Below are 57,671 nucleotides of genomic sequence, written 5' to 3' on the forward strand. Positions count from 1 at the left end.
GATGTTACTAGCTTTGTCATAGAAATAAGCTACCAGCACTCCTTTTATTCATGATAAAATCATTTTGTCAAAAATATAAAGTTAAAGGGAATAGATATCCTTTAACAAAGAGAAAAAGAGGTGCAATGCAATAGAATTATGAGTAATGTACAGATAGGCTTTCATTCTTTTTTTAACAAGATAGTAGTTGGACTCATGTTCCTCTTTTTTTATATTCATTTTGGTATTCTTTTGAAGAGGTAAGCAATATTTTTGATATAAACTCTTCTAGTTTAGTGATTGTGTTAGGTGTTTGTATCATTTTAATTTTGCTGGCTACATCTATTTTACAATATCGATTTACGAGTAAACAATTTATTCTTTTTCTTATTTCGAGTACTGTGGTACTTCGCTTTCTATCAATTGTGTCGATGGGAGCCCCACTTGAAGGTAACGCGAAGATGATATATGAGGCCGCTAAGCAAATTGGGCAAGGAAATACTAGTTTTAGCGAACTAGAAAATCTTGTACAATTACCTTTTATTATGTATGAATCCTTTTTTATTCGTCTTTTTGGAGATGCAATGTTTGTATTAAAGATATGTAATATCTTATATTGCGGGGCTACAGCTTTTTTATTTACAAGCTTGCTTCTACGCTATTTCATGAAGAATGCGGCCGAATTGCAGCTATGTTGTATGCTTTGTATATTCCTAATATTGTACTTTGTTCCGTGTTAACGAATGAACATTTAGCAACATGTTTATTTTATTTTGCATGTTACTTACTTATACATAAAGGTTTAAGTCACTCGTATATGTGGGGAGTGGCTGCTGCTTTATTTGCTTTTAGTAATATGATTCGTCCATTAGGTTTATTCTTGATTATAGTCCTTGTTATGTACCTTGTAGTGGTGGAAGTTTTGCAAAGTGCAGAACGAAAAAAAATGCTTTTTAAAATAGTAGGTGTATGCGTTATATTTTATGGTGTCCATTACGGAGTAAGTTACGCGTTGGCAAAATCAAGTAGTTTACAATATACATTTACAAATGATCAGTATGTTCAATCTGTATTAGTAGGAGGAAATGAAAAAACAACAGAACAAGAGAAGAAAGAGAAAAAAGAGTATACTGTGGATTTTATAAATAAAAAGTTGAAAGCAATAGAGATGGATCAGTTTACCTCTATTCAAATGAGTTTAGGGGAATTTCAGAAACAAGGAATACAAAACACTCTTATAAAGGGTGGGTACCTTATATATATAATGATTACAATATTTGCAGCAATTGCTATGTTACATCTTCTATTTCAAAAACCGGGAAATGAAAGTTATATGCTGCTTCTATTCATTATAGGAGGCTATTTATTTACAAGATTTATGGATATGCGTATTGTATATGATGGCATACTAGTCCCTAGTTTATTGATATTACAAAGCTATGGGATATATATAGTATATCAATATTGTCAAAAGCTGTTTTTTAAAAAATAAAAGAATCCTCTAAGTAGGATTCTTTTTTCATCTTTAAAAATGCTTAGCATGATTGTTCCCCCTGTATATATTTATCCTGCTATCTCTAGACAATAAGCTCCTACCTCAAAATTTAAAGGCGGAATCCCTTGTTGATAGAAGTTTTACCTTATAAAACGTTTACAATGTTTGGCATTTCATTTATTATAGCTTTTAATTTTCCTTTAAATTGTTATATTTAATTTAAGTGATTCTAATAACATAAAGAAAGAGAATTCTTCCAAGAATTCTCTTTTGTATGAAAATAGATCAATGACTTTTATTCATTTTTGCATGTGTCTTAAAAAAGACTGGGAAATGTACATTATAGATAAAAGTTACAACACGTATAGTAAATGTCACAAGTAAACAAATATAGAAAGCTAATACGTGTGATCCCATTTCATACGTAATAAGAAAGCTAATTGCACCTAGAATGGAGGCAATTGCATAAATTTCTTTACGAAAGACATATGGGATATCTTGAGCACAAATATCGCGTAAAATTCCACCGCCAATACCTGTAATTACTCCCATAGAAACAACTAAGAAAGAAGCAGTCATATGATGGGTAATGGCTGCATTTGCACCGATTGCAGTAAATACGCCTAAACCAACAGCGTCTGAGAGCATAATAACAACTTGTAATTTATGAATTCTTTCAAAAAACATACAAGTAAATAATGCGGCTAAGATGCTAATGAAAAAGTAAATGGGTTGAACAAATGCAACTGGAGGTAAGTTTCCAATCATAACATCGCGAATTATCCCGCCGCCAAGTGCAGTTGCTACAGATAAACAAAGGACACCAAATAAATCAAGTTCTTTTTTCAAGCCTACTAATGTACCAGAAATGGCAGCTGCGATAATACCGAGAAATGTAAATACATCAATTAAAAACATTGCTCCAATCCCTTCCTTCTAAAGATGTTCCAAGGAAAGAATATACACTAAAGTTATGAAAATAACAATTACTGTTTCGCTACATGTAAAAAAAGTGAAAGAATAAGGAAAGAAAGCGTTTGAAAATGCTATTTGAGAGTGAATAAATTATAAAGTGAAACTTCCCTCAGTGGGGGTCTTACCGCCCGTTAATGCGGGATAAAAATGAGGTTTTTAAAGATTTTAGTATTCAATTAAAATACCACTTAGTCAATTGAGGACTTATGCTATAATAAGTATTTGGAACGAGTTACGATACTTACAATATTTATCGGAGGCAAAGATGTTAAATAACAATAGTTTAGGTTATAAATTCGAGAGCTTTCTATTGATTTTTATTATATTACAACCAATTATAGACTTGCTTACATCATTTTGTATTTTAGTGCTCAAAATTGATGCAACGGTTGGAGTGATATCGCGTTTCTTTGTTATGGCTCTTGCTGGTATTTATATTCTCATGCAAGCCCGTGTTAGAGAAAACCGAAAATATATTATATATTTACTTGGACTAGGAATTGTCCTTGGATTAGGATTTTTAAATAATAAAATGATTAAGAATCCGATGTTACAAGGAGAAGAGATTAAGTTTATCGCAAAGACGTTATACCCATTTGTCATGATAAGCTGTTATATTCTAGTATTTAAGTCATTAAGGATGAAAGAAACGATGCATACAAAGATGAGAAATTATGTAGCGTATGCAGCTTTAATTATAAATGTGGTTATGGTTGTATCTATCGCAACGGGAACAGATTCTAATAGTTATGAATATTTTAAAGAAGGTTCACGTGGCTGGTTTTTTGCAGGGAATGAACTTGGATCGGTTTTAGCAATAATATGTCCAATTGTTGTTTTGTATTCTATTGAAAAAACAACAAGCTTGGCAAAGAGTTATTTTTGGATTCCGTCTCTTTTAATAATATTTTCATTATTTGCAGTTGGTACAAAAGTAGGAGCGGGAGCTATTTTCTGTACAGTTGCTATTGCTATTTTTATGTGCTTTATACAAGCATTTTTACAACGGAAAGAGCATAATAAAAAGCCATATTTGTTAAATGGTTTGATTGCAACAGTTATATTTGTGGGAGTATTGGGGTATTTTCCGTTCTCGCCAATATATAAAAATACAAGTATTCATGTTCAAGTTTTTGAAAAAGTACAACGAGAGAAAAAACAACAGAATAAACCTGTTACACCAGAGGATATTAAAAAAGAGAAAGAAGAAGAGAAACAGGCTGAGACACAATCTCTCATTTTCAGTGGGCGTGAATTATTTACACAGATGTATAAAGACTTTTATAAACAAGCGCCTATGTCTCAGAAGTTACTTGGTATGGGGTATGGTGGTAACTTTAAAGATGCCCCAAAATTAATTGAAAGAGATTTCCATGATTGGTTTTACACATTTGGAATTATCGGTTTCATTTTCCTTATGATTCCATTTGTGTATTATGGTTTGAGAATCCTAATGGTATTTATAACAAGGTTTCGTGATATGTTTACAGTTAAGTATGCGTTGTTAGCTGCGGGTCTTTTGTTAGCATTAGGAATTGCTTTTACAGCAGGTCACGTATTAACGGCACCAGGGGTAAGTATTTACTTTGCTGTATTATTGGCATATTTAATCGTAGATTTAGAAATAGAATGATGGAAAAATAAAAGCTAGCATTATGTTAGCTTTTATTTTTTGCTATAGTAAAACAAAGGAAAAATATATTGATGGAGGAAGAAAAAGATGAAAGTGTTACATATGAATGCTGGAGCAGAAACAGGTGGCGGAAAAACGCATATTATCTCACTTTTGTCGCAATTTCCGAAAGATGGAGTAGAATTAGCAGTATTTGAAGAAGGTCCAATTGCAAGCGAAGCGAGAGCATTAGGGATAAAGGTACACGTGTTTTCACAATCATCTCGCTATGATATATCTATTCTCTCAAAAATACGTTCTTTTATTAATGAAGAACGTTTTGATATCGTTCATACACACGGAGCAAGAGCAAACTTTTATCTTTCTCTATTAAAAAGAAAGATAAGTGCCAAATGGGTTACAACAGTTCACAGTGATCCAACGCTGGATTTTATGAAACGTGGTTTAAAAGGATGGATTTTTACAAAGTTAAATTTACGTTCGTTTAAGAAGATTGATTTGTTTTTTGCAATTACAGAACGTTTTAAGAGAAATACGGTAAAGCTAGGTGTACCAGAGGATAAAATTTGTACAATCTATAATGGTATTGAATATGATCTTACACCAGCAAAGCCTTATAACCTAGAGGAGCAATTCGGTATACAAGAAGACGTATTTACAGCGATTCAAGTAGCGCGTCTTCACCCTGTTAAAGGGCATGAAATATTATTTGAGGCATTACAAAATACGGAGATTCCAAATATAAAAGTATTGTTACTTGGCGATGGTCCGATTGAGAATGAGCTAAAAGAAATGGTAAAACAAAAAGGAATAGAAGATAAAGTACTATTTTTAGGACATCGTCAAGATGTAAAAGAATTATATGCATCAGCACATATTAACTTACTTACATCACATAGTGAAAGTTTCTCACTTGTTTTATTAGAAGCGGCAAATCAACGTTTAACTTCTATTGCTACAGATGTTGGTGATATGTCAAAGCTCATTGTCGATGAGACATATGGCTGGATCATTCCGACTGGCGATGCTTCGGCTCTTGCTCATGCATTAGAGGAAGCATATGGAAAATGGGAGAATGGTGAATTGGCGGAAATGGGTGAGCGTTTATATATGCATGCGTCTTCTCACTTTTCTTTACGAAAGGTGTATGAAGATACGCATAAAGCGTATGAAAAGCTTTTATCGGAGTAACTATTATACTAAATTAGGGAAGTTAGACTACCCGTAAAAGCTCGATTGGTTCAACTAGCCATTAGTGAGAAGAGAGTTCACTGATGGTTAGTTGAACCTTATAGAAATAGAAAAGATATTTGAAATAGAGAGGATTTTAAATATGGCAGTGCAAACAATTGATATTTTAGGCGTGCCCTTCTCAACGATGACAATGGAAGAAACGATTCGATATATGATGCAGCAGCTAGAAAAGGAACAAGAGAATACATTCCAAGTTGTAACGGCAAACCCTGAAATTGTGATGTGTGCAAAAAAAGATGCTAAATTCCATGAAACGCTTCTTCAGGCAGATATTATTACACCGGATGGAATTGGCGTAGTAAAGGCAAGCGGTATGCTAGGTACACCGTTAAAAGAGCGTGTAGCAGGTTTTGATTTGATGAGTGATTTATTTAAAACATTATCACAAGAGAAGAAATCGGTATCTGTCTTTTTACTTGGAGCAAAGCCGCACGTTATAGAAAAAGCTGCTCAAACTTTAACAGAAAGATATGAAGCGTTATCCATTGTAGGTACACAAGATGGATATTTTAAACAAGAGCAGGAAGAAGAAATTATTGCGCGTATTCAAGAAGCGCAGCCAGATATTTTGCTTGTTGCACTTGGATTCCCAAGACAGGAAAATTTTATTCAGCAGAATAAACATCGTTTAAATACAAAGATAGCTGTTGGTGTTGGGGGAAGTTTTGATGTTTGGGCAGGAGAAGTAAAGCGTGCCCCGAAATGGATTCAAGCTATTCATTTAGAATGGTTTTATCGTTTATGCAGCAATCCAACACGCTGGCGTCGTCAACTTGTATTAGTTGAATTTTTGAAAGAAGTGGTTCGGTCGAAAAGGTAGCGATATTTTGCTACCTTTTTTTCTATGCAAGTCTGTATACGTAACGCACCTTCCACATGAAAAAATACCTATGTATGAGGTGTTTTTTCATGGGAAAGATAAGGTTTACGTAGGTAGTTTGTCTTCTTTAGTACGTAATTAAAAAAGTATTTTACTTATGTAATATACATATGTAAAATGAAGTGTAAAGACAGCTTTGTAAGGAGGACCTCTAGTGGGGAAAGTTACAGAAATCTCGAATCGAAAGCTTCTCGGAATTGCTGGGCTTGGTTGGCTATTTGATGCAATGGATGTTGGGCTTCTTTCGTTTATTATTGCTGCTTTACAAAAAGAATGGCAGCTTAGTGCACAGCAGATGGGGTGGATTGGTAGTATTAACTCCATTGGAATGGCAGTTGGAGCACTTATATTTGGGATATTAGCAGATAAAATCGGTCGTAAACCTGTTTTTATTATTACATTATTATTATTTTCTGTTGGTAGCGGTTTAACAGCTTTATCAACAACATTAACTGTATTTCTTATACTTCGTTTTCTTATTGGAATGGGACTTGGAGGAGAATTACCTGTTGCATCAACACTTGTATCTGAAAGTGTTGCCGCACATGAACGTGGTAAAATTGTTGTTTTATTAGAAAGCTTTTGGGCTGGTGGGTGGTTAATTGCTGCTCTCATTTCATATTTTGTTATTCCGACATATGGTTGGCAAACAGCGATGGTTTTAAGTGCAATTCCAGCTTTTTATGCACTATATTTACGCTGGAGTTTACCAGATTCACCACAATTTCAAAAAGCACCTCAAAAACAATCTGTATTTGCAAATATAAAGGCAGTTTGGTCTGGGGATTACAGAAGAGCGACTGCTATGCTCTGGATTTTATGGTTTTGTGTTGTATTTTCTTATTATGGAATGTTCCTTTGGCTTCCAAGTGTACTAGTATTAAAAGGGTTTAGTTTAATTAAGAGCTTTCAATATGTGTTAATTATGACACTTGCGCAGCTTCCGGGTTATTTTACAGCTGCTTGGTTTATTGAACGCTTTGGCCGGAAGTTTGTGTTGATCACATACTTACTTGGAACGGCATGCAGCGCATATTTCTTCGGGGAAGCAGATTCACTTCTCACGTTAATGATCGCAGGTATGTTGCTATCTTTCTTTAATTTAGGAGCTTGGGGAGCGTTATATGCGTATACGCCAGAGCAGTATCCAACAGTTATTCGTGGTACAGGAGCTGGGATGGCAGCGGCATTTGGCCGCATCGGTGGTATTTTAGGACCATTATTAGTTGGTTATCTCGTAGCCACGCATGTTTCTCTTTCTGTTATCTTTACGGTCTTTTGTACAGCTATTGTAATTGGTGCCCTTGCTGTACTTATGCTTGGAAAAGAAACAAAACAACAAGAATTAATATAATGAAAAGGAAGCTATGTAAAGCTTCCTTTTCATTGTTTTCTGACAAAAACATGGTATATTTGATAGAAAAATGGTTTATAAAAAGGGATTATTTCGAAAAAAGCGAATGTATACAACAAGGCGTATGGACAAAAGGATTAGGTGGTTGGGCAGACATGAAAATTTTAATCGTAAATGAACGAGAAGAAAACAGAGGACAATTAATAGATTTTTTCAAAGAACATGTAAAAAATTTGGAATGTTTTGAAGCGGAAACAGGAATGGAATCACTACAGATAGCGAAAAAGTATACGCCAGATTTTATTTTTTTAGATACACAATTACCAGATGCAACGGGTTTTGAAGTCGCAGGCTTGCTGCGCCAATTAACATTACATACAAAGTTTATATTTACAGGAAACGACATGAAAGATGCAATTATATCATTTCGTTTTCACGCTTTTTACTACTTATTGCAACCATTTAAGCAGGAAGACTTGCAGTTTTTATTGCATAGTATCGAGCAAGAAAGAGTAACACGAGAGAAGAATCGATTGCAAAAGCTCCCGATTGAATGTCATGAAGGAATTACATATATTCTTCCAGACGATATTGTATATATAAGTAAGAATAAAGAAAATAAAACAGTTTCAATTTACACAATCAATAATCAATATATCTCAACGTATACATTGCAAGAATTAGAAGGTAAGTTAGCGGTATACGATTTTTTACGTGTTCATAAAAGTTATCTTATTAACGTTATATATGTGCGAGAATTAAAGCCTTATTATAACGGAACGTATAACTTATATTTGGAAAGGTATGATAACCAGCCGATACCTGTTAGTCGAAATTATGTAAAACGGCTTCGAAATAAAATTGAGTTGTAACAAGTCGTGGACGAATTTAAACATGTTAAAATAGGAAACATTCATCATAAGGAATATTATATTTAACTATTCTGAAAATTTAGTACAATTCCCTCTAAGGCATAACATTAGGGGGATTTTTGTTGAAAGCATGGAAATCTATTTTACTTTGGGGTGTGATTACGGCTTTAGGAGCAGCAGGATTTGCTGTTTTAGCGTTATCTCGCGGTGAAACGATTAATGCAGTTTGGTTGTTGGTTGCCGCTGTTTCCGTATATGCTGTTGCATATCGCTTTTATAGTAGATTTATCTCCAGAAAAGTTTTTGAATTGGACGATAATCGAAAAACACCGGCAGAGCTTTTGAATGATGGGAAAGATTATGTTCCGACAAATAAATGGGTTTTATTTGGGCACCACTTTGCGGCAATTGCTGGGGCTGGACCGCTAGTTGGTCCAATCTTAGCTGCACAGATGGGATATTTACCAGGAACGCTTTGGATTATTGTTGGAGTTGTGTTAGCCGGAGCTGTACAAGATTTTGTGATTTTGTTCGCGTCTATGCGTCGCAACGGGAAGTCGCTTGGTGAAATGATTAAAGAAGAGATTGGTCCAGTAACAGGTTTTATTGCGATGATCGGTATTTTGGGAATTATGATTATTTTATTAGCGGTATTAGCTCTTGTTGTGGTGAAAGCGCTCGTAGGAAGCCCGTGGGGAATGTTTACGATTGCAGCAACAATTCCAATTGCAATTTTAATGGGTGTATATATGCGTTACATTCGCCCAGGCCGTGTTGGAGAAGGTTCAGTTATCGGTATTATTTTACTTCTTTTGTCGCTTGTAGCGGGTCAGTATGTAGCAGAAAATCCAACGCTTGCTACTATGTTTACATTCAAAGGTGAAACAATTGCAATTATGCTTACCATTTATGGATTTATTGCTTCTGCATTACCTGTTTGGCTATTACTTGCACCGCGTGATTATTTAAGTACGTTTTTAAAGATTGGAACAATTGTTGGTTTAGCGCTCGGTATTGTGATTGTTGCACCAGATTTACAAATGCCGGCAGTTTCACAATTTATTGATGGAACGGGTCCAGTATTTGCAGGGAATTTATTCCCGTTCTTATTTATTACAATTGCTTGCGGAGCTGTATCTGGCTTCCATGCGCTTGTTTCTTCTGGTACGACCCCGAAAATGATAGAAAGGGAAGGACATGCACAGCCAATTGGTTACGGTGCTATGCTTATGGAATCATTTGTTGCAGCGATGGCAATGATTGCAGCTTGTGTACTAACGCCAGGTACATACTTTGCAATTAATAGCCCTCCGGCAGTCATTGGAACGGATGTAACACAGGCAGCACAAGTAATTAGTTCTTGGGGGTTTACTGTGACGCCAAATGAGCTGAAAGAATTGGCTGTAAACGTCGGAGAACAAACGATATTATCTCGTACAGGTGGGGCACCGACGTTCGCGATTGGGATGGCTCATATTTTCTCTCAAGTAATTGGCGGAAAAGCATTAATGGCATTTTGGTATCACTTTGCAATTTTATTTGAAGCGCTCTTCATTTTAACAACTATTGATGCAGGAACACGTGTTGGTCGATTTATGATTCAAGACATTTTAGGGCACGTTTATAAACCATTTGCAAAAACAGATTCTATGCTTTCCAATATTGTTGCAACAACGCTGTGTGTTCTAGGATGGGGATATTTCTTATATCAAGGGGTAATTGATCCGCTTGGCGGTATCAATACGCTATGGCCGCTCTTTGGAATCGCAAATCAAATGTTAGCTGGGATTGCATTATTACTTGGAACGACTGTTTTGTTTAAAATGGGAAAAAAGGCATATGTTTGGGTGACACTCATTCCGACAACGTGGTTACTGATTGTTACAATGACAGCTGGCTATCAAAAGTTATTTCATGAAAATCCGAAAATTGGATTCCTCTCTCATGCAAAAGTGTTCCAAAGTGCACTAGATAAAGGGAAACTATTAGCACCGGCGAAAAACGTAGCACAAATGAAACAAATTATTTTTAATGATTATATTGATGCGACGCTTTGTGGAATTTTCATGCTTGTTGTAATCGCGGTACTGATATCGTCTATTAGAATATGGATACAAGTATTGAACAATAAAGCAACTCCATTAAAAGAAGCGGCGTATGTTCCACGCGATGAAAGTGAGGTACAACACTATGCTTAAAACAATGATAGGCATGTGGAGATACCGAAAACAATTTATTAGTTTGCTTGTTGGTGTACCTAGCTATGAGAAGTATGTTGCTCATATGGAACAAAAACATCCAAATGAAATTATATTATCTCGAAAACAATTTTTTGCCGAAGCGCAAGAAGCAAGATTTAATGCGAAGGGCGGTAAAATTTCGAGATGCTGTTAGAGAGAATATAGTAAAAAAGGGCGATATCTCGCTCTTTTTTTATGTTTTAAAGTTTCACGTGAAACATATAAAGAAAAGTTTGGGAATTGTAGGGGGATAATATACAAAAATAAATAGGAAAAGGGGTACAAAATGGATAGGGATGGAACTTTCATGTGAGTTTTCAAGTTGTAAAAAGACCAGGTATATTTTTATGCTAGATAATCTAGTTGTTAATACAACTGTTATTCTTTCTTTTATTTTTGTTGGTATTGTAATGGGAACTTTAGGTGTTCTGCTTATGAAGTTTGGTGTCCATATTGAGGATGCGATGCTAGATTTACGCTATCTTTCTGTTATATTAGCTTCCATCATTATTTTAATTGTACGTTTATTGTTAACGAATTATTCAGTAGGTGCTTCAATCTATGTAGACTCACTGCAGCAATTTATTCAACTTGCAGATGAGGCATTATACTCTTCCAACGAAATAGAAGAAATCAAGTGAGTGCTGTTTCATGAAAAATAAAGTCGTCACGTATGGACGACTTTATTTTTTAATTTTAATCCCGCTATTCGCGGGCAGTAAGACCCCTACCATTGATTGAAGTTTCACTTTATACAAGTTCTTTTCCAGCTCCAAATTTACGATATGCACCGTGATGAGTTGGACCCACATATTCGTTTAGTTTGAATGAGTGGTGAATTGCAGCTGTAATAAACTCTTTTGCTACTTGCACAGCTTCTTTTACAGATTTTCCTTTTGCTAACTCTGCTGTAATTGCAGCAGCATATGTACAACCTGCACCGTGTGTGTATGTTGTTTCAATTTTTTCAGATTCTAAAATTTCAAATGTTTCTCCATCGTATAATAAATCGATTGCTTTTTCTGTTCCTAGCTTGCTGCCGCCTTTAATAAGTACATATTTTGTACCTAAAGCATGGATTTTTTCAGCAGCTTGCTTCATATCTTCAAGTGAGTTAATTTTTACACCGCTTAGTTGATACGCTTCAAATAAATTTGGTGTTACAATCAATGCTTTTGGAACAAGCACATCGCGTAAGCATTCGTTCGTTTCTGGGTGAAGCGCCTCATCTGCCCCTTTACATACCATAACAGGGTCTACTACTACGTTTTGTAGATTATGTTTCTCAATTGTTTCAGCAACAAGTTCAATAATTTCAACAGATCCAAGCATACCTGTTTTTAAGGCATCAACGCCAACGCCTTCAATTGTCGTTTCTAATTGTGGTTTCAATGTAGACGCTGGAATTGGGAACACATTATGTGCCCAACCGTTATGTGGATCCATTGTTACAATTGTTGTAAGAGCTGTCATACCATATACCCCAAGCTCTTGGAATGTTTTTAAGTCTGCTTGCATACCAGCGCCGCCGCTTGTATCAGATCCAGCAATTGTAAGTGCTTTGTTTAATGTCATTGTGAAAGCCCCCTCAAGTGATATAATGAAAACTACATTTTTATCCATTATATCAATGTTATGAATAAGTACAAAGTGAAAAAGTTACTTGCATGTTTTAGAAGAGACTGAATTTGATACAATGAGAAATGAAAATATTGTATGTAGGAGTAGATATGATTAACGGCACATTTAAGGCTGGTAAAGGATTTGATTTAACAGCAGAAGAAATTATTGCAGCAGGTCTTGAAAAAGCTGTTAAAGTAGCAAGTGCGTGCTAATTAACAAAACAAACGCCATTTAATAGAGCAGTACAAACACTATAAAAGTGCTGGTACTGTTTTTTTATCCCGCTATTCGCGGGCAGTAAGCCCCACCTCAAGATTCAGAGAAAGGCGAAGAAGATAGGTGGGGGATAACTGCCCGTAAAAGCCCGATTGGTGAGGGCTAATAATCAGTGGGGGATGAAGAAAACCCCCACTGATTAAAGTTTCACTTTATCCCGCTACTTTTGAGTGGATTTTTTATTATCGAGGGATGAAGAAAAACTCCCACTGCTGGGAGTTTCACTTTATTTTACTATTTTATTTTTGTACTAGTTCTTCTTGTTCATTCTTATTATGATTCGGAAGTGGAAATACATTACCGATCATTGCAGCTCCAATCATTGGTAACAATAAATTAATTGGGAAGAACATGAGTAATAATAATGTCATAGCGATTGGTTTTCGTACTGCATAGCTTGAAATGGCTGTCGTTACAATAGCTACACAAGCAACTGGATCTAATGACGGTATGAGAGTTGCTATAGCATATCCAATACTTGCACCAGAAAATACAATTGGAAAAATATGTCCGCCACGCCAACCTGTAGTTAAACAAACCGCGGTTATACACAACTTTAAAATCCCTGAAAGAGCCAGTATCCCAAATGATATTCCTGTCCATTCATTTACTAAGTCTTTTAATTGGTGTTCTCCTGAAAACAGTGTATACGGAAGTATAGTTCCTGCAATCCCTAAAAGGATACCGCCTATAATCGCTAATGTTAGCTTATATTCTTGAAAAGGATGTACTATTTTTTCTAATATATGTTCTAATTGGAAATAACAGTATCCTACCCCGACACCTATAAAAATAAGAGGGAGAAAGGCAATCCATTCATGGAGTGCAAAAGATCCTTCTCCAAAATTAACAATAAAGGATCCTCGATTATCAAACTGACTAAGCAATAAATATACAGAAAAACCAGCAAAAGTAGTAGCGAGATATACGATAGTCTTTTTCCCTCTAAAAGCTTCAGTGAGTTGTGTATCTTCATGTTCTCTTGGAGCTAAATAACCGAATAGCGGTGCATTAAAAATAACACTTAAAGCAGCGCCAATCCCAAATTCTGTTAGTTCGTGCATTCCTTTTAAAGTAAATTTAAAGCGATCACCAACCCACGTACAAAGTCCACCTATAATCCCAACAAGTGCTGCTTCCGGTCCTAAGCTTGCGCCAAATACTAAAACAATAACAGCTGTTAACGTAGCTTTATGCACAAAATGGTACTCAATTCTACCTGTTTTCTGATATTCAGCCATGGTCTCTGGCATTAAACGGGGGTATGTACCGAAATACTTCTGTGTCAGTCCGACAAGAACACCGCCAATTACTGTTACACAAATTGTGTAATAAGAGGGTGATCCAAATTCTTTAGGTAAATATTCCCAAACAAACTGAATTCCAGCATTTGTGACGACTAAAAATAACCAGACTATAGCACCAACTATAGCACCTAGAAATAAACCGTACATGATGAGTAAATAGTGCATGTTTCTCCTAGTAGCCATTTTTTATGCCTCCTTTATGTTATATCCTATTATGAAAAAGTTAGAGATTCTGATACGAAAATAATTGGGTAACTCATTCAATATGGATATTATCCTTTTTAAAGAGCTACTTATTCAAAGTATATTACAAAAATCAGCATTATTATTGTATGAAACTCTGAACTAGTCATAATTTTAATCATGTTTATACATATATTTTGATGCTTGCTAAAATTAAGTATAACTCTTTAATTTTACATAGTAAGTAAAGTTTTTGAAACGTTTTTTTTGTTTTTAGTATAGAATATCAATGTTTTTTTAATATAACTTAAAGTTTGAGAATGAACAAACGGATTGTTGTTATTTTTACAAAGATTCAGAAAAATAATTGACACTAGGAAATATTTGCTATAAAATCAACGGTAATTGCATAAGTCTTATCAAGAATAGGTGGAGGGACCGGGCCCTACGAAACCTTGGCAACAGCCGTAAAACGGAATTGTGCCAAATCCTGCAGGTATTTCCTGAACGATAAGAAAGGCTACATGTCGAGCGTTTATCTAAGCTGCTTCTTTCTTATTTAGGAAAGAAGCAGTTTTTTTATGTTAAGAAAGAAAGGGGATTGAGGAATGAGTGATGCAAGGGGAAAAGGCACAATTTGTGTGCAAGGTGGTTATACGCCGAAAAATGGTGAACCGCGTGTTTTGCCGCTTTATCAAAGCACGACGTATAAATACGATACATCTGACGATTTAGCAGCTCTTTTTAATTTAGAGGCAGAAGGTTATATTTATACCCGTATTGGTAACCCAACGCTTGCAGCATTTGAGCAGAAGCTGACGGAGTTAGAAGGCGGAGTTGGTGCGGTTGCAACTGCATCTGGGCAAGCTGCAATTATGTTAGCGGTATTAAATATTTGCGGCAGCGGCGATCACCTGCTTTGCTCATCAACAGTATACGGCGGTACATTTAATTTATTTGCAGTTAGTCTGCGGAAGCTGGGCATTGAGGTTACTTTCTTTAATCCAAACTTAGCCGCTGATGAAATTGTTGCTCTCGCAAATGAGAAAACAAAGCTTGTGTATGCAGAATCGCTTGGAAATCCAGCGATGAATGTTCTTAACTTTAAAGAGCTTTCTGATGCGGCAAAAGAGCTTGAGGTACCATTTATCGTCGACAATACGCTAGCTACGCCGTATTTATGCCATGCATTTGAACATGGTGCAAACATTGTCGTTCATTCTACAACGAAATACATCGATGGTCATGCAAGTTCACTTGGCGGTATTGTCATTGATGGCGGTAATTTCGATTGGAGTAAGTTTCCTGAATTCGTTGAACCAGATCCAAGTTATCATGGTGTGAGTTACGTGCAAAAATTTGGGCAGGCGGCATACATTGTGAAAGCTCGTGTGCAGTTATTAAGAGACTATGGAAATTGTATGAGTCCATTCAATGCGTATATGAGTAATATTGGCTTAGAGACACTGCATCTTCGTATGGAGCGTCATAGTCAAAACGCACTAACTGTTGCACAGTGGCTATCTCAGCACGAACGCGTTGAGTGGGTCAATTATCCAGGACTTCAAGGTAATGAAAATTATGCATTGGCACAAAAATATTTACCGAAAGGTGCGAGTGGTGTTTTAACGTTTGGAGTAAAAGGTGGTATTGAATCCGCTAAGGAGTTTATTGCAAGTGTGAAGCTCGCAGCATTGGTGACGCATGTGGCAGATGCAAGAACTTGTGTGATTCATCCTGCAAGCACAACGCATCGTCAGCTTACTGAAGAGCAGCAGCATCTGGCGGGTGTAACGCCTGATTTAATTCGGTTATCGGTTGGTATTGAAGATGCGGCGGATATTATTGCTGATTTAGCAGAAGCCCTTTCTGGAGGAAAACAGTATGCCGATCATCATTGCTAAAGATTTACCCGCTCGTAAAGTATTACAAAATGAAAATATTTTCGTGATGACGAAAGAACGAGCAGAAACACAAGATATCCGTGCTTTGAAGATTGCTATTTTAAATTTAATGCCAACAAAGCAAGAAACTGAAACGCAGTTGCTTCGTTTAATTGGAAATACACCGCTGCAGCTCGATGTACATTTACTGCATATGGAATCTCATACATCAAGAAATGTGGCGCAGGAGCATTTAACAAGCTTCTATAAAACATTTCGGGATATTGAAGGAGCAAAATTTGACGGATTGATTATTACTGGCGCTCCGGTTGAAACACTTCCTTTTGAAGAGGTAGATTATTGGGAAGAATTGAAGCAAATTATGGACTATTCGAAGAAGCATGTTACATCGACGCTTCACGTTTGTTGGGGGGCACAAGCGGGGTTGTATTATCACTATGGTGTTCCGAAATATCCGCTTCAGCAAAAGATGTTTGGTGTGTTTGAGCATGAAGTGAAGCAGGAGCATGTGAAATTGTTACGCGGTTTTGATGAAAGCTTTTTTGCACCGCATTCTCGTCATACAGAAGTCCGTGCATCTGATATTCAAAGCGTGCAGGAACTTGATGTGTTAGCGACATCTGAAGAAGCTGGTGTTCATCTCGTTATGAGTAAAGACGAAAAGCATATTTTCGTTCTTGGCCATAGTGAATACAGCTGCGAGACGTTAAAGCAAGAATATGAGCGTGATCACCAAAAGGGGCTCGATATTGCTATTCCAAAAAATTATTTTAGGCATGACAATCCATTGGAAAAGCCAGTGGTAAAATGGCGTAGCCATGGGAATCTACTATTTTCAAATTGGCTAAATTACTATGTATATCAAGAAACCCCTTATATTTTGTAAAGGAAAATATATAACACTTGGTAGCGTTTTCTTTGTAAGGAGTGCCTTTTATTATTCGGAATGTTCCAAATATATTGTTTTTTTGAATTTTACCTTATATAATGGCACCTAAATACAATTTTTAGAGGGGTGGACAATATTATGAACGAAATTCGAGTCGGCTTATTAGGTCTTGGAACTGTAGGAAGCGGTGTGGTGCGTATTATTGAAGATCATCAAGATCGTTTAGCGCATCAAATCGGTTGTCCTGTCAAAGTAGCAAAAGTGTTAGTACAAAACATAGAAAAAGAACGTGAGGTCCAATTAACCCCTACATTGTTAACGAAAAATCCAGATGAAATTATAAATAATCCAGATGTTGACGTTGTTATTGAGGTGATGGGCGGTGTAGAAGATGCGAAAGCATATATTTTACAAGCGCTGCAAAACGGAAAGCATGTTGTAACAGCAAATAAAGATTTAATGGCACTTCACGGTGCAGAACTTCTTACTGTGGCAAAAGCAAATCAAGCTGATTTGTTTTATGAAGCAAGTGTAGCAGGCGGTATTCCGATTTTGAGAAGCATTGTGGAAGGTCTCTCTTCTGATCGGATTACGAAAATGATGGGGATTGTGAACGGAACAACGAATTTTATTTTGACAAAAATGTCTGACGAAGGGAGAGCATACGAAGACGTGTTAAATGAAGCACAGCAATTGGGATTTGCAGAAGCAGATCCAACATCGGACGTTGAAGGGTTAGATGCGGCTCGAAAGATGACGATCTTAGCGACACTAGGCTTTTCTACAAATGTAGAACTTCATGATGTGAATGTAAAAGGGATTACATCCATTACGGAGGAGGATATTACATATAGTAAGAGCTTAGGCTATACAATTAAGTTAATCGGCGTAGCGAAGCGTGATGGTGAGAAGTTAGAGGTGACAGTAGAACCAACACTGCTGCCAAATGCGCACCCGCTTGCATCTGTTCAAAATGAATATAATGCCGTATATGTATACGGCGAAGCGGTAGGAGAAACAATGTTTTACGGACCAGGTGCAGGAAGTTTACCAACAGCAACAGCTGTTGTATCTGACTTAGTTGCGGTTATGAAAAATGTACGCCTCGGTGTAACAGGGAATAGTGCTGTGACTCCGCAATATGAGAAAGTGTTAAAAGAGGAAGACGAAATTTATGTGAAGAAGTTTCTACGTCTTCATGTGAAAGATGAGGTAGGTGTGTTTGCAAAAATCACATCTCTGTTCTCTGAACGCGGCGTAAGCTTCGAAAAGATTATTCAAATGCCATTACAAGAGAAAGGAGCAGCTGAGATTGTCATCGTTACACACCGCGCATCCCTTGCAGATTATGCGTATATTCTAGAAACGCTAGAAACGTATGAAGAAGTGGCTTGCGTGAAAGCGAATTACCGTATTGAAGGAGATGCTCGCTAATGTGGAACGGACTACTTGCTGCTTATAAAGAATATTTACCGATTACTAATCAGACGCCGGCTCTTTCGTTATCAGAAGGAAATACACCACTTGTTTTATTAGAAAACCTTTCAGAAAAATGGGGTGTTTCTGTTTATGCGAAAGTAGAAGGGGCAAACCCGACTGGTTCCTTTAAAGATCGCGGGATGGTTATGGCAGTAGCGAAGGCAAAGGAAGCTGGCAGCAAAACGGTTATTTGTGCTTCAACAGGAAATACATCTGCGTCTGCGGCTGCTTATGCAGCGCGCGCAGGTTTATCTTGTATTGTTATGATTCCGAACGGAAAAATTGCATACGGTAAGTTGGCTCAGGCAGTGATGTACGGAGCTGAGATTATTAGTATTGACGGGAACTTTGACCATGCTCTGCAAATGGTGCGGAAGCTGAGCGACTCATCGCCCATTACACTTGTGAATTCAGTGAATCCGTATCGCATTGAAGGGCAAAAAACAGCAGCATTTGAAATTTGTGATGCACTTGGAAAAGCGCCTGATATTTTAGCCATTCCAGTTGGGAATGCGGGCAATATTACAGCATACTGGAAAGGGTTTACAGAGTATAACGAAAAGCATAGTACGGGTTTACCGGAAATGCGCGGCTTTGAAGCGGAAGGAGCGGCAGCGATTGTACGCGGATATAAAATTGAAGATCCTGAGACAGTTGCCACTGCAATACGCATCGGTAACCCTGCAAGCTGGGATAAAGCCGTTGCAGCTGCCCGTGATTCAAATGGAAAAATTGATGAGGTAACAGATGCAGAAATTCTTCAGGCATATGAATGGCTTGCTAAGTATGAAGGGATTTTTGCAGAGCCTGCTTCTTGTGCGTCGCTTGCTGGTATTTATAAGCAAGTACAAACAGGAGAAATAACAAAAGGAAGTAAAATCGTTGCTGTTTTAACAGGAAATGGTTTGAAAGATCCTAATATTGCAATTGATACGAAAAAAATTCAGCCGCTTGTTTTGCCAAATGATGAAAAGGTTGTGTTTGAACACATTCAAGGAGCTGTCCTGCGATGAAGGCGGCTCCCATGTTTACAATTCGTGTGCCTGCCAGTACAGCAAATCTTGGGCCTGGCTTTGATTCAATTGGTCTTGCGGTAAGTAAATATTTAACGGTAGATGTATTTTCGCATTACAGATGGGAGTGCAAGGCCAAAACACCACTTCTTCAAGGTGTTCCAGAAGATGAGAATAATTTACTGATTGAGACTGCTAGGGGAATAGCCGCTCGTTATAATAAGGAGCTTCCATATTGTAGTCTCTATCTCGATAGTGATATTCCATTAGCAAGAGGACTTGGAAGCAGTGCCTCGGCAATTATTGCTGGGATTGAACTTGCCGATCAGCTCTGTGATTTGCATTTATCTAGCAGAGAAAAGCTATTGATTGCAACGGAAATAGAAGGACATATCGATAATGTTGGAGCTGCGTTATATGGTGGACTTATAATAGGAACGTATGATGGAAAAGATATTGCATTTTTGTCACAGCCCATTCATGACGTAGAACTTGTTGCAGTTATTCCTTCATATGAACTCAAAACAGTTCATTCAAGAGACGTGCTTCCGAGTAAGTTATCGTATATGGACGGCATTCGCGGCAGCGGTGTTGCCAATGTACTTGTAGCAGCTTTATGTAAAGAGGATTGGGTGCTTGCTGGAGAAATGATGAAACAGGATATGTTTCATGAACCGCACCGTAAGCAGCTTGTTCCTGAATTACAAAAACTTCATGAATTAGAGCATGAGAATGTATATGGTGTTTCCTTAAGCGGTGCCGGGCCAACTGTGCTTTGTTATGTGAAAAAAGGAAGTGCTAACGAAGTGAAAGTATGGCTGCAATCTATTTTTAGTCATTGCGTAGTAGAAACGCTTCAAGTTGTAAACGAAGGAGTTCATATTATATACGAACAACAAAAGCCCATTGAAAGTATATAGCTTTCAATGGGCTTCTTTCGTACGACAACCTTGTAATACTGTTGTGCCGATTTGAATAAATGCTTGAATGATCCAGCCTGTTGTAAAAGATAGAATAATGGTACCGAAATAAATGGGGCCGTCTAGCATGAAACTACCGGTTAAAAATAGACAAGCTAGAGAAATTTCTGTTTTCCGAAAGGACCACTTTGTCTTTTCAGAGATTGTTAAAACAAACGCTTCTTGCGGTGCAGTACCAAGCTGTGATGAAACATAAATACCAATTCCTGCTCCAACAAATAAATTTCCGCATATAAGTGTTATATACTTTGGAAGAGCTCGAATGCCATCCATTATAAATGTAACTGAACCAATCATATCAACAAAAACAGAGATTAAAATCATTGTCATGATTGTACCAAATGTAATCTGCTTTCGGTTCATAGACAGTACGATAAGGGTAAAGATAAGATTAATAATAAATATCCAAGATCCGATGCTTAAACCAAAGTTTTGATATAAAGCAATGAAAAGCGAATCATACGGACTAAGACCAAATGAAGTAATCGTTGTCATCATATTTATACCGAGAGAGAGTAACAGTAATCCACCTATAAAAAAGATATACTCTAGCTTAATTTTCATAATGAAACACAAATCCTTTCTTAATAAGCTTGCTAGCAAAGGATATAATGTGAAAAGCTTACCAGGTCAAGGGGTACATTTCTAAAATTTTTTTATATGCGATAATATGAATGGTGGGAAGGAGGATTTTATTATGCCAAATATAAAAAAAATCGCAGAAATGGCAGGTGTCTCAATTTCTACCGTTTCACGCGTTTTAAATAATCATCCGTATGTAAATGAGCAAAAACGAAAAGAGATATTAGCAATTATCGAAAAGTTAAATTACACGCAAAATTCGAATGCTATCCATTTAGTAAGAGGGAAAACGAATGTTATTGGTGTTCTCCTTCCTTTTGCAAACAATCAATATTACAGTGCAATTATAGAAGGCATTTCCAGGGAGGCCGCAAAACATAATTACAATATGATGCTCTGCCAAACGGGTTATAGCGCGGATAAAGAAATAGAAATTTTGAATATGTTAAAGATGAAAAAGTTAGACGGGGTCATTATATGTTCGAAAATCAATGCTTGCCAGGAGATTGAAAAGTACGCAAAATTTGGTCCAATTGTGACGTGTGAAGATACAGTATCAAGTACAATTTCCAGCATTCATATTGATCATTACAAAACGTTTGCGCTAGGAATGGAATATTTAATAGAAAAGGGACATAAACGAATTGGTTACTGCGTTGGACGAAGTAATAGTTTCAACAGTCAAAATCGAAAGCAAGCGTACTTGGACGCTCTATCATCTATCCATGTTATGCCGAAAGAGGAGTGGGAGTTTGTAGATTGCTTTACAATAGAGGACGGGAAACGTGTTGTTCAATCACTGCTTCATATGAAAGAGCGTCCAACCGCCCTTCTTGTATCTTGTAATCATATTGCAGCTGGTATTGTAACAGCCGCTCAAAAAAGCGGCCTTTCTATTCCAGGTGATATCACGATTATTGGTTGTGATGATCAGCAAGTTGCAGAGATACTAGATATTACAACAATTGCTCATTCGAGTGTAGAGGTTGGTGCAGGTGCATTTACAATTTTGCATGACCAAATTACGAGTAGAGAAAAAGAAGTAAAAAGAATTGAGTTATTTGCGAAATTAACGGAAAGACTTACAACATAAGGAATAAAGTGAAAAGCACAATCTGGATTAAAATGATTGTGCTTTTTTCATAGGTTGATGAAAATCGCTTTTCGAATTTCCATTTGGTATAATATGGTCAATCTATAAGGGGATAAAGGGGTTTTAGGATGAGATCGAAATTTGTGAAAGCTATTTTATTTGTTACACTGGCATCTTTTTGTTTATTTGCTTACGGCTTTATTGCCGGTGTAAATGATGTTCTAAATCCGAAAGTCTCTAAGTTAACTCCCGCTGTGCCAAAAGAAGCAAAAGGGAAACAACAAAAAGGAACGTTACAAATTGTTAGTTTAGGTGATTCTTTAACGCGCGGTGTTGGAGATAAAGAAGGCATTGGATATATTGGACGTATGAAGAATGAATTGCAAACGAAATACAAACAAAAGGTAGCGCTTACAAATTTGGCGGTGAGCGGTGCAAAAATGCCTGATTTACTGAAACAAATGGAAAGCAGCGGCGCCGGGTATGCAATTAAGCAAGCTGATGTGCTTGTTTTGACAATTGGAGGAAATGACTTATTTCCAGGATGGGAATCGCTGGGGAATCTTGATTTAACGACGTATCGCCCTGATACAGTAACATTTCAAAATAATGCTAAGCAAATTTTATCCAAGCTGCGGCAATTAAATCCAAACAGCCCAATTTTCTGGATTGGTTTGTATAATCCATTTGAAGATGTAGAAGAGCTGAAAGGCTCGTCTCCAATTGTTATTGATTGGAATGCGTCATTAGAAAAAATTGCACTCGATTATCCAAACGTATATGTTGTCCCGACATTTGATATGTTCCAAAATCGTGGTAAGGATTTATTATATTCTGATCACTTTCACCCGAATGAAACAGGCTATACATTCATAGCGGACCGGTTATTACAAAATGTTGTGAGTAAATTAAAGCTTACTGGGGGTGAAGAGAAATGACGACGGTACTATCTGCACGAAATTTAAAAAAAGTAATTAAGAAAAAAACGCTTGTTGAAAATGTGTCGTTTGATATACAACAAGGAGAAGTATTTGGTTTTTGGGGCCAAACGGAGCGGGGAAAACAACAACGATTCGTATGCTTGTCGGTCTTATTCAAGCAACAGAGGGAACAATTTCAATCGGTGGTTATGATATAAAAGAAGATTTTCGCGGGGCGATGAGGCAAATTGGGAGTATCGTTGAAAACCCTGAATTGTATACATATTTGACTGGCTTTGAGAATTTAAAGCAATTTGCTCGCATGCTGGGCGGGATTTCTGATGAGCGTATTATAGAAATTGCAAAAATGGTACATCTTGATGAACGCATTCACGATAAGGTGAAAACATATTCACTTGGAATGAAACAACGCCTTGGGATTGCACAAGCTCTTCTCGGGAACCCGAAACTCCTTATATTAGATGAACCGACGAACGGACTTGATCCAGCTGGTATTCGAGAACTTCGTGAATTTGTGCATACGCTTGTGAAAGAGGAAAACATTAGCGTATTCATCTCCAGCCATTTGTTAAGTGAAGTGCAAATGATTTGTGACCGTGTTGCGATTATTAATAAAGGAAAAGTGATTACGGTAGCAAGGGTTGAAGAATTAGTGAAGCAAGCGAGTGGCCGTGTGGAGTGGGTTGTGACACCGCTTGAAAAAGCAAAGGCTTTGCTTGAAGAATCTGGTGAAGTGACAGAACTTGTAGTAGAAGAAGGACGATTATTGTGCCGTATGAATGAAGAACGTGTAAGTTTTTATAATAAGAAATTAGTAGAGCATGATGTAGACGTTCATAGTGTAAAAGAGATTGTATTTACGTTGGAAGATTTATTTATGGAACTGACAAAGGGGGAGCAACATGCGTGAATTTGCGAACCTCGTCTATAATGAGGCGGAGAAAATATATCGAAAGAAACGCATTGTAGTAGTCATGCTCATCTTGGCAATTTTAATTCCAATTTTTGTTTATGCACAGTATCGGGAAGTGCAGACGACTATAAAACGTCTTGGTACGAGTGATTGGAAAGTTTCATTGCAGCAGCAAATTGTTGATTCGCAAAACCGCTTAAATAATTCGCGTCTGCCGGAAGAATTTAAGAAATGGTTAAAGGTAAACGTGGAACAGCAACAATATTATTTAGATCATAATATTAATCCACGTGCCCCAGGAGCACCAACATTTGTACGCGCATTTATTGAACAAGGAATTACGTTATTTATTCCGCTTCTCGTCATGATTGTAGCAATTGATATCGTGTCGGGAGAACGAAGTGATGGAACGATGAAAATGCTCCTTACTAGGCCGATTCGGCGCTGGAAAATTCTTTTAAGTAAATACGTGACGATGGTATTGTTTATTTCGCTCATTTTATTGTTTGTTGGTGTTCTTTCTTACGTAATATCAGGAATCGTATTTGGCTATTCAGGGTGGAATTTGCCGGTGCTGACAGGGTTCATCGCTGAGAAGGATGCGTTAAACACAAACTTTGTTCATCTTATTCCGCAGTGGCAATACATTGTTATGGCTTACGGACTTGCTTGGTTTGTAGCGGTTGTCGTCGGTACAATCTCATTTATGGTTTCTGTGCTGATTCGCAATACGCCAGCTGGTATGGGAGTTATGCTGGCAGCGTTAATTGCTGGAAATATCTTAAATAATTTTGCAACGTCTTGGGAAGGCGCAAAATATATTTTTAGTGTCAATTTATCGTTAACGGATTATTTATCAGGACAGTTACCAGCACTGCCAGGATTATCAATGAGCTTTTCATTACTTAATCTAACAATATGGGCAGTTGCATCGCTTATTATTGCTTTTGCAGTATTTACAAAACAAGATATGGTCAATTAATACGATAGGAAGTGAAAGAATGGAACAAATACTAAAGAATGATTGGGCGCCGTTGCTCGCACCTGAATTTGAGAAACCATATTATCAACAATTACAATCATTTTTAAAAGAAGAATATCGTACACACGTTGTATATCCAAAGCAGGAGAATATTTTTAATGCTCTGCATTATACAAGCTACAAAGATACGAAGGTGCTTATTTTAGGACAAGATCCATATCATGGGCCAGATCAAGCGCACGGTTTAAGTTTTTCGGTGCAACCTGGTGTACGTACGCCGCCGTCACTCCAAAACATGTATAAAGAATTACTGGATGACCTTGGCTATCCAATCCCGAATAACGGCTATTTAGTAAAATGGGCGGAGCAAGGTGTGCTTTTACTAAATACTGTATTAACTGTGCGTCAAGGAGAAGCCAACTCCCATAAAGGAAAAGGATGGGAAGTTTTCACAGATCGCATTATTGAATTGTTAAATGAACGTGAGAAACCAGTTATCTTTGTGTTATGGGGACGACCTGCTCAGGCAAAGAAAAAGCTCATTACAAATCCAAATCATCATATTATTGAATCTGTTCATCCAAGCCCATTATCAGCACGCCGAGGGTTCTTTGGCAGCAAACCATTTTCAAAAATAAACAACTTGTTAGTAAAACAAGGAGAACAGGAGATTGATTGGCAAATTCCGAACCTCTAAATGAGAGTTCTTTCATTTAGAGATTTATACATGTAAAAACAGACCGCTACATATGTAACGGTCTGTTTTTATTTATTTATTTTCTTCTTTTTTTAATTTCGCATCTAGTACGAACGTACCAAATGGAATAACAGATGCAACAAGCGCACCAAATACCCATGACTTTGATTTATGATGAATAGTGGTTACTTGAAAGACAGCGTAGATGAATAGTATAAACAAGACACCATGTGCCATACCTGCTACAGTAACGGCTTTTGCAAAACCTGCAAAATATTTCAGTGGCATTGCGATGAATAGAAGGATGAGAAAAGAAATTCCTTCAAGTACTCCAATAACTCTTAAACGTCCAATCGGTGTTGATAACATAAAATGACCTCCTTATAAGCCTGTCTATGATAAATTTGTATTCTTTTTGTGAATAAAATAGCCTATTTTATTCCATTATAATCGAAAATAAACTTTACACTACAAGAATAGTGCAAAGTTCAAAATATCTTCACAAGCTGCTAAAAATAACAGATAAATCCCGCTGAAATATTTGACTTCAGCGGGATTTTATAGACGATTGGTTTAACTAATCTTCAGCGAGCAAGCTATTCTATCCCGCATTAACGGGCAGTAAGACCCCCACCTCAAGATTGAGAGAAGCGAAGAAGATAGGTGGGGGATAACTGCCCGTAAAAGCTCGATTGGTTCAACTAACCATCAGTGGGGGATGAAGAAAACCCCCACTGATGGAAGTTTCACTTTATACAAGCACTTCGCTGTTTAATACAAATTGTTCTACGACTTTTGCAACGCCGTCATTCATGTTTGTGTCTGTTACATGATTAGCAATGGCTTTAATGTCATCAGGTGCATTGCCCATTGCAACGCCAAGGCCAGCAAATTCAATCATTGCTAGGTCATTGTAGCTATCGCCCATTGCGATAACTTCTTCACGTTGAATACCAAGTTTTTGGATGAGTTGGTTTAAGCTTGTGCCCTTTGTTACGCCAGCCTCTGTAAATTCTAAGAAGAATGGCTTTGAACGCATAACACTTAATTGGCCTTCAAATTCTTGTTGTAATTTTTTTCAACTTCTACAAGGCGTTCAGGTGCTTCCATCATTAATACTTTCACAACGGGTTCTTTCACTGTATCTACAAAACTATCAATTTCAATAATTGGCATACCCGTAATATGAGCTTCAACTTCTGTATATTGATTATTTTCTTCTGTTACAATGTCATCGCCGATATACGTATGAATCCAAACATCCTCGTGCTGGCTTGTTTTATATAAATTATGAACGGTTTCAGGTGATAACGTACTGCTAAATAATTCCTCATTTGTTTTGCAGTTAATAATTTTTGCGCCGTTAAACGATAAAATAAAACTTCCGTATTCTTCTAAACGAAGTTCTTTTGCAATCGCCCACATCGCAAATGTTGGACGGCCAGAAGCTAGTACGACTTTCACTCCGCGCTCTTGTGCTTTCATCAGTGCTTCTTTTGTACGCGGTGAAATGGTATGGTCATCGCGAAGTAATGTATCATCTAAATCTAGTACAATCATTTTATAAGACATTTGAATGGTCCTTCCTATATGAATTTAACATAAACTATAAGACATCGAACTTCTTTGTTAATGGAATCGATTCCGTGCGCATTCATATACGAGCAGAAGAATCTTGTCTGCTCGTATATGTCTCTATTATCGTAACAATACTTAAAATAGACTGCAATGCTTGAAGTTTACCAATTTGGTTTACATTTTGTGTCGATTGGTTTAACTGGTTTTTAATAGAGGCTTTCCTCTAAGATGTGTGTTTGTCCGTTGAACGAGAAAATAATACTTCTAGTATAATTGCCATTACAGAACCGAGTACAAGGCCGTTGCTTAAAAAGGATGCAAGAAACGGCGGAAGTGAAGAAAAGGATCCTGATGGGATGAACATGACGCCAATCCCAGTAAAGAGAGCGAGACCGGAAACTTTGAATAAGCGCTCTTTATCTTTTACAGTTTCATATTCTCGAAAAGCTAGCCCAATCATACTTGCAAATACAGGATAAATAGCTGCATAACCAACAGCTACTGGAATTGCTGCAAAGAAAGATGTAACTTTCGGAAATAGGCTAATGAGAATAATAAAGGTTGAACCTAGAATAAACGGTAATCGTTTATAAATATTTGTTGTTGAAATAAAACCAGCTGATCCAGAAATGGCAACAGGCCCAATTGCTGAAAAAAGGCCCCCAAGAAGCTGGTTGATGCCAGTAATAATCCCTGCTTGTTTAAATCGATTTTGTATTGCGATTTCTTCATGTTTTGAAATGACTTGTTGTACAACGCGAATACTTGCTAACATGTTTGTAAGCAGTAGTAGTGTTACGAAAACAACAGTAATGACCATATTCCATTCTACGCGGGGCATACCGAAAACAAAGATAGAAGGAAGGTGGATGATATCATTTACTGGTGTAATCGGATTAGAGAGTCCGAAGTAAGCAAATAGAATCCAGCCGATTACGATACTACATAAAACAGAATATTGTCCCAGAACAGGTAGCTTCATAATAAAGAATGATAGTAAAATAACGATGAGAGAAAGAAGAAGTACTTTTCCTTGTATTTCTTTATGTTGTCCATCAAGTCCAAACATTCCTTTCAAAAAGGAGCCGCTTAGCTGGGCAACGAGAAGAAATAAATATGTTCCGACGACAGTTGGTGTAAAATAGCGCACGAGCTTATCGATAAGCCCAAATACACTAAGAAGGATACAAATGAGACCACTTAGTAAAAAAGAATACTGCAGTACACGAAGTGTTTCACCACTTGACCCGAATAACGTAATTCCGAGGCTTGCGTATAACGAAAATATACCCCACCAAAGTCCAGCAGGCCCTTCTTGAATTGGCAAGCGATGTCCAAATGCAGCTTGTAATATGCCGGCAAAGCCAAGAACAAATAATGTTCGTTGTACAAAAGCGATAGCCTCTGCCCCTTCAAGCCCGTAATTAGCAGCAACACTAATCGGAACAATAAGACTACCGGCTAAAATAAATAATGCCCATTGCAAGGCAGAAAGAAATGTTTTCATCTTATCGACCTCTTTCTTGTATTCCGTTTCTAGTATATATGTATTTGATTTGTTGTGGCAAAGATTGAACATAGAGAAAAGAGATGAAAGAATATCATGAGTGCACGTAAACAATTGATTATTGCAATTATATGTATGTGTTTCGTTGTAATTGTCGGAACTATCGGGTTTATGATAATAGAAGAGATTAGTATGTTTCAAGCATTTTGGATGACAATGATTACTGTATTAACAGTTGGATATGGAGATGCCGTCCCATTAACGAAAGCAGGAAAGATTTTTGCCCTTTTAATTATTCCACTTGGTGTTGGTATTGTGACATATGCGATTGGGGTAGTAGCAGCTATGATTGTTGAGGGGAATTTATTTCAAGCGATGCGGAGGAAGAAGATGGAGAAACAAATTGCAGAAATAAAAGATCATATTATTGTGTGCGGATGCGGCAGGGTTGGTTTACAAGTTGTGCAAGAATTACGAGAAAAAACATTCCGTTTATTGTTGTTGATAGAGAAGAGTCTGTATTAGTGGAGCAAAAGCTTTTATATGTACACGGCGATGCAACAGAAGATGAGGTGTTACATAAAGCTGGTATTACGAGGGCAATTGGTTTAGTGGCAATCGTTGCCAGTGATGCAGAAAATGTGTTTATTACATTAACTGCAAGAGGCCTAAATACGAATATTAAAATCATAGCTCGGGCCGAAAAACAAGAATCGGAAGAGAAGCTAAGACGCGCTGGTGCGAATAAAGTTATTAATCCATCCAGTATGGCGGGAATTCATATTGCAAAAGGCATTGCGAATCCTTTAACGGTTAATTATATAGATACAGTGCTATATGGAACAGAACAGAATTTTGCCATTGAAGAAATTGAAATGGCCGCAGGGTCATCTTTAATTGGAGAAACGCTGATGGAAGCAAATATAAGGAATCGTTTTGATATTACAATTTTAGCGATTTTGCGAGATGGACATATTATTCATAACCCAACAGGGGCGGAAAAATTGGCAGAACGTGATATGATAATAGTATTTGGTCCAGTAGAGAAATTGGAGCAATTTGAGAAAGAATTACAATATATGAGGTGATAAAGAATGCAAATATCTAGCGATAAGATTTTGAATAAAATGGCAAGCGAAATTGCAAAAGCGAAAGGAAGCGAATCACATAAAACGAAAGAACATCTTCTAGTTGTTCGTGCATTATGCGATTTATTGCTAGAAGAACAGACGGAAGCTCCTGTGTATGTTGAACCGAAAATACAAACACATGTTATAGCGCCGCAAATGCCGGTTCAACCAATTGCTTCGTTTTCAGGAGAGCCTGTATATATAAAAGAAGAGGATGCAAACGGAAACTCTCTTTTTGATTTTTAAAAGTTAAATAGTTGGATTGTGTGTAAAAAATTTCTTATTATAAAAATAAAAAGGGGGAATTCTAATGAAAATTTTCTTCTTATTAGGTTGTATTGCAGCTGCACTAGCTGTTGCACTCGGTGCATTTGGAGCGCATGGACTTGAAGGGAAAATCTCTGCAAAAATGTTAGATGTGTGGAAAACAGGTGTTACGTATCAAATGTTTCATGCAGGTGGATTATTTGTTGTAGCTTTGTTAATGGACAAGATTCAATCTTCTCTTGTAAGCGCAGCAGGCTGGTGTATGGTGGCAGGTATTATTATGTTTTCCGGAAGCTTATACGCATTAAGTACAACTGGTATGAAATTTTTGGTCCAATCACTCCGCTTGGCGGCGTAGCATTTATTGTAGGCTGGGTTTTATTAGGAACTGCGGTCGTAAAAGGATTATAAAGTGAAACTTCTTCTTGGGAAACGTTTTTCTTCCCAAGAGGTTAGTTGAACCAATCGGGCCCTTACAGATGGTTTGTACTTTACTTCCTTGTCTAACCTCTTACCAGCTGTTTGGTCGGGATAAAAATAAAACAAAAGCTGGCATTTGCCAGCTTTTTCTTATTATCTTGGAGGGTAAGTTGCTGGTTGTTGTCCTGGGAAGTAGGTGATTTCTCCAGGAAATTCTACATAGTCAAGATAGATCATAAGCAGTAAATAACGTTTTCCGGACTTAGGTTCACTTACAATGATATGATCGCGTCCTGCAGCCTCAATGATGCCTGTATAGGATTGTGTACCAAGTGTGCTGCCGCGCTCATATGTCATGAAAAAAGTCGCTGGTTTTCCTTTGTTTAAACGAAGGATATTTTCAATATACGATTGCTCAAGTGGAAGCATGCCTTGAGAAGCGGCAACTTGCGCTTGAGTAGGTTGCGGCGTTTGTGGCATTTGCATTTGTTGTCCTGGTTGCCCTGGTTGCGGCTGCATATATCCGCCAGATGGTTGATAAAATCCTCCCCCATAGTATGGGTTTTGTTGCTGTGCCATACAAAATCCCTCCTCTTTTCAATTCACTAATATACACCTGGACAGGCTTCACCAGTTGGTTGGAAAAAGCAATGGTTTTTAAAACGACCAGAATTTTCTTGATTAAACCAAGTTGGCGGACAATCACCTGGTGGTCGGAAAAACCATAAAGAAAAATTAGCAGGCCAAAAGCGTTCACCTTGAACTGTGCGTCTTGCCAAAGCGACATCACTTTCACGAGCACGCTGATAAAAGTAACCTTTTTGCGTCGCCTCAAACCCACCAGGACTTTGAAATACCATTTGACGAAGGTTTCGAATCTTTTTAAAGTCTAAGCAATTCCCTCTTACGCGATTGACGCCGACATTTCCAACCAAAAGCATTCCTTTAGGCCCTTCTCCTTCTGCTTCTGCCCGCATTAACCTTGCGAGTAGTCTTAATTCTTCATCTGTATAGGCAATAACACCCATCTCTTTCACCTCTCTTATTACTCCGCTAGAGAAAAGAAAGTGTAGAACAACCACTAATTCATAGGTATGAAAAAAAGGAGCAGATATGACAACTAAGCCATGTTTTGTGATGAGGGATAATCTATAGTTCTGTTGAAGATTGATTAGACCGAGAGTGTTAGCAGGGTATAAAAAAAGGAACGAAAAATCGTTCCTTTTTAGCTTATACATGTAAAAATTTTGCGACCTTCTCGCTTGGTAAAATGTTTCCAATGAAAAATGTTCCAAACTCACCGTAACGTGCACTTACTTCATCAAAGCGCATTTCGTATACAAGTTTCTTAAATTGAAGAACATCATCAGCGAATAATGTTACGCCCCATTCATAATCATCAAAACCTACAGAACCAGTAATGATTTGACGTACTTTTCCTGCATATTGACGGCCGATTTTGCCGTGGCTATACATTAATTTTTTGCGCTCTTCCATCGGTAACATGTACCAGTTATCATCACCTTGGCGGCGCTTGTCCATCGGATAGAAGCAAACGTGGTTTGCTTTTGGTAATGTTGGGTATAGACGCGCAAGAATTTGTGGATTTTGGTATGGATCTTCTTCAGCAGGAAGATAGTTACTTAACTCCACAACAGATACGTAAGAGTATGTAGGAAGCATATACTCTGCTAATGTTGTTTTATTGAATTCTGCTTCAATTTCATTTAATTCTTCCATTGTTGGACGTAAAATCATGAACATGATATCAGCCTTTTGTCCAACGATTGTATACATTGCATGGCTACCTTGTTTTGCAGTTTCTGTTTTGTTCCATTTTTCAAAGATGTTTAAAAATTCGAACATTGCTTGCTGACGCTCGTCACTAGATAATGTTTTCCATGCTGCCCAGTCCATAGAACGGAAATCGTGTAAACAATACCAACCATCTAACGTTTTTGCTGCTTCACTCATTAGGTTCACCTCGAATAGTCAAGTTTTACACGTTAACTATATCATATATAGATGAAAAAGCATGTATCGGAATCTTGGAAGCACAAAATTGTCACATTTCATGGCGGAATTTTAAGAAAATATAATCATTTTTATTTTGCCTATTTTTTCGAAGCAATAAGTTTAAAATATAGATAAAAAGCGGTATTCTTAAATATGGATTTGAATTTGTAGGAGGGTTATTCGTGAGCGATTTATTTACAACAGTAAAAGAAAAAGTTCAAGGGAAAGGCGTTTCTATCGTACTTCCTGAAGGAACTGATGAAAGAATTTTAGGCGCTGCAGAGCGTTTAGCAAAAGAAGAGTTAGTAAAACCAATCTTAGTTGGTAATAAAGAAGAAATTAGCGCGAAAGCTGCTAGCATGAACTTAACATTAGCAGGCGTTGATATTTATGACCCAGCTACATACGAAGAAATGGATGCAATGGTAGCATCTTTCGTTGAACGCCGTAAAGGTAAAGCAACAGAAGAAGCTGCTCGTGAAATCTTAAAAGACGAAAACTATTTCGGTACTATGCTTGTATACATGGGAAAAGCACAAGGCTTAGTAAGCGGTGCAGCTCATTCTACAGCTGATACAGTTCGTCCAGCACTTCAAATCATTAAAACAAAACCAGGCGTTACAAAAACTTCTGGCGTATTTATCATGGTACGTGAAGAAGAGAAATATGTATTCGCTGACTGTGCAATCAACATTGCTCCAAACAGCCAAGATTTAGCTGAAATTGGTATTGAAAGTGCAAAAACAGCTGAATTATTCGGCATCGATCCACGCGTTGCAATGTTAAGCTTCTCTACAAAGGGTTCTGCGAAATCTCCAGAAACAGAGAAAGTTGTAGAAGCAACTCGCATCGCGAAAGAAATGGCTCCTGAGTTAACATTAGACGGTGAGTTCCAATTTGACGCTGCATTCGTACCATCTGTAGCAGAAAAGAAAGCACCAGGTTCTATTATTAAAGGTGATGCTAACGTATTCGTATTCCCAAGCTTAGAAGCTGGTAATATCGGCTACAAAATTGCACAACGCTTAGGTAACTTCGAAGCAGTGGGACCAATCTTACAAGGCTTAAACATGCCAGTAAATGATTTATCTCGTGGTTGTAACGAAGAAGAAGTGTACAAGTTAGCTCTAATTACAGCAGCTCAAGCACTATAATTATGAAAAAAGCCCCGCAGATGCGGGGCTTTTAGTTTTCTAATCCAAGTGATTTATTATTACGATCGATTATGCGCTGTAAGTGATGTTCGTATAATGGTACTTCGTCTATTGTAAGCTGTGACGGTGTTAACTGCGGTGTGAAATGCTGTAATGTTTGTAAAAGTCGCATCATCAAATCTTGTACGGTAATTTCTTTACCAAGTAGTTCTGATAAGGAAGCCATTGTACTTGGAATAATTTCAGGATAGGTAAACTTTGTTTCCTCTCTTTGAATGGCCAAGTCGTAAAAATCACGAACAAGTGTAGCGCGTTCTGAACCGCTATTTGTGGCACATAAATAAATTTGTACAGCAACGCCTCCACGAATGCGGCGCTGTGAAATACCAGCAAACTTTTTATCGTCAATGCTTAAATCATAGCTGCCAGGACAGTAAGAGCCGACGATTTCTTTTGCTTCAATATTGACATCATAATCTTTTAGCATTTCTTTAATTAAATGCCACATTGTATCATAGCCAAGATCGATATCAATGCCTTTTTCTGTTTCTTGGAATAGAAGAGAGACGTTCAGAACACCCTCATCTAGCACAACAGCGAGCCCGCCTGAATTGCGGACAATGACATTGAAACCTTTACTTTTCAAAAATTCAATTCCCTGCTTTAAATAAGGTAATCGTGTATCTTGAATGCCAAGAACAATTGTATTGTGATGAACCCAAGAGCGCATTGTTGCAGCAGATGTACCGTTTCCGACTGTTGTACATAACGTATCATCCATTGCGAAAGACTGCAGCGCATGGAATTGCGGACCTAAGCTTGATTGGTCAACAATGCGCCACTCTGGTTGAGATAGAATCGAACGAGAATCGCTCATGTAAATAACCCCTTATCTATAAAATGACAATATTTATCAGTAAGACCCCCACCTCAAGATTCAGAGAAAAGCATTGTCCAGCTCTAACGGCTAGAATCTCCGGTCGTTTCGCCCCCTCGGACGAGGCAAAAAGCACCTCTCTGTCGGGTGCTCCAACGTCCTGCGATTCTGAGCGAGCCGCTTCCGCTTTTCTTAAGAATCTAGGTGGGGGATAACTGCCCATAAAAGCCCGATTGGGCGGGCTTTCCATCAGTGGGGGAAAAACCCCCACTGATGGAAGTTTCACTTTATTATAGCAAAAAGAGAGAGTAGAGAGGAAGGTTGTGAAGAAGAACCTGAAAGGATTGAAAAAGCTAGAAAAAACTAGAGTTAAAAGAAAATCTGAAAAAAGAGAGTTATCCCGATGTACGTAGAGAATCTAAGATGGAAGAATTTGAAACGGTGAATGAAACCATAATAAAAAGGATGCTATCATAGCATCCTTCTCATTCCGCAATCTTTTCTAGATTTCCGTTTCGATCCATGCGAAACGAGGTTTGTGTACGCTCTTCGTCGTCCATTAATGCAAGTTTACGCGCGCGGTTCATAATTTTCATCAGCGTCTCGTAATCTTCTTGAACTGTAGTTGATTGCTGTTCTAGTTTTTCCACTTTCATTTCTAATTCAGCATTTCTTCGCATATACTCGGCAATTTCTTGTTTCAATCTCTCATTCTCTCTTTCAAGCGCGGATACTTTTACATTAGAAGTTCCGAGTGACTGTAGAAAATGGATAACGTCGTGCATAGCAATGGAAGAAGTTGTTGGCGTTACTTGGGCAGTTTGAACAGTTTGAACGTTTTGAACGGTTTGAATAGGTTGCTCAATTTCGATAGCTATATTTTCATCGGTTGTTACAGTAGATGAAATCGGCGGTGTATATAGAAGGCGTTTTTTCGCTTGTTCGCCGCCATTTGCACGCATTTTATCTTTACGATGCTTTTTCGCAAGTTGTAATGCTTGATCGTAACTATAGCGCACCACAGCATTCCAACGAAATCCACAAGCTGCTGAGGTACGATTTAATTTATCACCAACTTCTTCAAAGGCATTTAATTGTGTACTTCCTTCGCGAACGTGGCGCAAAACGGTTTCAGCAAGAAGTAAATCATCTTCTTCAGTCCAAGCATCTTGTCTTACTTTCATAGATTCATCTCCCTTTCTTTTTATCAATATCTTATTTTTAGAATGGACAAAATAAACCCCTTTTATACAAAGCTTTTAAAATTATGGTAGATTTTGAGCGGAAGTGTGTTTGCAGGTTATATTTGCTGTGCGAAAAAGCGAGAGTATGTAATTGATTTGACATGAAACCTGGCAGGGAGAAAACTTGCATCACATCAAAAAGAAAGGTAAAATACCATTTAGTGTTTATTGTTATATGTACTTGAGAAAAGTTTCAAATAGAGGAAGTGTTATATAAAATGGGAAACGAATTTCGTGTGTGTGATGATTGTCAGGCAACGAATATTAAGACGTTAGTACCGCGTTTAAAAAAATAGATGAATGTGCAGATATTCAAGTCGGATGCCAATCGTATTGCGGCCCTGGTCGTAAGAAATCATTTGCATTTGTAAATAACCGTCCAGTTGCAGCACCAAATGAAGATGAGTTAATTAAAAAAATCGAAGCAAAGTTAAACAAGTAAAAGGATACGATATCGTATCTTTTTTTTGTGCACCAAAGTTTTTCAGAGCGTAAAAAAGTTTTGTATAACAAAATTAGTGGTTGACAAATTTTAGTGTAAATTTGTAGAATGATATTGAGAATCATTATCGGAATCAAGAACCGCTCTTGGTTTTCTTTTTTTGATCTATGATGAGAATGAATTTCATTACTATTTATGTATATTAAGAGTTAGGATGTTGTAGATGGAAGTGAGTACGAGAAGGTTTTACGAAGAAGAATCGGTAGACGTAAAAGAGATAAAAAGCCGGCCTCTTATTGCCTTAATGATTTTAATTGTTGGGACTGCTTTATTAGCTTTAAGTATGGCAACTTCTATATCGTTTGGTGCTGCCGATATTAGTTTGAAAACAGTATGGCAAGCTGTGTTTCAGTTTGATGAATCGATTACATACCATAATGTTATTCAAGAATTGCGGCTTCCAAGAGCGATTGGAGGAGCAGTTGTTGGAGCATTTTTAGCAGTATCGGGTGCGATTATGCAAGGAATGACACGAAATCCTCTTGCGTCTCCTTCACTTATGGGGATTACAGACGGGGCTGTATTTGGAATTGCGATTATGTTTGCATTCTTTCCAAACTCGCCATACTTCATGTTCGTAATTGCTTCCTTTATTGGTGCAGCATTTGGTGCGAGCATTGTGTATGGGATTGGTGCAGCATCTCCGGGTGGATTAACGCCAATTAAGTTAGCGTTATCAGGAGCGGCGATTAGTGCGTTATTAGGCGCAATTTCATCTGGGATTGCATTGTATTTTAATTTATCACAAGAAGTTAGCATGTGGCATGCAGGCGGTGTTGCTGGTGTAAAATGGGAAAGTTTACGTATGTTACTTCCAGTTGGTCTCGTTTGCCTTATTGTTGCTATTATGCTAGCAAGATATATTACGATTTTAAGTTTTGGTGAAGAAATTGCTATTGGACTTGGACAAAATACGAAGCTCATTAAGTTGATTGGAACTATCCTTGTCCTTATTTTAACAGGTTCTGCGGTTTCAATGGCTGGATCTGTTGGGTTTGTTGGCCTTGTTATTCCACACTTAACGCGCTTTCTTGTTGGGTCAGATTATCGCTGGGTGATTCCGTGCGCTGCCGTTTTAGGCGGCTTGCTTGTTGAATGTGCCGACATAATCTCCCGTATTATAAATCCGCCATTTGAAACACCAATTGGTGCTGTAACAGCGATGATCGGAGTACCATTCTTCCTCTACTTAGCACGTAAAGAAGGGAGAGGGAAAATGTGAATCAAGGAATTTTAACGAAAAAAATATTTCAATTTTATCTAGTATTAGTATTTTAATTTGTGCAGTATTCTTCATTAGCTTATATACAGGTACATTCAAAATGTCACCAGTTGAAGTATTAAAAACACTCGTTGGACTTGGAGCCGAAGATCAAGCAACAATTTTATTTGATTTTCGTATGCCACGAATAATTATTGCAATTTTCGTTGGATCAGCTTTAGCTGTTTCAGGTGCAATTATGCAAGGACTATCTCGAAACCCACTTGCTGATCCAGGGATTATGGGTATTAATGCCGGGGCTGGATTATCGGTTGTTGTCTTTGTTTATTTCTTCTTTGGAAAAGTAACGATGTCTTCGTTTTTATCTGTATTTATTCTGCCGTTTTTTGCTTTAGTTGGTGCAATACTGGCGGCAGTTATTATTTATGCGCTTGCTTGGAAGGACGGAGTTTCTCCGGTTCGTTTAATTCTTGTCGGGATTGCCGTAGCAGCCGGATTTGGAGCTGTAAGTCTAGTATTTTCGATGAAAATGACATCGAATGATTTCCGCTTTGCTACGATTTGGTTATCAGGAAGTTTATGGGGAACAGATTGGAAATTCGTATTAAGCGTTCTGCCGTGGATGCTTATTTTCTTACCGATTGCTTTTATGAAGGCACACGTCTTAAATGTAATGAATTTAGGAGATGCAGCGGCAACGGGTCTCGGTTTGGATGTTGAGAAAGAACGCCGCAAGTTACTATTTATCGCTGTTTGTTTAGCTGGTGCCTCCGTTGCAGTAGCAGGGGGAATTAGTTTTATTGGATTAATGGCTCCCCATCTTGCGCGCCGCTTAGTAGGTGGAAAGCATCAAATAATGTTACCAACTGCTGCGTTAATTGGAACATTATTGCTATTGTTTTCTGATTTTCTTTCACGCAGTTTACTTACAACATCAGAAATACCAGTCGGTCTTGTCATTTCAGTGATAGGCGCGCCGTATTTCATTTATTTACTTGTAAAAACAAGATAAGGGAGACGATTTATATGCCATCTTTATCAGTTCAATCAATATGTGTTGGATATAGTGAAAATTTCATTATTAATGGGTTATCTGTTGAAATACCTGAAGGAAAAATTACGACAATTATTGGTCCAAATGGGTGCGGGAAATCCACGCTTCTTAAAACAGCTTCACGTGTTTTAAAAGCAAAACGAGGTACTGTTTATTTGGACGGGAATGCAATTGAGAAACAGGCGACGAAAGAAATTGCGAAAAAAATGGCAATCTTGCCGCAGACGGCAGAAGTGCCAACTGGTTTGACTGTATTTGAACTTGTTTCATATGGACGTTTCCCGCATCAAAAAGGGTTCGGTACATTATCAGAAGAAGACTATCGCTACATTCGCTGGGCGCTTGATGTGACTGGCATGAGAGAGTTTGCAAATCGACCAGCTGAGGCATTATCAGGTGGGCAACGTCAACGTGTTTGGATTGCGATGGCACTTGCACAAGGAACAGGCTTGCTTGTGTTAGATGAGCCAACAACATATCTTGATATGGCGCATCAACTTGAAGTACTGAACCTATTAAAAAAGTTAAATGAAGAAGAAGGCCGGACGATTGTGATGGTTATTCATGATTTAAATCACGCTTCTCGTTTTTCTGATCATATGATTGCGTTAAAAGATGGAAAATTAATGAAACAAGGAACACCTGATGAAGTCATGACATCTGAAACGCTTCGCGAAGTGTTTGAAATTGAAGCACAACTGGTTCCGTGTCCTGTCAATGGCAAACCAATTTGTCTTACTTACGATTTAATGGAAATCAATAAAGTGAAACTTTCAGCAGTGGGGGTTTTTTCATCCCCCACTGCTGGTTAGTTGAACCAATCGGGCTTTTATGGGCAGTTATCCCCCACCTATCTTCTTCGCTTGTCTCTCAATCTTGAGGTGGGGGTCTTACTGCCCGTTAATGCGGGATAAACGAGTGCGTAAGCAGGCTTAAGTTGGTTCTAGCGGGCAATAAATGGCTGACGATAGAGTCGGAGATTTACTGCCCGTTAGAACGGGAGAAAGTTAAATTTCCATAATTTCATAAAAATGGTTGGTTTTATAAAGAGACTCTTGTAGATAGTCATTTTGTAAGGAAGAGTTTCGTAGCGCTGTCTATTTAGAGTGAGATTATAATAAGGTCAGGAGAGAGAATCATGAAGAAGTTCAAAGTTACTCTATTAGTTTTTGTGTTAGCTATTATTTCTGTATTATTTGCTGCATGTTCTTCTAATAAGAAAGAAGAAAAGAAAGCAGATGCCAAAAGTGAAGAGCGTGTTGTGAAACATGCAAAAGGGAAATTAAAATTCCTGCAAATCCAAAGAGAATTGCTGATTTAAGCGGGTCAACAGAAGAATTATTAATATTCGGCATGAAACCTGTTATTACGGCAAATACGACCGAAGAGAAAATTGACGCACATATTGCAAATCAATTAAAAGGTGTGAAGCCAGTCGGTTCTGCTTGGGGCGATAAAATTAACATCGAAGCAGTAGCTGCTGCAAAACCAGATGTAATTTTGGTGAACAATCGTCAAGAAAAAATCTATGATCAATTATCTAAAATTGCACCAACAGTTATGTTAAGTACCCCATTAGATCAGTGGCGTCCAAAGTTTGAAGAAGTAGGTGAAATCTTCGGTAAAGAAAAAGAAGCAGCTGCATGGCTGAAGAAATATGATGAAAAAGCAAGCCAATTACATGATGAAATCGTTGCAAAAACTGGCGATGCGAAATTCATGGTAATGGCTGCATATCCGAATGCATTCCGTGTGTACGGTGATTACGGTTACGGTAGTGTTCTATTTAAAGATTTAAAATTGCCAGCAGTCAATGGCACACCAACAGATAAGCCGTTAGTACAATTGCAAAAAGAAGCATTAATTGATTATAATCCAGACTATTTATTTGTATTTACAACAGGTGACGGCACGCAGCGCCTAAAAGAATTCCAAGAAGAAACAATTTGGAAAAACATGAACGCTGTGAAAAACAATCATGTGTATATGATTAAAAACGAAGATCTCAATAAAGGATACTTCCCACTTGGTAAAGAGATGTTATTAGATGAGCTATCTAATTTTATTTTAGAAAAATAATGATGATAGAGAAAATCACCTTCGTTTTTTGATGGTGGTTTTCTTTTTATACAGTAATATACAGTCTTTCATTTCTTTCTGTTTCGCCTTTCGTTTATAATAGGAGTAAGAACGTATAATGGAGGGCGGTGAATTTTAATGGCATATGTAAGTGACAAATTAGATGAAACGAAAGTGTTTAAAGACCCAGTGCATAAGTATGTGCATGTACGCGATCGCGTGATTTGGGATTTAATCGGGACGAAAGAGTTTCAACGTCTGCGCCGCATTAAGCAGCTAGGGACGACATTTTTTACATTTCACGGTGCGGAGCATAGTCGCTTTACTCATTCATTAGGTGTCTATGAAATTATCCGCCGTATGATTGACGATGTGTTTGATGGAAGACCAGATTGGAATGCTGAAGATCGTTTGTTGTGCTTATGTGCAGCACTCCTGCATGATGTAGGACATGGTCCTTTTTCGCATTCATTTGAAAAAGTATTTGAACTAAACCATGAAAAGTTTACACAAAAAATTATTGTAGGCGATACAGAAATTCACGATGTATTAAGCCGTGTTGACCATGAATTTCCGCAAAAGGTAGCAGACGTCATTGCGAAAACGTCTACTAATAAATTAGCCATTAGTATGATTTCTAGTCAAATTGACGCGGATCGTATGGACTATTTATTACGAGATGCATACTTTACAGGTGTGAAATATGGAAACTTTGATATGGAGCGGATTTTACGAGTAATGCGTCCATTTAATAATCAAGTTGTGATTAAATATAGCGGTATGCATGCTGTAGAGCACTATATTATGAGTCGCTATCAAATGTACTGGCAAGTGTATTTTCACCCAGTAACGCGCAGTGCGGAAGTAATTTTAACAAAAATTTTGCACCGGGCGAAAGCATTGCATGAACAATACTATACATTTAAATATCATCCGGTTCATTTCTACTCTTTATTCGAAGGAGAAGTAACAATAGAGGATTATTTAAAGTTAGACGAGAATGTGATGTATTATTACTTCCAAGTATGGCAGGAAGAAGAGGATGCCATTTTAAGTGATTTATGTCGCCGTTTTATGAACCGTAACTTGTTCAAATGTGTAGATTTCACAGAAAAGCACGGGCTAAACAATTGGGTAGAATTAAATAGTTTATTTAAGAAAATTGGGCTTGATCCAGAATATTATTTAGTAGTAGATTCCACATCAGATCTGCCGTATGACTTTTACCGTGCAGGTGAAGAGGAAGAACGTCTGCCAATTTTACTCCTTATGCCGAATGGGGAGCTCCGTGAATTATCTCGTGAGTCAGATATCGTTGAGGCAATTACAGGTAAAAAGAGAACAGATCAAAAGTTGTTTTATCCACATGATTTAATCTATGAAGAAGGAAGGAAAGGAAAATATAAAGAAAAAATCATTCAGCTATTAGAAGGAAAGAAATAAGAAGCAGCCTGAGGACTGCTTCTTATTAAAGAAAAATGAAATTATTTGTCGCTTAAGCGTTTTCCGCCAACTGCATAATGATTTTTAGACATTTCTTCGATGAAAACAACGATGTTTTCTTCAGGAGCACCAGTTGTTTCGCTTACTGCTGCAGTTACTTTTTCAGCAAGGGCTTTCTTTTGCTCTTCTGTACGACCTTCTAGCATTTTTACTGTTACGTATGGCATATGAATCGCTCCTTTTATGTAGATTACAGTACTATTATAACGGATTTTTGAAGAGAACAATCAGAAAAAGAGATTTTTTTCTTTTTTAACATAATGAAGAGGGAGAGGAAGTATGGAACACTTTTTTGCATATCCGCTGCAACAATTACCGTTATTGGCAATGGCTGTTGTCATGGCGCTGTCAGTACATGAATTCGCACATGCTTATGTTGCATATAAATTTGGAGATGATACAGCCAAAAGGCAAGGTCGTTTAACATTATCTCCGCTGGCACATTTAGATATAATCGGGCTTATTGCTGTATTATTAATCGGATTTGGTTGGGCACGTCCAGTACCGGTCAATCCTTATAATTTTAAAAGACCACGTCTTGCTGGTATTCTTGTTTCAATTGCTGGACCAATTAGTAACTTACTATTAGGAGCCCTTGGGCTTATTGCTTGGTATAGTTTGTTGAAATTTGGAATTATTGATGCAGTCCCAATAGCAGTAGGAGAAACACTATTTCAGTTCTTTCAAATTTTTATTGGGATTAATATAGTTTTATTTATTTTTAATTTATTACCAATCCCACCATTAGATGGTTACCGTGTTGTGGAAGATTTAGCACCGACAAATGTACGTGCGAAAATGACGCAATATGAAAAATACGGTTCAATCTTTTTATTAATTCTTGTGATTACACCGTTAGATCGATATACGATTCAGCCAATTTTCCAAGTCGTCATTCCGCATGTTTTAGGTATGCTGCATAGTATAATTGGACCATTATTTGGATTGTATTAGAAGAGAAGGGGAGGTTTTCTTATGGCAGAGAAAAAGAAACAAATCGGCTTTAATATTATTAAAAATGACTCCACAGATGGACATGGCGGTTTTGGAGTCGGCGCATTAAGTCTAGAAAATATTTCTCCTGTTATTATTGATGTAACAGAAGGAACAGCAGTTGTTGATATTGGTGCGATGCATGCACGCAGTGCTGCTGAAAAAGGAATTAAATTTTTAACTAATAAAGAAGAAGTACCAAATGCAAAACCATATTGGCTCGTTTGGGTGACAATTGAGCGCACTGCAAACGGTGCATATTATGCAGGTGTAACTGCATGCGAAATGACAATAGACCGCGAAATTCGCCGCGGCTATAAATCATTGCCTGAGCACGTAAATAAAATGGATAAATCATTAAAACGTTACATCATGGTTGATCATATGGATGAACCTTCTAAAAAAGTGCTTGGTACATTCTTAAAAGAGCATAATGAAGAGCTATGGAATCTTTCTAGTGAGAAATTACGTAGCGAATTGTTAGGAGAATAATAGGAAATCCCTTTCGTGTTGAAAGGGATTTTTTGTTTGTTTTAAAACACCCTTTGAATGAAGCAGCATAGGAAGAATGTGTTTCATATGCAGGAAATAAGGAGATTTGGCAGGAAATGTACTTTATGCAACAAAACATACATAACATGAAGGAGATGACAAAATGAGAATGAACGGGAATTCTATTTTTGTGAAGAGTCTAGAAGAATGTGATGCAGAAGCTTTGTTGTATTTGGAATTGAAAAACCGAGATTTTTTTCAAACGTATACACCGTTACGAGAAGATGATTTTTATACGTTGGAAAGTCAATTGAATCGAATTAGGGAGAACAAGGAAAAGAAAGATCTTGATCAGCTATACTCATTTGGTATTTACGTAATCGAAACAGAAGAACTAATTGGGAATATTACAATGACAGAGGTGCTGCGTGGCCCTTTACAAAGTTGCTATATTGGATATTCTCTAGATAAAAATCATAATGGGAAAGGATATATGACAGAGGCTGTTAAGCTAGTAGTATCTTACGCATTTGATGAGTTAAAGCTTCACCGAATTGAAGCGGGGGTTATGCCGCATAATATCGGATCGATAAAAGTTTTAGAGAAATCAGGGTTTCATAAAGAGGGAATTGCAAAGAAAAATGTAAAGATAAATGGAAGATGGGAAGATCATCAAGTGTTAGCTATCGTAAATGATACCGATGAATAGGAGCACTTTTTAAGAAAGAAAGGGGAGCAGAAGAATTACTGCACCCTTTTTGAGATGCAATCTTTGAGTAATTACATTGCATAAAAGTAACTAATCAAAGTTTCACTTTATAAGTTTCCGTTACCAAGGAAAATACTTTTTCCACCAGCTTTCTTTACCTTTTGTTTTCTCTTTTAGCACCGCCTCAAATTCATCCTTTTCATCAATATGATCCATACAATATTCTGTTGGCTCAGTACCTTTTACAAAATACATTTTGACTGAAGTAGGACAACCTTTCGTTGCGATTTTCCCATTTTCAGGATTAATGTTTAATGCGACAACATTGGCCGGCTTTTTAAAATCTTTTTTCGGGCTTTCCTCTAAACCTTGCTCCATAATGGTTGCCCACATATTTTTCGCATAAGATTGCTCAGCTGGGTTAGAGATTGTTTTTTGTTTATCGTAGCCGACCCAAATACCTGTCACGAGCTGTGGTGTAAAGCCAATCATCCAGCTATCTGTCTCGGTTGAACCTGATTTTCCAGCGTATGTGCGGGATAACTTTGGAATAAGGTTTTGTCCAGTGACAGAGGCGTAGCTGCTTAATTTTTTATTAAACATGCCGGTCATCATTTCTTCCATCACAAAGGCATTATTCTCATCAAGAATTTGTTTATTTTCTAAATGAGCATCATACAAGATGTTTCCATCATGATCGACAACGCGCCGAATAAATGTTGGTTTGACTTGTTTTCCGCCGTTAGCAATCATGCTGTAAGCATTCACCATTTCAAGCGGTTTTACAGGAGATGTTCCGAGCGCAAGTGATGGAACATCTTTTAATGCGCTTGTAATCCCAAATTGCTTCGCCGTTTTTACAAGTGATTTTTCACCTAAGAAAAGATGTGTTTTCACAGCGTACACATTATCAGAAACAGCAAGTGCTTGCATCATCGTTATAAAGTCATCTGCATAATAGCCTTTATAATTCGCTGGGTTATATTTGGAAACACCATCACCTAATGTGAATACAGTATGCTCACTTTTTAAGCGAGTTACTGGTGTAAAGCCTTGCTCAAGAGCGGCGTAATATAAAAAGGGTTTAAATGTTGAACCTGGCTGCCGGTACGCTTGCGTTGCTCGGTTGAATTGACTCTTCTTATAATCGCGTCCGCCAACAAGGGACATTACTTCGCCTGTTTTTGGATTCATGGATACAATAGCCGTTTCTATTTCTGTTGTACTTGGGATGGTTTCTTTTACTGTACTTTCCGCAATTGTTTGTAGCTTTGGATCTAGCGTTGTATATACACGCAGGCCACCGCGTCCTACTGTTTGTTCATCGAGACCAGCATCATTGATGAGGGAAGTTCGTACAACATCCTGAAAATAAGGTGCCATTTCTGCTACTTCTTCTTTATCAAGAGGAGCCAAGGTGAGTTGTTCTTTTTTGGCCGCTGCTGCTTCTTTCTTCGTGATATACCTCTGTTCTACCATTTCATCTAAAATGAGAGCTTGTCTTTCTTTGGCCCGGCTTTCATGTAAGTAGGGAGAATATAAGCTTGGTCCTTTTGGAATACCTGCAAGCATACTTGCTTCTGCTAAATTTAAATCTTTCGCATTTTTATTAAAGTAGAGACGTGCCGCTGCCTCAATTCCATAGGCACCGTGCCCGTAGTAAATTGTGTTTAAATATCCTTGTAAAATATCATTTTTATTGTAATTAACTTCTAGGCGAACGGTATACATTGCTTCTAACATCTTTCGTTTCCATGTTTTATCGTGGTCCAAATATAAATTTCGGGCGTATTGCTGCGTAATTGTACTTGCGCCTTGTACCTTTGCCCTCGCTCTAATGTCAGCAATTACTGCCCCGCCGATGCGTTTTACATCAAAACCATGATGTTTATAAAAGCGCTGATCTTCAATAGAAAGCGTTGCTTCTCTCACGTAAGGTGAAATATGGTCGAGTGAAACATTATAGCGTTCCTGCGCTCCGTGACTTTGCCCCATAACAGAGTCATCATTTGCATAAAAGATAGTTGTTTGCGGAACTGCAACAGGTGGTGGTCCGGCAATTTTTGCAACAAGTAAGACAATGAAAATAGTAGAAACAAAGAAAATAACACATGATAACAGTGCAGTGAGGAAAAAGCGTATATATTTTGCTTGTTTTTCATTTGTTGTAAGTTCCATTTTTGTCACCCCTCATAGCATACTTTTACTAGTATTGAGGGTTTTGGCTGTTTTTAAACTAAAAAAGAGCTTCTTATTAAGAAAGAAGCTCAAAAGCACGTGTTGGCCAGTCGGTAATGATTACATCGACGCCGTAATCTATCATCCTTTGTAAGTCTTTGTATTCATTGATTGTATAAGGGCGGAATATGTATCCTTGCTGCTGAGCCATTTGTACAAACTCTTTTGTGAGTAATTTAAAATTTGGATGAAGACCATTTGCCTGTCTTTTCTTTGCTTCAGCAATTGGATCCGCGAGCGGTTCATCGTATAAAATTGCGCGGGGGATCTCTGGTGCTAAAGCTGCAAGCAGCGCAACGGATTCATGATTAAACGAAGAAAATACAACTTGATTAGATAGATGAAATTCGCGAACAAGGTCGACGACTTTTTCTTCTATACGAGGATAACGAATAACATCCGTTTTTAATTCAATATTTAATTGCATCGTTGTTGTAGAAAGCCAAATAAGTACTTCGCGGAGCGTTGGGATTTTTGCTTCATGGAAAGAAGGATCTTTATAACTGCCGGCATCGAGTGCTTGCAATTGCTGGACAGTTTGTTCATATACAAGTCCTGCTCCATTTGTAGTTCGGTCCACAGTTTCATCGTGAATGACAACAACTTCTCCATCTTTGGATATATGTACATCAAGCTCAATGCCGTGCGCACCAACACGCTCAGCCTCTTGAAAAGCAATCATTGTATTTTCTGGGTGCGTACTTCTCACACCGCGATGCGCAAAAATAAGTGGTTGTTTCATAGCAAATTCTCCTTATGGTTCAATTTATCCCGCTATTAACGGACAGTAAGCTCCCTACCTCAAGATTTTGAGGATAGATGGGAGGTGATCCGGCTGATGGAAGTTTCACTTTGCTTCAATTATGGAACTGAGCAATCGAAAATACAATGCCGGTAGAAAAAAATTACAAAGGCGTAATGATTACATAAAAGTTAACATTAACGTAAAATGTAATATTGTTAGGAAGGGGGAATAAATTTGTATAAAATCGATGAAGTTACAAAACAAACAGGTTTAACAAAGCGGACTCTTCGTTATTATGAGGAAATTGGCTTAATTCATCCGCCAGAGCGAAGTGAAGGAAACATTCGTTTATATACAGATGAAGACGTGAAGAGAATTAAAAAAATTGTAGAAGCGAAAGAAGTACTAGGTATTACGCTTCAAGAAATGCAGTACTTCTTATCCCTTAAAGAACGTATGGAGCAAAGAAAAAATAGTGATAACCCGCGCGACCGGGAAGTAATTCAAGAAATAGCACATATGCTAACAAGTCAAATGGAGACGCTAGATAAGAAAATGCTGCAAATGAAGCACGTGAAAGAAGAATTAGAACATAGCTTGGAAAGAGCAACGAAGTTTTTAGAAGAAACAAAAGGAGAATGATTCATATGGAGAGTAAACAACGACTTGGAAGATTGATTACAGTAGTCGCTACTTTTCTTGCCTTTTCCGGAATTGGAGTAGTCGATCCAATTTTGCCAATTATTGCAGGGGAAATCGATGCAACACATTGGCAAGTAGAAATGTTATTTACAGCTTATATTTTAACGATGGCAATTATGATGCTGCCAGCTGGGCGAGGCAATTGCACTAATTTTATCTGGAATTATTGGTCACGTAGTTTCACCGCAAAGTCCGTTTTTAGTAGGAGGAATTGTTACGCTAGCTGGATGTGTGATGATTTGTCTACCGATTCGAGAAAATGAGAGCAAAACCCTTTCCTAGGAAAGGGTCTTCTTACTGTTTTATACATAATTGACTAAATATACGAACGAAAACGACTCGTTTACAATATATTTACGTTCTTTTTTATATTTTTAACTATACATTTTACATGTTTTGTTTTATTTTTGTTAGGGGACATTAATGGTGTCACATTATAATTTGCAACGAAAGGCGTGATTGTACAATGGAACTATGGTTCACTGAGAAACAAACAAAGCATTTTGGAATTACAGCGCGTATTAACCGCACTTTACATACGGAGCAAACAGAATTTCAAAAGCTAGATATGGTTGAAACTGAAGAATTCGGTAATATGCTTATTTTAGATGGCATGGTTATGACAACGCAAAAGGACGAATTCGTATATCACGAAATGGTAGCGCACGTACCATTATTCACACATCCAAACCCTGAAAACGTTTTAGTTGTTGGCGGCGGAGATGGCGGTGTTATTCGTGAAGTATTAAAACACCCAAGCGTGAAAAAAGCGACGCTTGTTGAAATTGATGGAAAAGTAATCGAGTACTCTAAAAAATACTTACCAGAAATTGCTGGCGAGTTAGAAAATCCACGCGTAGAAGTAAAAGTAGGCGATGGCTTCATGCACATTGCTGAAAGCGAAAACGTGTATGACGTAATCATGGTTGATTCTACAGAGCCAGTAGGCCCAGCTGTAAACTTATTTACAAAAGGATTCTACGCTGGAATCTCTAAGGCGTTAAAAGAAGACGGTATTTTCGTAGCGCAAACAGATAACCCTTGGTTCACACCAGAATTAATTTCAAACGTGTTTAAAGACGTAAAAGAAATTTTCCCAATTACACGTCTATATACAGCAAACATTCCAACTTACCCAAGCGGACTTTGGACATTCACAATCGGATCTAAAAAGCATGATCCACTAGAAGTAAGTGAAGAGCGTTTCCACGAAATCGAAACGAAATACTACACAAAAGAACTTCACAAAGCAGCATTCGTATTACCGAAATTTGTTGGGGATTTAATTAAGTAAGAAAAGCGAAGCTGACTGTTCAGACCCGGTGGCTAAGGTTCTTTCCCACAGAAGGTGCTTTTTACTTTCTCGTGGGGAAGATTCTTAGATGTGAGGGTCTAGTAGGCAAAGTTAGCCACTGACGTTTCACTGTAATAAAAGTAAGTAAATTTCTTCTCGACTAATTGGGTTGAGAAGAGTGTGGTAAATCGATAAAGAGGAGCAAAATAGCTCCAAATTTGAGACAAAATGAAAGGTTGGGATACCTTCAGTTCCAGATAGGAGGAAAAAGAATATGCGTTTTGATGAAGCTTATTCAGGTAAAGTATTTATTAACAGTCATCCAAGTTTTGAAGATGCTGAGGTTGTTATTTATGGGATGCCGATGGATTGGACAGTAAGTTATCGTCCGGGTTCTCGTTTCGGTCCAGCACGTATTCGTGAAGTATCGATTGGACTAGAAGAATATAGTCCGTATTTAGATCGTGAATTAGAGGAAGTTAAATATTTTGATGCAGGTGATATTCCGCTTCCTTTCGGTAATGCACAGCGCAGCTTAGACATGATCGAAGAATATGTAACAAAACTATTAGATGCTGGTAAGTTTCCACTAGGTCTTGGTGGTGAGCACCTAGTGTCTTGGCCAATTTTTAAGGCGATGGCCAAAAAATATCCAGATTTAGCAATTATCCACATGGATGCTCATACAGATTTACGTGAGTCGTATGAAGGCGAGCCTTTATCTCACTCTACACCAATTCGTAAAGTGTGCGATTTAATTGGTCCAGAAAACGTATATTCTTTCGGTATTCGTTCTGGTATGAAGGAAGAATTTGAGTGGGCAAAAGAAGTTGGCATGAACTTATACAAATTTGATGTATTAGAACCATTAAAGAAAGTATTGCCAACACTTGCAGGACGCCCAGTCTATGTCACAATTGATATCGACGTATTAGACCCAGCGCACGCTCCTGGTACAGGAACGTTAGAAGCTGGCGGTATCACTTCAAAAGAACTACTAGATTCCATTGTTGCAATTGCAAATTCAAATATAAACGTAGTTGGAGCAGACTTAGTAGAAGTAGCTCCTGTATATGATCACAGCGACCAAACACCGATCGCAGCAAGTAAATTTGTGCGTGAAATGTTACTTGGATGGGTGCAAAAATAAAGTTAGGCTACCGGTCATTCTAGCCACTAGAGCTAGATGAACAGTAAGCAAAATAAAAAGGCTATTTCGAATTATATCGAAATAGCCTTTTTATTTTTATTAAATATTTCAGTTTACTTTCCTTACAATGATGTAAGAGAAATGTAAGGGAAATCGATAGAGAGTAGTTTTGGCAGATTTTATACTGAATGTAGCATTATACAAGGATACATGTTAGAGGTGGAAAGATTCATGCGTATGATATTAAAAGTTACAGCAGTACTTGCTGTTTTAGGCGGTGCAGGTGTCTTTTACTTACAATCAAAAACAGAAGGTGTGCAAGCTTTTGTAGATAACTTTTTTCAGGTAAGGAAGTAAAGGATTATTATGCTGTAACAAATCAAGGGGAGAAAAAAGGCGATAAGTATTTGTATACATTTACTGCTTATGATAAGGATGGAAATGAGCAAGTTGTGAAAAAAATGATAAATCGTGAACTTTGCCAAGGAGTATACTTGAAAATTTATGCAAAAGGAAGCCAAGGAAAAGGATGGGCAGAACTGCAAGAGAATGAAGTACCAGCGAAAGTGCTAGAGAAACTGAAAAAATAATGAAAAACCCAAGTTCATACTGAACTTGGGTTTTAATGTTTTATAAGGATGATACCAACATTTTTATAAATTGCTTTTTGAACTACATCTTTCAATACGTTTCCTAATATTTCAGCAGACAGACACCGCTGTTTTTTGATATGATAGGAAAAGTGATTTATTATAAATAATACTTAATATCTATAACATTTTGAAAGGTGTGCAAGACGTGGAGAATCAACTTGCAGGCTTACCAGTACAGGTTCACTTTGTAACGGAAATTCGTGAAGGAGTGCGAAAGGAAACTATTGCTTTTGACGCAAATGGTCTATACTATGTAAAGGGTCAAAGTACATATGTAACGTTTCAAGAGCCGAACGAACAAGGCGAAGTGAAGACAATTATTAAAATCCAAGATGATCAAGTTCTCATTATGCGTTCAGGTGCTGTTTCTATGCGTCAAAATCATAAAAAAGGCGAGTGGACAACAGGAACGTATACAAGTGAACTTGGAACGTTTGTATTGCAAACGAAAACAGATAACGTCCTTTTTAAATGGTCGGAAGAAAAGAAAAAGGGGCAACTCTTTCTAACGTATGCATTAGCTTCTAAGTGAACAAGAAGCAGGCCGATATACAATTACCATTAATCTCAAGGAGGCACAATAATGAACTCTTTAGAACAAGTAAAAGAACTCATTAAAGAGGAAATTAAAGCTGCTGTAGTCAAAGCAGAATTAGCAACAGAAGAACAAATTCCAAACGTTGTATTAGAAACGCCAAAAGATAAAACACACGGTGATTTCTCTACAAACATGGCGATGCAACTTGCACGCGTAGCGAAAAAAGCACCGCGCATGATTGCAGAAGAATTAATTGCAAACTTCGATAAAGCAAAAGCTTCTATTGAAAAAATTGAAATTGCTGGACCTGGCTTCATTAACTTCTACATGGATAACAGCTACTTAACAGATCTAATCCCAACAATTATTACAGCTGGCGAAGCTTACGGTGAAACAAACACTGGTAACGGTGAAAAAGTACAAATTGAGTTCGTATCTGCAAACCCAACAGGTGACCTTCACTTAGGACATGCACGCGGCGCAGCAGTTGGTGATACATTATGTAACGTATTAGCAAAAGCGGGTTACGATGTATCTCGTGAGTATTACATTAACGATGCAGGTAACCAAATTCATAACTTAGCGCTTTCTGTTGAAGCTCGATATATGCAGGCGTTAGGTTTAGAAAAAGAAATGCCAGAAGACGGTTACCACGGCGCAGATATCATCGGAATCGGAAAACGTTTAGCAGAAGAGTTTGGTGATCGTTATGCAAAAGCTGATGAGAAAGAAAGCTATGAGTTCTACCGTGAGTACGGTTTAAAATATGAACTAGCGAAACTTCAAAAAGACTTAGAAAGCTTCCGTGTTAAATTTGATGTGTGGTTCTCTGAAACATCATTATACAAAAACGGTAAAATCGATGAAGCTCTTGCAGCGTTAAAAGAGCGCGGAGAGGTATTTGAAGAAGAGGGCGCAACATGGTTCCGTTCTACAACTTACGGCGATGATAAAGACCGCGTATTAATTAAAAACGATGGTTCTTACACATACTTAACACCAGATATTGCGTATCACCGTGATAAATTAGAGCGTGGCTTTGAGAAATTAATTAACATTTGGGGTGCTGACCACCACGGTTACATTCCACGTATGAAAGCAGCGATTCAAGCGCTTGGATACGATAAAGATACATTAGAAGTAGAAATCATCCAAATGGTACAACTATACCAAAACGGTGAAAAAGTAAAAATGAGTAAACGTACAGGTAAAGCTGTTACACTTCGTGAGCTTATGGAAGAAGTAGGCGTGGACGCAATGCGTTACTTCTTTGCAATGCGCAGCGGTGATTCTCATTTAGACTTTGATATGGACTTAGCGGTATCAAAATCAAATGAAAACCCTGTATACTATGCACAATACGCACATGCACGCGTATGCAGCATCCTTCGCCAAGGCGAAGAGCTGGGATTAACTGCAGGCAGCGATGTTAACTACAAACTTGTTGCTTCTGAGAAAGAAGTAGACTTATTAAAGAAACTGGGTGAATTCCCAGCGGCAGTTGCAGAAGCAGCGCAAAAACGTCTGCCACACCGCATTACAAGCTATGCATTTGACTTAGCAGCAGCGCTTCATAGCTTCTACAATGCAGAAAAAGTATTAAACCAAGATAACCTAGAGTTAAGTAAAGCTCGTTACGACTTAATGCGTGCGGTACGCATTACACTTCAAAATGCATTAGCATTAGTTGGAGTATCTGCACCTGAGAAGATGTAATCAAGAAAAGCGAAGCCACCGAGTATTCTGGCCGCTGGAACTAGATAATTAAAAAGCAGGATGCACGGAAATATTTCCGTGCATCCTGCTTTTTTTATAGTTGTGTTAAAATAGTTGGTTCGCCGCGTGTTACAACAATTGTATGTTCACATTGAGCGACAAGGCTTTTATCTGGTGTTACAAATGTCCAGCCATCGCCTAGTTCCACAATATGATCCGCACCCATAGATACGAATGGTTCTACTGCTAAGACAAGTCCGTCTTTTAATAGAGCACTATCCATAGGATCGAAATAGCTTAAAATATGGTTTGGTGCTTCGTGTAAGCTAAGTCCAATGCCGTGTCCTGTTAAGTTTTGAATTACTGCGTAGCCATTTTTACGCGCATCATTGGAAACCGCACGACCAATTTGGTTTTGTTTTGCGCCAGCTTTTACTTTTTTCATGGCTGCCCAAAATGCACTTTCAGCAGCAGCACAAAGTTTTTCTTTTGCTTCGTCTTGTCCAAGAACGAACGAAATACCTGTATCTGCGTAGTAACCGTCAAGTGCTGCAGATACATCTACGTTTACTAAATCGCCTTCTTTAAGGACGCGATCTCCTGGAATGCCGTGAGCAACTTCTTCATTGACACTAATGCAAGTTGTGCCTGGGAAATCATATTCTTTTTCAGGTGCAGAAATGGCACCGTGCTCATCTAATACTTTCTTACCGATTAAATCAAGCTCTTTCGTTGTCATACCTGGCTTCGCTTGTTTCTTCATTTCCTCGCGAGCAAGCGCAACGATGCGGCCGATTTTTCGTAAGCCTTCTAAATCTTGTTCATTACGAATAATCATGAAAACCACTGTCCTTCCTCGAATGTACATCTCACATGATTGTATCACGTTTGTTTTTGTCCTGCTACTTGCGTGGGAAGTCCCTCATCTTAAGATTTCCTGACATTTGTCATATTCATATCATGACGTCTTTTACTGTTTTCCATCTCTTCCAATTTATACAATATAAATGTAAGTAACGATGGAGGTGGAGAAATGGAACAAGTAATTGAAGTGAATGGTGTTTCAAAAACATTTAAACATAAAAAAGCAGTAAATAACGTTTCATTTACAGTAGAGAAGGGGAAAATTGTTGCATTACTTGGACCAAACGGGGCTGGGAAAACAACAATAATTTCGATGATGCTTGGATTAAGGGATCCTTCAGAAGGAAATATTTCTATATTTGGTAAGAGCCCAAAGCACCGGGACGTTCGCAATCGCCTTGGGGCAATGCTGCAAGAGGTGAGCGTAATTGATAGTATCTCTGTGGAAGAGGCAATTGATTTATTTCGTAGTTATTATACGAATCCACTTGCAAAAGAAACACTGCTTCAGCTATCAAATTTAGAGTCAGAAAGAAAGCAAAGATGTGAAAAGTTATCTGGCGGTCAAAAAAGACGTTTGAATTTTGCACTCGCACTTGCTGGAAATCCAGAATTACTATTTTTAGATGAACCAACAGTAGGGATGGACATCACGTCTAGAAAAAACTTTTGGGATACAATTCGAAAGTTAGCAGGTGAAGGAAAAACGATTATGTTAACAACACATTATTTAGAAGAAGCAGATGCACTAGCAGATCGAATTTTATTGTTTGCAAATGGGAAAGTGATTGCTGATGGAACACCAGATGAGATGAAAGCAACAATTTCTCAAAAAACAATTTCATTTTATGCAAAAGAGGAAATGCCAACAAGTCTGCTTCGAAGTTTATCTCATGTTACAAGTGTCCAGTGGCATGAAAAACGTGTGGTGCTGACAACAGATGATACAGATGCTACGCTCCGGGAAATTTTCAATAAAAACTTGCCGGTCATGGATATTGCTGTTGAGCGTGGCAGCTTGGATGAAGCTTTTGAACAGTTTGTTGCAAATCAGAAGGAGGGAATTGCATGAGAGCGTTTTGGATGCAATGTAAAATAGAAATATTACGTACGTTTCGCAATAAATTATTTATCTTTTTCTCGTTATTAATGCCAGTTATGTTTTATTACATTTTTACAAATGTCGTGTCAGTGCCGGAAAATGGAGATGCATGGAAAGCACACTATTTAATTTCAATGGCTACTTTTAGTATTGTAGGAACAGCACTTTTTAGTTTTGGTGTTCGTCTTTCACAAGAAAAAGGGCAGGGATGGACACAGCTTTTACAAATTACACCGCTGCCAGAAGGGGCGTATTTATCTGCAAAAATTGTCGCGCAAACGCTTGTAAATGCTTTTTCGATCTTAGTTATTTTTATCGCGGGAATAGTCATTAATGATGTACAGTTAACGATTGGACAGTGGATTGGCGCTGGATTATGGTTGTTAATTGGTGTTACGCCATTTTTAGCGCTTGGAACGGTAATTGGTTCGATTAAGAAGGCTGATGCAGCTGCTGGGCTAGCAAATATTTTAAATATGTGTTTAGCCATTCTAGGTGGTTTATGGATGCCCATTGAAGTATTACCAAAGGCGTTAAGAAGTATTGGGGAATGGACGCCGACATATCGTTTTGGAAGCGGGGCTTGGGATATTGTTGCTGGTCAGGCAATTGGCTGGGAGAATGTAGCAGTGTTAGGAGGTTATTTCATCGCTTTTGTTGTATTATCAATATATATAAGAAAGAGACAGGAAGCGATATAAAATGATCGAAAAGAGACAGTTTGAATTCTTTCCAAAACATATGGGATTGTTCCCTTATATATGGCTCGTGTACTTGTTGTTTCCTCTTTATTACTTGGCGGGGCAATCAGGTTGGAAATTGATAGTAGGAGGCGGGATGCTCATACTCTTTGTTATTGCATACCGCCAGCTTTATTTTGTGAAAAAAACATTTGTTATATGGGCATGTATTCAATTTGTGATTACATTTCTATTTAGTGCATTTTATGAACCATATATGATTTATTTTGGATTTTATACAGCAAATGCAATGGGGTTTACACCGACAAAAAAACAATTTCGATTGTTGTTTTTCCTTTTGATCGTAATGATTGGTTCTTTTATGTTGCTGCATATGAATGAGCTTACAAAAGCGTCTTTTATAACAGCGATTCCGATGTTTATTTTAATGATTCTTACACCATTTGGCATGCGGAATTTTAATCAAAAAAGATATTAAAAACACAATTAAGTGAAGCAAATGAACAAATTCGTGATCTAGTGAAGCGAGAAGAACGCCAGCGCATTGCGAGAGATTTACATGATACGTTAGGACATACGTTATCGCTTATTACGCTAAAAAGCCAGCTTGTTGAGAAGCTTATTGTGAAAAATCCAGAACGTGCTTGTCTAGAGGCAAAGGAAATCACGCAAACATCAAGAAATGCGTTAAAACAATTACGGGAATTAATTTCTGATATGCGTATGATTACGGTGGAAGAAGAGCTAGAGCAAGTGAGGGTGATTCTCCAAGCGGCCAATATATCATTAGAAGTGAGGCAGGAGACAAGTACGAATGTATTATCACCGCTAGAACAAAACATTTTAGGAATGTGTTTACGTGAAGCGGTGACAAACGTTGTAAAACATAGCAAGGCAACAACGTGCGTGGTTGCTTTACTTGAAACACAAGGGAAATTGATTTTACAAGTAAAGGATAATGGAATCGGACTACAAAAAAATCATGATGGGAATGGCATTCTTGGAATGAAAGAACGATTGGCTCTTATTGATGGAGAACTTGAGCTAGACGCTATTCATGATGGAACGATGTTAACAATACATGTACCAATTGTTATAAGAACAGGGAAAGATGGGGTGAGAGCATGATTCGAATCATCATTGCAGAAGACCAGCGTATGCTTCGCGGAGCGTTAGGGGCTTTACTTGATTTAGAAGATGATATTGAGGTTGTTGGGCAGGCGGAAAACGGAGAAGAGGCTTTGCGACTAATTGAAAAACTACAGCCAGATGTTAGTATTATGGACATTGAAATGCCGATTCAGAGCGGATTAGATGTGGCTGAAAAGTTACGGAAACAACAGTCACAGTGTAGAGTTATGATTTTAACAACATTTGCCCGTCCTGGTTACTTCGAGCGAGCGATGAAAGCAAACGTGCATGGGTATTTATTAAAAGATAGTCCAAGTGAAGATCTTGCAGCGGCAATTCGGAATGTAATGAATGGGAAACGAGAAATTTCTCCTGAGCTCATGTTTGGGCTTTGGCAAGAACAAAATCCGTTAACAGATAGAGAAAGAGAGGTTCTCTTGTTAGCCAAAGAAGGAAAAACGGCAAACGAAATTGCAAAAACACTATACTTGTCATCTGGAACCGTTCGAAACTATATTTCCGATGTGTTAACGAAATTAAATGCAA

Annotated in this window: 48 protein-coding genes, 12 pseudogenes and 1 riboswitch (1 of these 61 running past the window's edge); of the genes and pseudogenes, 44 read left to right on the plus strand and 16 right to left on the minus strand. The window is 37.8% G+C overall.

Going from position 1 to position 57,671, the window contains the following annotated elements; genetic code table 11:
- The first annotated feature begins 595 nt into the window (after nt 1-595).
- Nucleotides 596-1,471: a glycosyltransferase family 39 protein gene (locus tag ACEWFJ_RS01715; protein WP_473690124.1), complete on the plus strand. Its 876-nt coding sequence runs from the start codon at nt 596-598 to the stop codon at nt 1,469-1,471.
- A 288-nt stretch (nt 1,472-1,759) separates the two neighbouring features.
- Here the strand turns inward: ACEWFJ_RS01715 and ACEWFJ_RS01720 are convergent, their stop codons facing one another.
- The gene (locus ACEWFJ_RS01720) at nt 1,760-2,392 is read right to left on the minus strand and encodes a trimeric intracellular cation channel family protein (RefSeq protein ID WP_473690125.1); all 633 of its coding nucleotides are present in this window, start codon (nt 2,390-2,392) and stop codon (nt 1,760-1,762) included.
- A 322-nt stretch (nt 2,393-2,714) separates the two neighbouring features.
- On the opposite strand from ACEWFJ_RS01720, the gene ACEWFJ_RS01725 reads away from it, so the two are divergent.
- The 8 genes and pseudogenes from ACEWFJ_RS01725 to ACEWFJ_RS01760 form a co-directional block, all read left to right on the plus strand.
- Nucleotides 2,715-4,082, plus strand: a complete 1,368-nt coding sequence (locus ACEWFJ_RS01725) for an O-antigen ligase family protein (protein WP_473690126.1) — start codon at nt 2,715-2,717, stop codon at nt 4,080-4,082.
- Between the two features lie 87 nt (nt 4,083-4,169).
- Nucleotides 4,170-5,273 carry a glycosyltransferase gene (locus ACEWFJ_RS01730; protein WP_473690127.1) on the plus strand — a complete coding sequence of 368 codons (1,104 nt, stop codon included), beginning with the start codon at nt 4,170-4,172 and terminating at the stop codon, nt 5,271-5,273.
- A 142-nt stretch (nt 5,274-5,415) separates the two neighbouring features.
- Nucleotides 5,416-6,156, plus strand: coding sequence for a WecB/TagA/CpsF family glycosyltransferase (locus tag ACEWFJ_RS01735; protein WP_473690128.1), 741 nt, complete (start codon nt 5,416-5,418; stop codon nt 6,154-6,156).
- Between the two features lie 214 nt (nt 6,157-6,370).
- Entirely contained in the window at nt 6,371-7,570 is a 1,200-nt protein-coding gene (locus ACEWFJ_RS01740; protein ID WP_473690129.1) for an MFS transporter, read from the plus strand.
- 155 nt (nt 7,571-7,725) lie between these two features.
- Complete coding sequence (locus ACEWFJ_RS01745; protein WP_473690130.1) at nt 7,726-8,442, plus strand: LytR/AlgR family response regulator transcription factor; 717 nt, start codon at nt 7,726-7,728, stop codon at nt 8,440-8,442.
- A gap of 122 nt (nt 8,443-8,564) precedes the next feature.
- The gene (locus ACEWFJ_RS01750) at nt 8,565-10,640 is read left to right on the plus strand and encodes a carbon starvation CstA family protein (RefSeq protein WP_473690131.1); all 2,076 of its coding nucleotides are present in this window, start codon (nt 8,565-8,567) and stop codon (nt 10,638-10,640) included.
- On the plus strand, nt 10,633-10,836 hold the full coding sequence (locus tag ACEWFJ_RS01755; protein WP_473690132.1) for a YbdD/YjiX family protein: 204 nt from the start codon (nt 10,633-10,635) through the stop codon (nt 10,834-10,836). Before ACEWFJ_RS01750 ends, ACEWFJ_RS01755 begins: the two co-directional genes overlap by 8 nt.
- A gap of 193 nt (nt 10,837-11,029) precedes the next feature.
- Nucleotides 11,030-11,242: pseudogene (locus ACEWFJ_RS01760) on the plus strand (GGDEF domain-containing protein); the annotation flags it as partial.
- A gap of 190 nt (nt 11,243-11,432) precedes the next feature.
- On the opposite strand, the gene pdxK reads toward ACEWFJ_RS01760, so the two are convergent.
- Nucleotides 11,433-12,257 (minus strand): pyridoxine/pyridoxal/pyridoxamine kinase, encoded by an 825-nt coding sequence (gene pdxK, locus ACEWFJ_RS01765; protein WP_098310101.1) that lies wholly within the window; start codon nt 12,255-12,257, stop codon nt 11,433-11,435.
- Nucleotides 12,258-12,385: 128 nt separating this feature from the next.
- Here pdxK and ACEWFJ_RS01770 point away from each other — a divergent pair, with 128 nt between their 5' ends.
- Nucleotides 12,386-12,517, plus strand: a complete 132-nt coding sequence (locus ACEWFJ_RS01770; RefSeq protein ID WP_473692656.1) for a hypothetical protein — start codon at nt 12,386-12,388, stop codon at nt 12,515-12,517.
- A gap of 303 nt (nt 12,518-12,820) precedes the next feature.
- Here the strand turns inward: ACEWFJ_RS01770 and ACEWFJ_RS01775 are convergent, their stop codons facing one another.
- Complete coding sequence (locus tag ACEWFJ_RS01775) at nt 12,821-14,071, minus strand: chloride channel protein (protein ID WP_473690133.1); 1,251 nt, start codon at nt 14,069-14,071, stop codon at nt 12,821-12,823.
- Between the two features lie 413 nt (nt 14,072-14,484).
- Nucleotides 14,485-14,588, plus strand: a riboswitch (SAM riboswitch).
- A 91-nt stretch (nt 14,589-14,679) separates the two neighbouring features.
- Here ACEWFJ_RS01775 and ACEWFJ_RS01780 point away from each other — a divergent pair.
- The 5 genes from ACEWFJ_RS01780 to thrB all read left to right on the plus strand — a co-directional run bounded on the left by ACEWFJ_RS01780 (nt 14,680) and on the right by thrB (nt 20,276).
- Nucleotides 14,680-15,975, plus strand: coding sequence for a bifunctional O-acetylhomoserine aminocarboxypropyltransferase/cysteine synthase (locus tag ACEWFJ_RS01780; protein WP_473690134.1), 1,296 nt, complete (start codon nt 14,680-14,682; stop codon nt 15,973-15,975).
- Complete coding sequence (gene metA, locus ACEWFJ_RS01785; protein WP_473690135.1) at nt 15,956-16,861, plus strand: homoserine O-acetyltransferase MetA; 906 nt, start codon at nt 15,956-15,958, stop codon at nt 16,859-16,861. Before ACEWFJ_RS01780 ends, metA begins: the two co-directional genes overlap by 20 nt.
- A 141-nt stretch (nt 16,862-17,002) precedes the next feature.
- Nucleotides 17,003-18,298 carry a homoserine dehydrogenase gene (locus ACEWFJ_RS01790; protein WP_473690136.1) on the plus strand — a complete coding sequence of 432 codons (1,296 nt, stop codon included), beginning with the start codon at nt 17,003-17,005 and terminating at the stop codon, nt 18,296-18,298.
- The gene (gene thrC, locus ACEWFJ_RS01795; RefSeq protein ID WP_473690137.1) at nt 18,298-19,356 is read left to right on the plus strand and encodes a threonine synthase; all 1,059 of its coding nucleotides are present in this window, start codon (nt 18,298-18,300) and stop codon (nt 19,354-19,356) included. The genes ACEWFJ_RS01790 and thrC overlap by 1 nt, the downstream gene beginning before the upstream one ends.
- Complete coding sequence (gene thrB, locus ACEWFJ_RS01800) at nt 19,353-20,276, plus strand: homoserine kinase (RefSeq protein ID WP_473690138.1); 924 nt, start codon at nt 19,353-19,355, stop codon at nt 20,274-20,276. The genes thrC and thrB overlap by 4 nt, the downstream gene beginning before the upstream one ends.
- Nucleotides 20,277-20,279: 3 nt before the next feature.
- On the opposite strand, the gene ACEWFJ_RS01805 is transcribed toward thrB, so the two are convergent.
- Nucleotides 20,280-20,903, minus strand: a complete 624-nt coding sequence (locus ACEWFJ_RS01805) for a YczE/YyaS/YitT family protein (RefSeq protein ID WP_473692306.1) — start codon at nt 20,901-20,903, stop codon at nt 20,280-20,282.
- Nucleotides 20,904-21,033: 130 nt separating this feature from the next.
- Between ACEWFJ_RS01805 and ACEWFJ_RS01810 the strand changes: the two genes are divergently transcribed.
- From ACEWFJ_RS01810 to ACEWFJ_RS01830, 5 genes and pseudogenes are all read left to right on the plus strand, one after another.
- A complete protein-coding gene (locus ACEWFJ_RS01810) occupies nt 21,034-22,011 on the plus strand; it encodes a LacI family DNA-binding transcriptional regulator (protein ID WP_473690139.1) in 978 nt (325 codons plus the stop codon).
- A gap of 128 nt (nt 22,012-22,139) precedes the next feature.
- Entirely contained in the window at nt 22,140-22,949 is an 810-nt protein-coding gene (locus tag ACEWFJ_RS01815; protein ID WP_473690140.1) for an SGNH/GDSL hydrolase family protein, read from the plus strand.
- Nucleotides 22,946-23,862 (plus strand): annotated as a pseudogene (locus tag ACEWFJ_RS01820) (ABC transporter ATP-binding protein). Before ACEWFJ_RS01815 ends, ACEWFJ_RS01820 begins: the two are co-directional and overlap by 4 nt.
- Nucleotides 23,855-24,847 carry an ABC transporter permease gene (locus tag ACEWFJ_RS01825; protein WP_473690141.1) on the plus strand — a complete coding sequence of 331 codons (993 nt, stop codon included), beginning with the start codon at nt 23,855-23,857 and terminating at the stop codon, nt 24,845-24,847. Before ACEWFJ_RS01820 ends, ACEWFJ_RS01825 begins: the two are co-directional and overlap by 8 nt.
- 19 nt (nt 24,848-24,866) lie before the next feature.
- Entirely contained in the window at nt 24,867-25,544 is a 678-nt protein-coding gene (locus ACEWFJ_RS01830) for a uracil-DNA glycosylase (RefSeq protein ID WP_473690142.1), read from the plus strand.
- Nucleotides 25,545-25,616: 72 nt separating this feature from the next.
- On the opposite strand, the gene ACEWFJ_RS01835 is transcribed toward ACEWFJ_RS01830, so the two are convergent.
- The 3 genes and pseudogenes from ACEWFJ_RS01835 to ACEWFJ_RS01845 all read right to left on the minus strand — a co-directional run bounded on the left by ACEWFJ_RS01835 (nt 25,617) and on the right by ACEWFJ_RS01845 (nt 28,629).
- Complete coding sequence (locus ACEWFJ_RS01835; protein ID WP_473690143.1) at nt 25,617-25,913, minus strand: DUF3817 domain-containing protein; 297 nt, start codon at nt 25,911-25,913, stop codon at nt 25,617-25,619.
- 481 nt (nt 25,914-26,394) lie between these two features.
- Nucleotides 26,395-27,116, minus strand: a pseudogene (locus ACEWFJ_RS01840) (Cof-type HAD-IIB family hydrolase); the annotation flags it as partial.
- A 229-nt stretch (nt 27,117-27,345) separates the two neighbouring features.
- Nucleotides 27,346-28,629 carry a purine/pyrimidine permease gene (locus ACEWFJ_RS01845; RefSeq protein WP_473690144.1) on the minus strand — a complete coding sequence of 428 codons (1,284 nt, stop codon included), beginning with the start codon at nt 28,627-28,629 and terminating at the stop codon, nt 27,346-27,348.
- 96 nt (nt 28,630-28,725) lie between these two features.
- Here ACEWFJ_RS01845 and ACEWFJ_RS01850 point away from each other — a divergent pair.
- The 3 genes and pseudogenes from ACEWFJ_RS01850 (at nt 28,726) to ACEWFJ_RS01860 (ending at nt 30,437) form a co-directional block, all read left to right on the plus strand.
- A pseudogene (locus ACEWFJ_RS01850) lies at nt 28,726-29,717 on the plus strand (potassium channel family protein).
- A gap of 6 nt (nt 29,718-29,723) precedes the next feature.
- On the plus strand, nt 29,724-30,005 hold the full coding sequence (locus tag ACEWFJ_RS01855; RefSeq protein WP_230575596.1) for a YwdI family protein: 282 nt from the start codon (nt 29,724-29,726) through the stop codon (nt 30,003-30,005).
- Nucleotides 30,006-30,069: 64 nt separating this feature from the next.
- Nucleotides 30,070-30,437 (plus strand): annotated as a pseudogene (locus ACEWFJ_RS01860) (DUF423 domain-containing protein).
- A 162-nt stretch (nt 30,438-30,599) separates the two neighbouring features.
- Here the strand turns inward: ACEWFJ_RS01860 and gerQ are convergent.
- From gerQ to hemQ, 3 genes are all read right to left on the minus strand, one after another.
- Nucleotides 30,600-31,025 (minus strand): spore coat protein GerQ, encoded by a 426-nt coding sequence (gene gerQ, locus ACEWFJ_RS01865; RefSeq protein WP_473690145.1) that lies wholly within the window; start codon nt 31,023-31,025, stop codon nt 30,600-30,602.
- Nucleotides 31,026-31,051: 26 nt separating this feature from the next.
- Nucleotides 31,052-31,474 carry a cell wall hydrolase gene (locus ACEWFJ_RS01870; RefSeq protein ID WP_253631002.1) on the minus strand — a complete coding sequence of 141 codons (423 nt, stop codon included), beginning with the start codon at nt 31,472-31,474 and terminating at the stop codon, nt 31,052-31,054.
- 202 nt (nt 31,475-31,676) lie between these two features.
- On the minus strand, nt 31,677-32,420 hold the full coding sequence (gene hemQ, locus ACEWFJ_RS01875; RefSeq protein WP_473690146.1) for a hydrogen peroxide-dependent heme synthase: 744 nt from the start codon (nt 32,418-32,420) through the stop codon (nt 31,677-31,679).
- Nucleotides 32,421-32,644: 224 nt separating this feature from the next.
- On the opposite strand from hemQ, the gene pta reads away from it, so the two are divergent.
- Nucleotides 32,645-33,616 (plus strand): phosphate acetyltransferase, encoded by a 972-nt coding sequence (gene pta / locus ACEWFJ_RS01880; protein WP_473690147.1) that lies wholly within the window; start codon nt 32,645-32,647, stop codon nt 33,614-33,616.
- A gap of 31 nt (nt 33,617-33,647) precedes the next feature.
- On the opposite strand, the gene lipL is transcribed toward pta, so the two are convergent.
- Together lipL and ACEWFJ_RS01890 are read right to left on the minus strand one after the other, a co-directional pair.
- A complete protein-coding gene (gene lipL, locus ACEWFJ_RS01885; protein WP_473690148.1) occupies nt 33,648-34,493 on the minus strand; it encodes an octanoyl-[GcvH]:protein N-octanoyltransferase in 846 nt (281 codons plus the stop codon).
- 485 nt (nt 34,494-34,978) lie between these two features.
- The gene (locus ACEWFJ_RS01890) at nt 34,979-35,677 is read right to left on the minus strand and encodes an RsfA family transcriptional regulator (protein WP_473690149.1); all 699 of its coding nucleotides are present in this window, start codon (nt 35,675-35,677) and stop codon (nt 34,979-34,981) included.
- A 278-nt stretch (nt 35,678-35,955) separates the two neighbouring features.
- Here ACEWFJ_RS01890 and ACEWFJ_RS01895 point away from each other — a divergent pair.
- The 6 genes and pseudogenes from ACEWFJ_RS01895 to ACEWFJ_RS01920 all read left to right on the plus strand — a co-directional run bounded on the left by ACEWFJ_RS01895 (nt 35,956) and on the right by ACEWFJ_RS01920 (nt 42,037).
- Nucleotides 35,956-36,179 (plus strand): annotated as a pseudogene (locus ACEWFJ_RS01895) (YuzB family protein).
- A 223-nt stretch (nt 36,180-36,402) separates the two neighbouring features.
- Complete coding sequence (locus ACEWFJ_RS01900; RefSeq protein WP_473690150.1) at nt 36,403-37,461, plus strand: FecCD family ABC transporter permease; 1,059 nt, start codon at nt 36,403-36,405, stop codon at nt 37,459-37,461.
- 25 nt (nt 37,462-37,486) lie between these two features.
- The gene (locus tag ACEWFJ_RS01905) at nt 37,487-38,473 is read left to right on the plus strand and encodes a FecCD family ABC transporter permease (protein WP_473692308.1); all 987 of its coding nucleotides are present in this window, start codon (nt 37,487-37,489) and stop codon (nt 38,471-38,473) included.
- A gap of 14 nt (nt 38,474-38,487) precedes the next feature.
- Nucleotides 38,488-39,327, plus strand: a complete 840-nt coding sequence (locus tag ACEWFJ_RS01910; protein WP_473690151.1) for an ABC transporter ATP-binding protein — start codon at nt 38,488-38,490, stop codon at nt 39,325-39,327.
- Between the two features lie 326 nt (nt 39,328-39,653).
- A pseudogene (locus tag ACEWFJ_RS01915) lies at nt 39,654-40,594 on the plus strand (ABC transporter substrate-binding protein).
- 138 nt (nt 40,595-40,732) lie between these two features.
- Complete coding sequence (locus ACEWFJ_RS01920) at nt 40,733-42,037, plus strand: HD domain-containing protein (RefSeq protein ID WP_473690152.1); 1,305 nt, start codon at nt 40,733-40,735, stop codon at nt 42,035-42,037.
- A 41-nt stretch (nt 42,038-42,078) separates the two neighbouring features.
- Here the strand turns inward: ACEWFJ_RS01920 and ACEWFJ_RS01925 are convergent, their stop codons facing one another.
- A complete protein-coding gene (locus ACEWFJ_RS01925; protein ID WP_001147171.1) occupies nt 42,079-42,264 on the minus strand; it encodes a 2-hydroxymuconate tautomerase in 186 nt (61 codons plus the stop codon).
- Nucleotides 42,265-42,376: 112 nt separating this feature from the next.
- Between ACEWFJ_RS01925 and ACEWFJ_RS01930 the strand changes: the two genes are divergently transcribed.
- The 3 genes and pseudogenes from ACEWFJ_RS01930 to ACEWFJ_RS01940 form a co-directional block, all read left to right on the plus strand.
- Nucleotides 42,377-43,051, plus strand: coding sequence for a site-2 protease family protein (locus ACEWFJ_RS01930; protein ID WP_473690153.1), 675 nt, complete (start codon nt 42,377-42,379; stop codon nt 43,049-43,051).
- A gap of 21 nt (nt 43,052-43,072) precedes the next feature.
- Entirely contained in the window at nt 43,073-43,582 is a 510-nt protein-coding gene (locus tag ACEWFJ_RS01935) for a YwhD family protein (RefSeq protein ID WP_253630990.1), read from the plus strand.
- 163 nt (nt 43,583-43,745) lie between these two features.
- Nucleotides 43,746-44,279: pseudogene (locus ACEWFJ_RS01940) on the plus strand (GNAT family N-acetyltransferase); the annotation flags it as partial.
- A gap of 132 nt (nt 44,280-44,411) precedes the next feature.
- Here the strand turns inward: ACEWFJ_RS01940 and ACEWFJ_RS01945 are convergent.
- Together ACEWFJ_RS01945 and ACEWFJ_RS01950 are read right to left on the minus strand one after the other, a co-directional pair.
- Nucleotides 44,412-46,469: a transglycosylase domain-containing protein gene (locus ACEWFJ_RS01945; protein WP_473690154.1), complete on the minus strand. Its 2,058-nt coding sequence runs from the start codon at nt 46,467-46,469 to the stop codon at nt 44,412-44,414.
- 76 nt (nt 46,470-46,545) lie between these two features.
- Nucleotides 46,546-47,271, minus strand: a complete 726-nt coding sequence (locus ACEWFJ_RS01950; protein ID WP_473690155.1) for a glycerophosphodiester phosphodiesterase — start codon at nt 47,269-47,271, stop codon at nt 46,546-46,548.
- 237 nt (nt 47,272-47,508) lie between these two features.
- On the opposite strand from ACEWFJ_RS01950, the gene ACEWFJ_RS01955 reads away from it, so the two are divergent.
- The 7 genes and pseudogenes from ACEWFJ_RS01955 (at nt 47,509) to argS (ending at nt 53,327) form a co-directional block, all read left to right on the plus strand.
- On the plus strand, nt 47,509-47,916 hold the full coding sequence (locus tag ACEWFJ_RS01955; RefSeq protein WP_473690156.1) for a MerR family transcriptional regulator: 408 nt from the start codon (nt 47,509-47,511) through the stop codon (nt 47,914-47,916).
- A 5-nt stretch (nt 47,917-47,921) separates the two neighbouring features.
- Nucleotides 47,922-48,110: pseudogene (locus tag ACEWFJ_RS01960) on the plus strand (MFS transporter); the annotation flags it as partial.
- A gap of 332 nt (nt 48,111-48,442) precedes the next feature.
- On the plus strand, nt 48,443-49,270 hold the full coding sequence (speE, locus tag ACEWFJ_RS01965; protein WP_098310064.1) for a polyamine aminopropyltransferase: 828 nt from the start codon (nt 48,443-48,445) through the stop codon (nt 49,268-49,270).
- 274 nt (nt 49,271-49,544) lie between these two features.
- Nucleotides 49,545-50,420: an agmatinase gene (gene speB / locus ACEWFJ_RS01970; RefSeq protein ID WP_020059760.1), complete on the plus strand. Its 876-nt coding sequence runs from the start codon at nt 49,545-49,547 to the stop codon at nt 50,418-50,420.
- Nucleotides 50,421-50,651: 231 nt separating this feature from the next.
- Nucleotides 50,652-51,010, plus strand: a pseudogene (locus tag ACEWFJ_RS01975) (YxeA family protein).
- A 208-nt stretch (nt 51,011-51,218) separates the two neighbouring features.
- Nucleotides 51,219-51,657 (plus strand): annotated as a pseudogene (locus ACEWFJ_RS01980) (YwiB family protein).
- Complete coding sequence (argS, locus tag ACEWFJ_RS01985; RefSeq protein WP_473690157.1) at nt 51,657-53,327, plus strand: arginine--tRNA ligase; 1,671 nt, start codon at nt 51,657-51,659, stop codon at nt 53,325-53,327. The pseudogene ACEWFJ_RS01980 and the gene argS overlap by 1 nt, the downstream one beginning before the upstream one ends.
- Before the next feature lie 94 nt (nt 53,328-53,421).
- Here the strand turns inward: argS and map are convergent, their stop codons facing one another.
- Nucleotides 53,422-54,213 carry a type I methionyl aminopeptidase gene (gene map, locus ACEWFJ_RS01990; protein WP_473690158.1) on the minus strand — a complete coding sequence of 264 codons (792 nt, stop codon included), beginning with the start codon at nt 54,211-54,213 and terminating at the stop codon, nt 53,422-53,424.
- 147 nt (nt 54,214-54,360) lie between these two features.
- Between map and ACEWFJ_RS01995 the strand changes: the two genes are divergently transcribed.
- The 4 genes and pseudogenes from ACEWFJ_RS01995 to ACEWFJ_RS02010 all read left to right on the plus strand — a co-directional run.
- Nucleotides 54,361-55,263, plus strand: coding sequence for an ABC transporter ATP-binding protein (locus ACEWFJ_RS01995; protein WP_473690159.1), 903 nt, complete (start codon nt 54,361-54,363; stop codon nt 55,261-55,263).
- Nucleotides 55,260-55,994, plus strand: coding sequence for an ABC transporter permease (locus ACEWFJ_RS02000; RefSeq protein WP_473690160.1), 735 nt, complete (start codon nt 55,260-55,262; stop codon nt 55,992-55,994). The genes ACEWFJ_RS01995 and ACEWFJ_RS02000 overlap by 4 nt, the downstream gene beginning before the upstream one ends.
- Before the next feature lies 1 nt (nt 55,995).
- Nucleotides 55,996-57,122, plus strand: a pseudogene (locus ACEWFJ_RS02005) (sensor histidine kinase).
- A protein-coding gene (locus tag ACEWFJ_RS02010) for a response regulator (RefSeq protein WP_473690161.1) crosses the window boundary here: on the plus strand, nt 57,119-57,671 show its 5' portion. The gene runs 50 nt beyond the window's last position; the window shows 553 of its 603 coding nt (coding positions 1-553); its start codon is at nt 57,119-57,121; its stop codon lies beyond the right edge, outside the window. Before ACEWFJ_RS02005 ends, ACEWFJ_RS02010 begins: the two are co-directional and overlap by 4 nt.

Source organism: Bacillus sp. EA-CB0995, assembly GCF_055814245.1.

Excerpts from the sequence above, each read along its gene's own strand:
- ACEWFJ_RS01720 (WP_473690125.1), bottom strand. The coding sequence starts at position 2,392 with ATGTTTTTAATTGATGTATTTACATTTCTCGGTATTATCGCAGCTGCC.
- ACEWFJ_RS01725 (WP_473690126.1), top strand. The coding sequence starts at position 2,715 with ATGTTAAATAACAATAGTTTAGGTTATAAATTCGAGAGCTTTCTATTG.
- ACEWFJ_RS01730 (WP_473690127.1), top strand. The coding sequence starts at position 4,170 with ATGAAAGTGTTACATATGAATGCTGGAGCAGAAACAGGTGGCGGAAAA.
- ACEWFJ_RS01735 (WP_473690128.1), top strand. The coding sequence starts at position 5,416 with ATGGCAGTGCAAACAATTGATATTTTAGGCGTGCCCTTCTCAACGATG.
- ACEWFJ_RS01745 (WP_473690130.1), top strand. The coding sequence starts at position 7,726 with ATGAAAATTTTAATCGTAAATGAACGAGAAGAAAACAGAGGACAATTA.
- ACEWFJ_RS01755 (WP_473690132.1), top strand. The coding sequence starts at position 10,633 with ATGCTTAAAACAATGATAGGCATGTGGAGATACCGAAAACAATTTATT.
- pdxK (WP_098310101.1), bottom strand. The coding sequence starts at position 12,257 with ATGACATTAAACAAAGCACTTACAATTGCTGGATCTGATACAAGCGGC.
- ACEWFJ_RS01770 (WP_473692656.1), top strand. The coding sequence starts at position 12,386 with ATGAAAATATTGTATGTAGGAGTAGATATGATTAACGGCACATTTAAG.
- ACEWFJ_RS01775 (WP_473690133.1), bottom strand. The coding sequence starts at position 14,071 with ATGGCTACTAGGAGAAACATGCACTATTTACTCATCATGTACGGTTTA.
- ACEWFJ_RS01780 (WP_473690134.1), top strand. The coding sequence starts at position 14,680 with ATGAGTGATGCAAGGGGAAAAGGCACAATTTGTGTGCAAGGTGGTTAT.
- metA (WP_473690135.1), top strand. The coding sequence starts at position 15,956 with ATGCCGATCATCATTGCTAAAGATTTACCCGCTCGTAAAGTATTACAA.
- ACEWFJ_RS01790 (WP_473690136.1), top strand. The coding sequence starts at position 17,003 with ATGAACGAAATTCGAGTCGGCTTATTAGGTCTTGGAACTGTAGGAAGC.
- thrC (WP_473690137.1), top strand. The coding sequence starts at position 18,298 with ATGTGGAACGGACTACTTGCTGCTTATAAAGAATATTTACCGATTACT.
- thrB (WP_473690138.1), top strand. The coding sequence starts at position 19,353 with ATGAAGGCGGCTCCCATGTTTACAATTCGTGTGCCTGCCAGTACAGCA.
- ACEWFJ_RS01810 (WP_473690139.1), top strand. The coding sequence starts at position 21,034 with ATGCCAAATATAAAAAAAATCGCAGAAATGGCAGGTGTCTCAATTTCT.
- ACEWFJ_RS01815 (WP_473690140.1), top strand. The coding sequence starts at position 22,140 with ATGAGATCGAAATTTGTGAAAGCTATTTTATTTGTTACACTGGCATCT.
- ACEWFJ_RS01825 (WP_473690141.1), top strand. The coding sequence starts at position 23,855 with ATGCGTGAATTTGCGAACCTCGTCTATAATGAGGCGGAGAAAATATAT.
- ACEWFJ_RS01830 (WP_473690142.1), top strand. The coding sequence starts at position 24,867 with ATGGAACAAATACTAAAGAATGATTGGGCGCCGTTGCTCGCACCTGAA.
- ACEWFJ_RS01835 (WP_473690143.1), bottom strand. The coding sequence starts at position 25,913 with ATGTTATCAACACCGATTGGACGTTTAAGAGTTATTGGAGTACTTGAA.
- ACEWFJ_RS01845 (WP_473690144.1), bottom strand. The coding sequence starts at position 28,629 with ATGAAAACATTTCTTTCTGCCTTGCAATGGGCATTATTTATTTTAGCC.
- ACEWFJ_RS01855 (WP_230575596.1), top strand. The coding sequence starts at position 29,724 with ATGCAAATATCTAGCGATAAGATTTTGAATAAAATGGCAAGCGAAATT.
- gerQ (WP_473690145.1), bottom strand. The coding sequence starts at position 31,025 with ATGGCACAGCAACAAAACCCATACTATGGGGGAGGATTTTATCAACCA.
- ACEWFJ_RS01870 (WP_253631002.1), bottom strand. The coding sequence starts at position 31,474 with ATGGGTGTTATTGCCTATACAGATGAAGAATTAAGACTACTCGCAAGG.
- hemQ (WP_473690146.1), bottom strand. The coding sequence starts at position 32,420 with ATGAGTGAAGCAGCAAAAACGTTAGATGGTTGGTATTGTTTACACGAT.
- lipL (WP_473690148.1), bottom strand. The coding sequence starts at position 34,493 with ATGAGCGATTCTCGTTCGATTCTATCTCAACCAGAGTGGCGCATTGTT.
- ACEWFJ_RS01890 (WP_473690149.1), bottom strand. The coding sequence starts at position 35,677 with ATGAAAGTAAGACAAGATGCTTGGACTGAAGAAGATGATTTACTTCTT.
- ACEWFJ_RS01900 (WP_473690150.1), top strand. The coding sequence starts at position 36,403 with ATGGAAGTGAGTACGAGAAGGTTTTACGAAGAAGAATCGGTAGACGTA.
- ACEWFJ_RS01910 (WP_473690151.1), top strand. The coding sequence starts at position 38,488 with ATGCCATCTTTATCAGTTCAATCAATATGTGTTGGATATAGTGAAAAT.
- ACEWFJ_RS01920 (WP_473690152.1), top strand. The coding sequence starts at position 40,733 with ATGGCATATGTAAGTGACAAATTAGATGAAACGAAAGTGTTTAAAGAC.
- ACEWFJ_RS01925 (WP_001147171.1), bottom strand. The coding sequence starts at position 42,264 with ATGCCATACGTAACAGTAAAAATGCTAGAAGGTCGTACAGAAGAGCAA.
- ACEWFJ_RS01930 (WP_473690153.1), top strand. The coding sequence starts at position 42,377 with ATGGAACACTTTTTTGCATATCCGCTGCAACAATTACCGTTATTGGCA.
- ACEWFJ_RS01935 (WP_253630990.1), top strand. The coding sequence starts at position 43,073 with ATGGCAGAGAAAAAGAAACAAATCGGCTTTAATATTATTAAAAATGAC.
- ACEWFJ_RS01945 (WP_473690154.1), bottom strand. The coding sequence starts at position 46,469 with ATGGAACTTACAACAAATGAAAAACAAGCAAAATATATACGCTTTTTC.
- ACEWFJ_RS01950 (WP_473690155.1), bottom strand. The coding sequence starts at position 47,271 with ATGAAACAACCACTTATTTTTGCGCATCGCGGTGTGAGAAGTACGCAC.
- speE (WP_098310064.1), top strand. The coding sequence starts at position 48,443 with ATGGAACTATGGTTCACTGAGAAACAAACAAAGCATTTTGGAATTACA.
- speB (WP_020059760.1), top strand. The coding sequence starts at position 49,545 with ATGCGTTTTGATGAAGCTTATTCAGGTAAAGTATTTATTAACAGTCAT.
- argS (WP_473690157.1), top strand. The coding sequence starts at position 51,657 with ATGAACTCTTTAGAACAAGTAAAAGAACTCATTAAAGAGGAAATTAAA.
- ACEWFJ_RS01995 (WP_473690159.1), top strand. The coding sequence starts at position 54,361 with ATGGAACAAGTAATTGAAGTGAATGGTGTTTCAAAAACATTTAAACAT.
- ACEWFJ_RS02000 (WP_473690160.1), top strand. The coding sequence starts at position 55,260 with ATGAGAGCGTTTTGGATGCAATGTAAAATAGAAATATTACGTACGTTT.